49 protein-coding genes are annotated in these 51590 nt (G+C 36.7%); 23 read left to right on the top strand and 26 right to left on the bottom strand.

Annotation, left to right across the window (positions count from 1 at the left end; genetic code table 11):
* Positions 1–238 precede the first annotated feature (238 nt).
* The 6 genes from CHB58_RS07700 (at position 239) to CHB58_RS07675 (ending at position 5636) form a co-directional block, all read left to right on the top strand.
* Positions 239–1570 carry a hypothetical protein gene (locus CHB58_RS07700; protein WP_089323526.1) on the top strand — a complete coding sequence of 444 codons (1332 nt, stop codon included), beginning with the start codon at positions 239–241 and terminating at the stop codon, positions 1568–1570.
* On the top strand, positions 1549–2541 hold the full coding sequence (locus tag CHB58_RS07695; protein ID WP_180706457.1) for an NHL repeat-containing protein: 993 nt from the start codon (positions 1549–1551) through the stop codon (positions 2539–2541). Before CHB58_RS07700 ends, CHB58_RS07695 begins: the two co-directional genes overlap by 22 nt.
* Before the next feature lie 62 nt (positions 2542–2603).
* Positions 2604–3224 (top strand): MotA/TolQ/ExbB proton channel family protein, encoded by a 621-nt coding sequence (locus CHB58_RS07690; RefSeq protein WP_089323524.1) that lies wholly within the window; start codon positions 2604–2606, stop codon positions 3222–3224.
* Between the two features lie 11 nt (positions 3225–3235).
* Complete coding sequence (locus CHB58_RS07685; protein ID WP_089323523.1) at positions 3236–4054, top strand: 2,3,4,5-tetrahydropyridine-2,6-dicarboxylate N-succinyltransferase; 819 nt, start codon at positions 3236–3238, stop codon at positions 4052–4054.
* A 105-nt stretch (positions 4055–4159) separates the two neighbouring features.
* Complete coding sequence (gene amrS, locus CHB58_RS07680; RefSeq protein WP_089323522.1) at positions 4160–5158, top strand: AmmeMemoRadiSam system radical SAM enzyme; 999 nt, start codon at positions 4160–4162, stop codon at positions 5156–5158.
* Between the two features lie 19 nt (positions 5159–5177).
* A complete protein-coding gene (locus CHB58_RS07675; protein WP_089323521.1) occupies positions 5178–5636 on the top strand; it encodes a YbhB/YbcL family Raf kinase inhibitor-like protein in 459 nt (152 codons plus the stop codon).
* A gap of 19 nt (positions 5637–5655) precedes the next feature.
* Here CHB58_RS07675 and serS read toward each other — a convergent pair whose 3' ends face one another.
* From serS to mutS, 5 genes are read right to left on the bottom strand one after another with little or no spacing between them, the layout of a single operon-like run.
* Positions 5656–6936, bottom strand: a complete 1281-nt coding sequence (serS, locus tag CHB58_RS07670) for a serine--tRNA ligase (RefSeq protein ID WP_089323520.1) — start codon at positions 6934–6936, stop codon at positions 5656–5658.
* On the bottom strand, positions 6929–9361 hold the full coding sequence (gyrA, locus tag CHB58_RS07665; protein WP_089323519.1) for a DNA gyrase subunit A: 2433 nt from the start codon (positions 9359–9361) through the stop codon (positions 6929–6931). Before gyrA ends, serS begins: the two co-directional genes overlap by 8 nt.
* A 60-nt stretch (positions 9362–9421) precedes the next feature.
* Positions 9422–11071, bottom strand: coding sequence for a sensor domain-containing diguanylate cyclase (locus CHB58_RS07660; protein WP_089323518.1), 1650 nt, complete (start codon positions 11069–11071; stop codon positions 9422–9424).
* 45 nt (positions 11072–11116) lie between these two features.
* The gene (locus CHB58_RS07655; RefSeq protein WP_089323517.1) at positions 11117–12061 is read right to left on the bottom strand and encodes an RluA family pseudouridine synthase; all 945 of its coding nucleotides are present in this window, start codon (positions 12059–12061) and stop codon (positions 11117–11119) included.
* A 3-nt stretch (positions 12062–12064) separates the two neighbouring features.
* Positions 12065–14620 (bottom strand): DNA mismatch repair protein MutS, encoded by a 2556-nt coding sequence (gene mutS, locus CHB58_RS07650; protein WP_089323516.1) that lies wholly within the window; start codon positions 14618–14620, stop codon positions 12065–12067.
* 434 nt (positions 14621–15054) lie between these two features.
* Here mutS and CHB58_RS07645 point away from each other — a divergent pair, with 434 nt between their 5' ends.
* From CHB58_RS07645 to hydE, 8 genes are read left to right on the top strand one after another with little or no spacing between them, the layout of a single operon-like run.
* Positions 15055–16473, top strand: a complete 1419-nt coding sequence (locus CHB58_RS07645; protein WP_089323515.1) for a [Fe-Fe] hydrogenase large subunit C-terminal domain-containing protein — start codon at positions 15055–15057, stop codon at positions 16471–16473.
* A gap of 24 nt (positions 16474–16497) precedes the next feature.
* Positions 16498–16860, top strand: coding sequence for an iron hydrogenase small subunit (locus tag CHB58_RS07640; protein ID WP_089323514.1), 363 nt, complete (start codon positions 16498–16500; stop codon positions 16858–16860).
* The gene (locus CHB58_RS07635) at positions 16853–17551 is read left to right on the top strand and encodes a cytochrome b/b6 domain-containing protein (protein ID WP_245807367.1); all 699 of its coding nucleotides are present in this window, start codon (positions 16853–16855) and stop codon (positions 17549–17551) included. The genes CHB58_RS07640 and CHB58_RS07635 overlap by 8 nt, the downstream gene beginning before the upstream one ends.
* The gene (locus CHB58_RS07630; protein WP_089323513.1) at positions 17551–18969 is read left to right on the top strand and encodes an aspartate ammonia-lyase; all 1419 of its coding nucleotides are present in this window, start codon (positions 17551–17553) and stop codon (positions 18967–18969) included. The genes CHB58_RS07635 and CHB58_RS07630 overlap by 1 nt, the downstream gene beginning before the upstream one ends.
* Entirely contained in the window at positions 18944–20233 is a 1290-nt protein-coding gene (hydF, locus tag CHB58_RS07625) for a [FeFe] hydrogenase H-cluster maturation GTPase HydF (RefSeq protein WP_089323512.1), read from the top strand. The genes CHB58_RS07630 and hydF overlap by 26 nt, the downstream gene beginning before the upstream one ends.
* Positions 20196–21662, top strand: coding sequence for a [FeFe] hydrogenase H-cluster radical SAM maturase HydG (gene hydG / locus CHB58_RS07620; RefSeq protein ID WP_219350098.1), 1467 nt, complete (start codon positions 20196–20198; stop codon positions 21660–21662). Before hydF ends, hydG begins: the two co-directional genes overlap by 38 nt.
* Positions 21655–21939, top strand: coding sequence for a hypothetical protein (locus tag CHB58_RS07615; protein ID WP_089323511.1), 285 nt, complete (start codon positions 21655–21657; stop codon positions 21937–21939). Before hydG ends, CHB58_RS07615 begins: the two co-directional genes overlap by 8 nt.
* Entirely contained in the window at positions 21929–23023 is a 1095-nt protein-coding gene (gene hydE, locus CHB58_RS07610; protein ID WP_089323510.1) for a [FeFe] hydrogenase H-cluster radical SAM maturase HydE, read from the top strand. The genes CHB58_RS07615 and hydE overlap by 11 nt, the downstream gene beginning before the upstream one ends.
* Positions 23024–23028: 5 nt before the next feature.
* Here the strand turns inward: hydE and CHB58_RS07605 are convergent, their stop codons facing one another.
* From CHB58_RS07605 to CHB58_RS07595, 3 genes are all read right to left on the bottom strand, one after another.
* Positions 23029–23226 (bottom strand): FmdB family zinc ribbon protein, encoded by a 198-nt coding sequence (locus CHB58_RS07605; protein ID WP_089323509.1) that lies wholly within the window; start codon positions 23224–23226, stop codon positions 23029–23031.
* A 204-nt stretch (positions 23227–23430) separates the two neighbouring features.
* Positions 23431–24381: an ABC transporter ATP-binding protein gene (locus CHB58_RS07600; RefSeq protein WP_089323508.1), complete on the bottom strand. Its 951-nt coding sequence runs from the start codon at positions 24379–24381 to the stop codon at positions 23431–23433.
* Positions 24369–26150 carry a hypothetical protein gene (locus CHB58_RS07595; RefSeq protein WP_089323507.1) on the bottom strand — a complete coding sequence of 594 codons (1782 nt, stop codon included), beginning with the start codon at positions 26148–26150 and terminating at the stop codon, positions 24369–24371. The genes CHB58_RS07600 and CHB58_RS07595 overlap by 13 nt, the downstream gene beginning before the upstream one ends.
* 90 nt (positions 26151–26240) lie before the next feature.
* On the opposite strand from CHB58_RS07595, the gene CHB58_RS07590 reads away from it, so the two are divergent.
* Positions 26241–26801, top strand: coding sequence for a hypothetical protein (locus CHB58_RS07590; RefSeq protein ID WP_089323506.1), 561 nt, complete (start codon positions 26241–26243; stop codon positions 26799–26801).
* 9 nt (positions 26802–26810) lie between these two features.
* Here the strand turns inward: CHB58_RS07590 and CHB58_RS07585 are convergent, their stop codons facing one another.
* The 6 genes from CHB58_RS07585 to CHB58_RS07560 all read right to left on the bottom strand — a co-directional run bounded on the left by CHB58_RS07585 (position 26811) and on the right by CHB58_RS07560 (position 34768).
* On the bottom strand, positions 26811–27998 hold the full coding sequence (locus CHB58_RS07585) for an aspartate aminotransferase family protein (RefSeq protein WP_089323505.1): 1188 nt from the start codon (positions 27996–27998) through the stop codon (positions 26811–26813).
* 15 nt (positions 27999–28013) lie between these two features.
* Positions 28014–28856 (bottom strand): DUF4405 domain-containing protein, encoded by an 843-nt coding sequence (locus tag CHB58_RS07580; RefSeq protein ID WP_089323504.1) that lies wholly within the window; start codon positions 28854–28856, stop codon positions 28014–28016.
* Between the two features lie 17 nt (positions 28857–28873).
* Positions 28874–30304, bottom strand: a complete 1431-nt coding sequence (gene der, locus CHB58_RS07575; protein WP_089323503.1) for a ribosome biogenesis GTPase Der — start codon at positions 30302–30304, stop codon at positions 28874–28876.
* Between the two features lie 63 nt (positions 30305–30367).
* On the bottom strand, positions 30368–32539 hold the full coding sequence (locus CHB58_RS07570) for an amino acid permease (protein ID WP_089323502.1): 2172 nt from the start codon (positions 32537–32539) through the stop codon (positions 30368–30370).
* A 1-nt stretch (position 32540) separates the two neighbouring features.
* Positions 32541–32762, bottom strand: a complete 222-nt coding sequence (locus CHB58_RS07565; RefSeq protein ID WP_089323501.1) for a DUF6485 family protein — start codon at positions 32760–32762, stop codon at positions 32541–32543.
* Positions 32763–32764: 2 nt separating this feature from the next.
* A complete protein-coding gene (locus tag CHB58_RS07560) occupies positions 32765–34768 on the bottom strand; it encodes an LPS-assembly protein LptD (RefSeq protein ID WP_089323500.1) in 2004 nt (667 codons plus the stop codon).
* A gap of 136 nt (positions 34769–34904) precedes the next feature.
* Here CHB58_RS07560 and CHB58_RS07555 point away from each other — a divergent pair, with 136 nt between their 5' ends.
* The 8 genes from CHB58_RS07555 to CHB58_RS07520 all read left to right on the top strand — a co-directional run bounded on the left by CHB58_RS07555 (position 34905) and on the right by CHB58_RS07520 (position 42192).
* Entirely contained in the window at positions 34905–35216 is a 312-nt protein-coding gene (locus CHB58_RS07555; protein WP_089323499.1) for a phasin family protein, read from the top strand.
* Entirely contained in the window at positions 35213–36739 is a 1527-nt protein-coding gene (locus CHB58_RS07550) for an ABC1 kinase family protein (protein ID WP_245807366.1), read from the top strand. Before CHB58_RS07555 ends, CHB58_RS07550 begins: the two co-directional genes overlap by 4 nt.
* Positions 36740–37297 (top strand): RNA methyltransferase, encoded by a 558-nt coding sequence (locus CHB58_RS07545; RefSeq protein WP_089323498.1) that lies wholly within the window; start codon positions 36740–36742, stop codon positions 37295–37297. It begins immediately after the preceding gene.
* A 43-nt stretch (positions 37298–37340) separates the two neighbouring features.
* A complete protein-coding gene (locus tag CHB58_RS07540; RefSeq protein WP_089323497.1) occupies positions 37341–38468 on the top strand; it encodes a branched-chain amino acid ABC transporter substrate-binding protein in 1128 nt (375 codons plus the stop codon).
* A gap of 95 nt (positions 38469–38563) precedes the next feature.
* Positions 38564–39472: a branched-chain amino acid ABC transporter permease gene (locus CHB58_RS07535; RefSeq protein WP_089323496.1), complete on the top strand. Its 909-nt coding sequence runs from the start codon at positions 38564–38566 to the stop codon at positions 39470–39472.
* Positions 39473–39487: 15 nt separating this feature from the next.
* Positions 39488–40720 carry a high-affinity branched-chain amino acid ABC transporter permease LivM gene (gene livM, locus CHB58_RS07530; protein ID WP_089323495.1) on the top strand — a complete coding sequence of 411 codons (1233 nt, stop codon included), beginning with the start codon at positions 39488–39490 and terminating at the stop codon, positions 40718–40720.
* A complete protein-coding gene (locus CHB58_RS07525) occupies positions 40692–41492 on the top strand; it encodes an ABC transporter ATP-binding protein (RefSeq protein WP_089323494.1) in 801 nt (266 codons plus the stop codon). Before livM ends, CHB58_RS07525 begins: the two co-directional genes overlap by 29 nt.
* Entirely contained in the window at positions 41485–42192 is a 708-nt protein-coding gene (locus tag CHB58_RS07520) for an ABC transporter ATP-binding protein (protein WP_089323493.1), read from the top strand. Before CHB58_RS07525 ends, CHB58_RS07520 begins: the two co-directional genes overlap by 8 nt.
* A 93-nt stretch (positions 42193–42285) precedes the next feature.
* On the opposite strand, the gene CHB58_RS07515 is transcribed toward CHB58_RS07520, so the two are convergent.
* The 12 genes from CHB58_RS07515 to CHB58_RS07460 all read right to left on the bottom strand — a co-directional run.
* A complete protein-coding gene (locus tag CHB58_RS07515; RefSeq protein WP_089323492.1) occupies positions 42286–43152 on the bottom strand; it encodes a prephenate dehydrogenase in 867 nt (288 codons plus the stop codon).
* The gene (locus tag CHB58_RS07510; protein ID WP_089323491.1) at positions 43153–43725 is read right to left on the bottom strand and encodes an aldolase; all 573 of its coding nucleotides are present in this window, start codon (positions 43723–43725) and stop codon (positions 43153–43155) included.
* On the bottom strand, positions 43722–44582 hold the full coding sequence (locus tag CHB58_RS07505) for a DNA polymerase III subunit delta' (protein WP_245807365.1): 861 nt from the start codon (positions 44580–44582) through the stop codon (positions 43722–43724). The genes CHB58_RS07510 and CHB58_RS07505 overlap by 4 nt, the downstream gene beginning before the upstream one ends.
* Positions 44536–45150 carry a dTMP kinase gene (gene tmk, locus CHB58_RS07500; RefSeq protein WP_089323489.1) on the bottom strand — a complete coding sequence of 205 codons (615 nt, stop codon included), beginning with the start codon at positions 45148–45150 and terminating at the stop codon, positions 44536–44538. The genes CHB58_RS07505 and tmk overlap by 47 nt, the downstream gene beginning before the upstream one ends.
* Positions 45151–45158: 8 nt before the next feature.
* Positions 45159–45500 (bottom strand): histidine triad nucleotide-binding protein, encoded by a 342-nt coding sequence (locus CHB58_RS07495; RefSeq protein WP_089323488.1) that lies wholly within the window; start codon positions 45498–45500, stop codon positions 45159–45161.
* Between the two features lie 3 nt (positions 45501–45503).
* Positions 45504–46409 carry a fibronectin type III domain-containing protein gene (locus CHB58_RS07490; protein WP_089323487.1) on the bottom strand — a complete coding sequence of 302 codons (906 nt, stop codon included), beginning with the start codon at positions 46407–46409 and terminating at the stop codon, positions 45504–45506.
* A 37-nt stretch (positions 46410–46446) separates the two neighbouring features.
* Positions 46447–47658: an ATP-binding protein gene (locus CHB58_RS07485; protein WP_245807368.1), complete on the bottom strand. Its 1212-nt coding sequence runs from the start codon at positions 47656–47658 to the stop codon at positions 46447–46449.
* A gap of 61 nt (positions 47659–47719) precedes the next feature.
* Positions 47720–48685, bottom strand: coding sequence for a nitrate- and nitrite sensing domain-containing protein (locus CHB58_RS07480; protein ID WP_089323485.1), 966 nt, complete (start codon positions 48683–48685; stop codon positions 47720–47722).
* The gene (locus CHB58_RS07475; protein WP_089323484.1) at positions 48685–49047 is read right to left on the bottom strand and encodes a hypothetical protein; all 363 of its coding nucleotides are present in this window, start codon (positions 49045–49047) and stop codon (positions 48685–48687) included. Before CHB58_RS07475 ends, CHB58_RS07480 begins: the two co-directional genes overlap by 1 nt.
* Complete coding sequence (locus tag CHB58_RS07470) at positions 49034–50128, bottom strand: HD domain-containing phosphohydrolase (protein WP_089323483.1); 1095 nt, start codon at positions 50126–50128, stop codon at positions 49034–49036. The genes CHB58_RS07475 and CHB58_RS07470 overlap by 14 nt, the downstream gene beginning before the upstream one ends.
* A gap of 14 nt (positions 50129–50142) precedes the next feature.
* Positions 50143–51216, bottom strand: a complete 1074-nt coding sequence (gene hypD / locus CHB58_RS07465) for a hydrogenase formation protein HypD (RefSeq protein WP_089323482.1) — start codon at positions 51214–51216, stop codon at positions 50143–50145.
* Positions 51213–51590: hypothetical protein (locus tag CHB58_RS07460; protein WP_219350096.1), on the bottom strand; the 378-nt coding region annotated here is incomplete at its 5' end. The genes CHB58_RS07460 and hypD, both read right to left, overlap by 4 nt.

Here is a 51590-nt window from a genome sequence, read left to right as displayed (position 1 = left end):
CGTGGTATAGGTTTATATTTAGCTGCATGGTTGTCCTCCTGGTAGTGGTTTTGGTTTTCTGAAAATTTGAATGTTTAGTGCTCTTAATATTTTAACTACCAGGTGGGCAGCCTTTTTCCTTTGGTGTGGGTGGGGAGTATGTGTATACCTATGCAGGTAATTTAACTTATTATTACTTGAAAAACTTCTTTAAAAGGTGTAATCTATATATTGGTAATTTTAACAAGGAGGTGTGGAGATGAGGAAAAATCTGATTATTGGGACTATAGCGGCTATTTCAGGTTTTATGTTATACAATCAATCGTTTGCCGTTGTTGGTCCCTGCGTTAACTGTCACACAATGCACAACTCCCAGCACGGAAATTATCCCTGGTATAATAACGCTACTTACACTACCGGCACTGTAAGTTCTACAAATGTTGTTCCAATGACCTTTAATAACAGTACTACTCCTATTAGAAATCTTCTCCGTGGTGATTGTCAGTATTGTCATACTTACGATATGGCTCCACTTGCAGGAACTCCTTATTACGGAGATCATCTATGGCCTTATGTTGATTCAACTACTGAACCAGCTTATCCCTCAACAGGTGATGCTTATACTACAGGAACTTATGCTTCAGCCACCTGGGGACAGAATAGGGCTTTAGCAGGAGGAAGTTTTTACTGGGGGAGAACTCAAGACCAGCGATTTTCCCATAACGTTCTTGATCTTGGTATGCCTGAAGATTCAAATACCGGTTTAACCCCTCCTGGATGGGATGCTAATGCTACTCACTTTACAGATGCCATAGATGGCTCTAAAGTTGCAAACGGTGAAACACAATGGACTCATCAGCTTACCTGTGCTGGAGTTTATGGATGTCACGGAAGGCATAATGCTGCCACTACCGATAGTTTTGCAGGGGTAAACGGGGCTCACCACTCCAACATGTTTGGATTTGTTGATGGTACCGGAACTATAGGAAACAGCTACAGATTCCTATCAGGTATTGCAGGATACGAGCATAACTATTATGAGTTTGCAAATCAGGCTGATGATAATGGTGTGAAACATAATGTGTATTATGCCGTTCATAGAACATCTGAAGATCCTACAACTGCGGATAAAAGAACGATTTCATATTTGTGTGCTGAGTGTCACGGTATATTCCACAGCGGTGCTGAAGTTGCGAGGGATCCGGCAGCTGTTGATTCTCCGATAGGAACACCGTGGTTGAGACACCCAACAGATTTTGACCTTTCTCAGGCTGGTCCGGCTACTATTGGAGTGGATGGCAATACAGATGTTGAGTATAAATACTACAACGGTGGTAATCCAACTTCTGCTCCTTACAGTATGTTTGCTCCTGTTGGAACAGATAACTATACTCTTCTTACAGACGATACAATTAGCTGGACAGGGAACGATGCGATAGTTACATGTATTTCATGTCATAGGGCTCACGGTTCTCCGTACTACGATATTTTAAGATGGGATTATTCAACATGTACAGCTGATAGTGCAACTACAAACGCAACACTTATGAATGAATGCGGATGTATGGTATGTCATACAACAAAAGGATAATATGGGTTTTATTTACAGTTTTGCTATTTTTTAGCAGTGCTTTTGCCAGAAAGCAGGGGAAGGTAGTTGGCACGAAGGTAATAGATATAATAAGAATAGATGAAGCCGGGAAGGTTCTTGCCTATCCCGGCTCTCTTTTTTATGATTTGGCAAGTAAGAGGTTATTTCTGGTAGAACCTGGAAGTTCAAAGGTTGTATTTTACACTCCCGATTATTTTCCTTTTATGGCAATAGGTAAAGGGTATGATGTGATTGATCCTGTAGATCTTTTTGTTGATAGCAAAGGAAAGTTTTATTTTGTTTCAACAAATACAAAATCTGTTTATGTCCTTTCTCCTTCACTTATTCTTGAAAAAGTTATTAAAGTGAATGGTTTTAAAGGAGATGAAGACTTTGTCCCAAATCATGTAGCTGTGAATTTTAAAACGGGGGATATCTATATCACCGGTGTTGGGAAGCCTTTTATTGTTGTTTTCGGTAAAGATGGTAAATTTAAGGATTATCTTTATCCGGAAATGCAAGTTAACGGAAATAAAATCTATTCTGTTGTGAGCAATGTTTCTGTAGATTCATTTGGGAATGTTTATCTTGTAGCTCTTGATTTTGGGCAGGTTTTTATATTTGATAAAGATGGAAATTTTGTAAGGAAGTTTGGAACAAAGGGTGCGAATTTTGGCCAGATGAGCCAGCCATCTTCTGTTGCTGTTGATGAAAAATCTGGAAGGATTTATGTTACAGACCCTATGAGACATGCTGTTCTTGCATATAATATGGGTGGAGATTTTCTATTTGAGTTTGGCGGTAGAGGATGGGCACCTGGATGGTTTAACTATCCTATTGATGTAGCTGTAGATAATAAAGGGAATGTGATTGTTACAGATTGGCTTAATAATAGAGTTCAGATTTTAAAGCCTGAAACTGATAAAGTAATAGAGGTAAAAACTCTTCCTCCTTCAAACCGTGCAGATTAGCTTCATTTCAAGAATTTCAGTGATATAATTTCACCATAATTTTATCCTTGTGGAGGGATTTAATGAGTTTTTTTTCTCTTATTTCAAAAAGTGGCTTTATTGGATATACACTGATTCTGCTTTCAGTGGTCTCTCTTGCTATTGTTATAGAGAAAATAGTTATGTTTCGTTCCTCAAAAATAGTGCCTAAAGATAGGTTGAAAACTATGGTTATGCTTCTTTCTACTAATAAAATAGGTGATGTTATTGAGTTTTGTAAAAGGAATAGATTTCTTCTTTCGGAGATTATTATTGAAGCTTTTAGAAATATTGGGGAAATTTCAAGAGTAAACTTTTTAAACGCTTTTGAAGTAATAGCCAGAAAAAAAGTGGCAGAACTTGAAAGAGGAATGACTCTTCTTGCTACAATTGCTACGATTGCTCCTCTTTTAGGACTTTTGGGAACTGTGCTTGGTATGGTTAAGATTTTTGGTGTTCTTGATGCCGGTACATCTGGAATAGCAAATCCTCAACAGCTTTCAGCCGGGATAGCGGAAGCGCTTCTTACAACCGTTTTTGGTCTTATTGTGGCAGTTCCCTCCTATGTGGCTTATAACCTTTTACAGAGAAAACTTGATAAACTTGTTCTTGAGATTGAACAGGCTGGAGTAATAATAGCCAACAATTTAAAAGGGTTTAAATAGCGGAGGTGTTTATGGAAGAGTTAAAAGTAATGATAGAGAATGCATGGGAAAACAGGGAGTTGCTTAAAGAGGAAAGAACGAAGGAAGCAATAAAGGAAGTTATAGCTCTTCTTGATGCTGGGAAAATAAGAGTTGCTGAAAGGGAAGATGTTGGAAAGTGGAGAGTAAACGATTGGGTGAAAAAAGCTATACTACTCTTTTTCCCGATTTCTGAAATGAAGGTTATGGAAATGGGACCGTTTGAGTATTACGATAAGATTCCTCTTAAAAAGGGGTGGGAAAAGCTTGGTGTAAGAGTTGTTCCACCGGCTACAGCCCGTTACGGTTCCTATATAGAACCAGGAGCTATTTTGATGCCGTCCTATGTAAATATAGGCGCTTATGTTGGTTCAGGTACCATGGTTGATACATGGGCAACGGTTGGTTCGTGTGCACAGATAGGGAAAAATGTTCATCTTTCAGGTGGGGTTGGTATTGGTGGTGTTCTTGAACCTCCTGGTGCAAGACCTGTTATTGTTGAGGATAACTGTTTTATCGGTTCAAGATGTATCATTGTTGAAGGTGCAGTAATAGAGGAGGAGGCAGTTTTAGGAGCAGGTGTTGTTATTACTGCTTCAACAAAGATAATAGATGTTACTGGGGATGAGCCTGTTGAATACAGGGGAAGAGTTCCAGCAAGAAGCGTGGTTATACCCGGAACCCGTGTTAAAAAATTTCCTGCTGGAGAGTACGGTCTTCCGTGTGCACTGATTATAGGTAAAAGAAAAGAATCAACAGATAAAAAAACATCCCTTAATGATGTATTGAGGGAGTTTGATCTACCTGTTTGATAAGAGCAAGAATTTTATAGGCTTATAATAGGGGAGAGAAGTCTCCCCTTTTTTATTTTGTGGTATATTTTAAAAATAAGGATACTTTTTGTTTTGAGGGGGAATATGGCAAGAGCTGTTGCTGCATATTGGGAACCGATGGAAAATAATCAGGTTAAATGTATTCTATGTCCCAGAGAATGTGTTATTCTTGAAGGTTTAAGTGGGTTCTGTCTTGTAAGAAAGAATGAAGGGGGACGCTTGATTTCCACCGTTTATGCTGAAATTACATCCGGTGGTTATGACCCGATAGAGAAAAAGCCTCTCTACCATTTCTATCCAGGTTCAGTTATTTTTTCTATCGGTACAAACGGTTGCAACCTTGATTGCCGTTCCTGTCAAAACTGGCAGATTTCAAGAAGAGAAACGGAGAGAGAATTTTTCCCTCCAAGAATGGCTGTAGAGTATGCAGGTAAGTATAATTCTATAGGTATAGCTTACACTTACAACGATCCAATAGTCTGGTTTGAGTATGTTAAAGACACTGCATATCTTATAAAAGAGACGGGACTTATAAATGTGATGGTTACAAACGGAAATATAAATCTTCAACCTTTGAAAGAGTTACTTCCACTTATAGATGCTTTTAATGTTGACCTTAAAGGGATGACAAAGAAGTATTATGCTGAGTTTTCGCTTTTAAGCAATCCAAATGTATGGCAGGTGTGTGAAGAGATAAAGAAAGCAGGTAAACATCTTGAACTTACGAAGCTTGTTGTTCCAAAGTTTGATGAGTTTACCCCTGAATATTTTGAGAAATTTGCAAAATGGATAGCAGAGAATTTAGGCAAAGATACTCCTTTACATCTTTCACGATTTTTCCCTGCTTATAAACTTATAAACTTTATGCCGACGCCTGTTGAAGTTCTTAATATGGCTTATGATGTGTGCAGGGAATACCTTGACTATGTTTATGTAGGAAATGTTCCTGATAGAACAAGGGAATCAACTTACTGTCCTGAATGTGGAGCTCTTCTTGTTGAAAGGGTTGGGTATGATGTTGTTGTTCATTTTAAAAACAAAAAGTGTCCTAAATGCGGAAGAGATGTTGATTTTGTAGTTTAACTAACAATAGGGGGGTATCATGGAAATTGTAAGCCCGGCTTTTGGGAATGGAGAGTTTATTCCTGTGAAGTACACCTGTGATGGTGATGATATATCTCCGTGTCTTTTCTTTCTTAATCCGCCAGAGGAAACGAAAAGTTTCGTGCTCATAATGGAAGATCCGGATGCTCCCGGTGGTGTTTTTTGCCACTGGTTAATATACGATATACCTGCTGATTTTGAAGGCCTTCCTGAAGATGTTCCGCCTGCGGGATATCTTGAGTATGACATAAAGCAGGGATTAAATGACTTTGGAAATATAGGTTATAGCGGACCCTGCCCGCCGCCTGGTGAAGTTCACAGATACTTCTTTATCCTTATGGCTCTTGATGTTGAAACCTTGGGTCTTGAACCTGGTGCTACACGGAAGGAGCTTCTTGAAGCTGTTGATGGTCATGTTATTACAACAGCTGAAATAGTCGGCCTTTATAAAAGATAAAAGGGGAGAGGTTCCCCTTTTAAGGTGTTATTATGTCGGTTTTAATATAGTCTCTTAATACCTCAGGAATTATTACACTTCCATCTTTTTGTTGATACTGTTCCAGTATGGCTATTACGGTTCGACCTACAGCAAGACCTGAACCGTTTAAAGTGTGGACAAAATGGGTTTTACCGTTTCGGTCTCTAAATTTTATTCCTGCTCTTCTTGCCTGAAAATCTTCACAGTTACTGCATGACGATATTTCTCTGTATCTTTTCTGAGATGGAATCCATACCTCTATGTCATAGGTTTTAGCTGCTGAGAATCCAAGATCTCCTGTGCAGAGTGTTACTACTCTATAATGGAGATGTAAAAGCTGGAGAACTTTTTCAGCTTCATTAACAAGTTTTTCAAGTTCATCATAGGATTTGTCAGGGTGGACGATTTTAACAAGTTCAACTTTATTGAACTGGTGAAGTCTCATTATTCCTCTTACATCTTTCCCGTGGGAACCGGCTTCTTTTCTAAAGCATGGAGTGTAAGCTGTGTAATACTTTGGAAGCTCTTTTTCGGCTAATATTTCTCCTGCATGGATGTTTGTTAAAGGAACTTCTGCTGTTGGGATTAGCCAGAGGTCCTCACCTTCTATTTTATAAAGATCTTCGGCGAATTTTGGAAGTTGTCCTGTTCCTGTTAAAGTTTCGCTATTTACAAGAAAAGGTGGTATTATCTCTTCATAGCCGTGCTCTTGAGTATGAAGGTCAAGCATAAAGTTTATAAGGGCTCTCTCAAGTTTTGCTCCCCAATTTTTATAAATTACGAATCTTGAACCTGATAGTTTTGCTGCTCTTTCAAATTCTAAAATTCCAAGTTTTTCTCCTGTTTCCCAGTGTGGAGTAGGCTCAAAATCAAATTCTGGTTTTTCTCCCCAGTATCTTACCGGGATATTTTCGTTTTCATCATCTCCTACCGGAACAGACTCGTGGGGAATGTTGGGAATGTTAAGAAGTAAACTTTTAAAAGATTTTTCTATTTCCTTTAAATTTTCTTCAAGTTCTTTTATCCTGCCAGAAATTTCTTCAACTTTACTTTTTTTTATGTTGGCTTCTTCAATTTTCTTCTCTTTAAAAAGAGTGCCTATCTCTTTTGAAAGCTTATTTCTTTCAGCTTTTAAAGATTCAACTTCTGTTAAAGTTTCTCTCCTTGTCCTGTCTATTTCAAGTAGCCTATCTATTTTCTCGGGAAGTTTTTTATCTCTAAGAGAGAGTTTATCTTTAAATTTTTGAGGATTTTTCCTTATCTCTTTTATATCAAGCATCTTCTACTTCCTCCTCTTCAACCTTTGATACAGCTACAACACTATCATCATCGGAAAGTCTTTGTACCCTTACTCCTCTTGTAATTCTTCCTATTATGCTTATCTGTCCTGCATTTAGTTTTATCACTTTGCCTTTTTTGGATACTATAACGATGTTTTCATCGTCTTTGAGAGTTATTGCATCTGCTATTTTTCCTGTTTTTTCATTTAACTTAGCTGCTATAACTCCTTTTCCGCCTCTTCTTTGAATCGGAAATTCTGATAGAGCCACTCTTTTTCCGTAACCTTTTTCGGTAACGATTAAAAGATATCTGTCGTCTGGATGGATAACTGTTGCAGCAACCACAGAGTCATCATTCTGGTCAAGAAGGATGCCTCTTACACCTCTTGCTGTTCTTCCCATCTGGCGTACATCTTGGATAGAAAATCTTATGGCTCTTCCTTTACGTGAAATCAGGATAACATTATCCTTTTCAGAGACAAGACCTATGTATATTAGCTTATCATCAGGTTCCATGTTTATCGCTGTTATTCCTGTTGAGCGTGGGTGAGAAAAATCTTTTAAAGGTGTTCTTTTCACATATCCTTTTGCTGTTACAAAGAAAAGGTCAAGATTCTGGTTGAAATCTTTTACAGGGATGATTTTTGAAACGTTTTCACCACCTGAAAGACCCTGAAGTAACCCTCTTATGGATTGACCTCTTGTTGCCCTTTCAGATTTTGGAATTTCGTAAGCTTTAAGCCAGTAAACTTTACCTCTGTTTGTGAATATTAAAAGATAGTCAAGTGATGAGGCTGTAATAATCTCTTTTACAAAATCATCTTCTCGTGTTTTTATTCCTTTTGTTCCTGTGCCGCTTCTTCCCTGTGTTTTGTAGGCACTTGCAGAGACGCGTTTAACAAAGCCTTTATGAGTAAGGAATATTACAACTTCTTCATCTTCAATCATGGATTCTATGTCTATCTGGGATTCTTTTGAGACTATTTCTGTTTTCCTTTCATCACCGTAAAGTTTTATGATTTCATCCATATCCTCTTTAATTAATCTTTTCTGCTCCTCTTCTGAGTTAATTATGAATCTATAGTATTCTATGTCCTTCTTGAGTTTTTCATATTCCTCTTCTATCTTTTCTCTTTCAAGACCTGTTAGTCTTTGAAGTTTCATATCAAGAATAGCTTTTGCCTGTTCTTCTGAAAGTTGGAACTCGTTTTGCAATATGGATTTTGCAGTTTCTGGACTTTCTGCTCCTTTTACAATTGTTATTATTCTGTCTATGTTTTCAAGGGCGACTTTCAATCCTTCAAGTATGTGAAGTCTTGCTTCAGCTTTTTTTAGCTCGTAGGCTGTTCTTCTTAAAATTACCTCTTTTCTGAATTTGATGAATTCAGAAAGGTATGATTTCAGGTTAAGTAGTTTTGGTTGGCCGTTTACAAGAGCTATCATATTAAAACTAAAATTTGTCTGAATAGGGGTGAATTTGTAAAGTTTGTTTAAGATAACTTCAGGTGTTGCATCCCTTTTAAGTTCTATAACAACTCTTATCCCTTCTCTGTCCGATTCATCTCTTATGTCAGCAATACCTTCTATTTTTTTCTCTTTTACAAGCTCTGCTATCTGTTTTATTAAAGATGCTTTGTTAACCTGGTATGGAAGCTCAGTTATAACAATGGCTGTTCTTTTCTTTAACTCTTCAACTTTATGTTTTGCTCTTAATGTTACACTGCCTCTTCCTGTCTGGTAAATTTTTAGAATTGCTTCAGGATTTATTATCTCTGCTCCTGTCGGAAAGTCAGGACCTTTTATGTATTGAAGCAGTTCTTCTGTCGTTGCGTTTTCATTGTCAACAAGATATTTAACTGCATTACAAACTTCTGTTATGTTGTGTGGAGGAATATTTGTTGCCATTCCAACGGCTATTCCTGCACTACCGTTGACAAGAAGATTTGGAAATCTTGCGGGTAAAACTTCAGGTTCTGTGAGACTTTCGTCAAAATTTGGCCTAAAATCAACCGTATCTTTTTCTATATCTTTTAAAAGTTCCATGGATATCTTTGAAAGGCGGGCTTCAGTATATCTCATGGCTGCAGCAGAGTCTCCATCAACAGAGCCAAAGTTTCCCTGTCCATCTATAAGAGGATATCTCATTGAGAAATCTTGTGCCATTCTTACAAGAGCATCATAAACTGCACTATCTCCGTGAGGATGAAATTTACCAAGGCATTCACCAACTATTCTTGCACTCTTTTTGTAAGGTTTATCTGGGTAAAGGTTTAATTGATGCATTGAGTAAAGGATTCTTCTATGAACCGGCTTAAGGCCGTCCCTTACATCAGGAAGAGCTCTACCTACAATTACGCTCATTGCGTAATCAAGGTAGGATTGTCTCATTTCCTCTTCTATGGGAATGGGAATAATCTGTTCCATTTAATGGATGCCTCCAAAAAGAAAGATAGGAATTTTATGTAGGGTATTTTATCATAAAGGTTATAGGGAACAGACTCTACTTCTACCTTCTGCTTTGGCCTTATAAAGGGCCTGGTCTGCCCGTGATATTAGAGAGTCAACAGTATCTCTCGGAATATAGGAAGTAACTCCTGCAGAGATTGTGATTTTTCTTCCTATGCCAAAGTTGTGGTTTTCTATAAGTTTTCTTATTTTTTCTGCAAGTTTAATTGCACCTTCGGTGTCTGTATGAGGAAGGATGATTATAAACTCTTCTCCACCATATCTACCTGCTATATCAGGTTTTCGTGTATTGCTTTTAAGGATTTTAGCAATTTCTTTTAAAACTTTATCTCCGATGAGATGACCGTATGTATCGTTTACTTTTTTGAAAAAATCTATATCAAATATAATTACTGATAAAGGGTTACCATATCTTTCGCATCTTGCTATCTCTTCTTCAAGTCTTTCAAATATTTTTCTACGGTTGTATAGTCCTGTTAATGAATCTGTTTCTGCAAGAATTTTTATTTTTCTGTTTTTTTCTTCAAGTTCTCTCATCACAGTGTTAGCAAGGTGAACAAGCATTTCTATTATTACCGGGTGGATTTTATCGTCATTTGTATCTGTAGAAGATTGCCCAACGTGTATTTTTATTTCCTGTTTTTTCCTTTTGTATGAAGGAAATTTTAATCCTACTGCGGTTAGTGTTTGATTTAAAAGGATAGGCTTTCTATTTAATGTTAAAACTTCTCCGAAAGTTAATCCGCCAGCGTTTTCACATATACTTGAGAAAAGGCTAGTTTCAAGATGGAATTTTTTTCCAAGGAAAGCTTTTCTTACCATACATGGGAAAAGCAATAGTCTATCTGGAAAAAATTTTGCCATTTCCCACCATAGTTTTCGTGCTTCTGAGATGATTTTTCTTTCGCTTCCGACTCCAAAGTATGCAAACTCATTTTCTCTGAAATTTCCGGAGAAAATCATTGAACCATCATCATCAATTCCGATACAGGCTCTTGCTACAAGCTTCCCGTTTCTTCTTACCATTAGAGGAAATGATATTGTTACAACTTCAAGATTATAAAGAGCACTTTTTCCAAGATAGTGGGAGAAAAAGTCAGTAACAGGTCTGTTCTCTATCTCATAAATTTTATTTTTGTAGCATTTTGTTATTTTGAATTTCTTTTTAAAATGGGTCCATCCAAAAGCGTATCCTGTTTTTACTTTTATGTCTCCTTTAAGAGCTAAAAAGATTATGCCTGATGATAGTATTTTATTCTGGGAGAAAACAAATGTTTTATCTTCATCGTCAGGTTTTGATGCAAGCCCGCCTACAATAGGTGCATTGTGATATATAGAGTTGAAATACTTAAAAAAATCTTCTGTGCGTCCTGAAGGATCACTTATGAAAGCTATAATGATTTTTGGCTTGAAGTTTTTAAGATGCTTTGCCGCTGATACTGCTTGTTCTTTGTTAAATTCAGTGGCTTCTGTTACAAGAAATTCAACATCTTTTAGCGGTATGGATAATTTTGATGGTTCAGATGTTAGTATTCCATTTTTTATGTTAGAAGTGGATGTCATTCCAACAATAAATTTGTAATTTTGTGCTTCTTGATTCTGAATAATTTCTTGTATGCTATTTTTTGAAAATAAATTGCAAAAGACTATTGTTCCTTTTTGTTCCACTTTTCTCTGCCCTGGTTTCCAAACTTTTAATATTTTAATTATAGCCTAATTATGTTTATTTGCATAGTCTAATATTTTTCTCATCTTTTTCGGGAGTTCAATCTCAAATTCCATCGTTTTTCCGGTTGATGGATGTTTAAATGAAAGATAGTAAGCACATAAGGCGTGCATGTTAGATTCTTTTATAAGATTTTGAAGCGTTTTATCTTTTATTTTAGAATATTTAAAACCGTAAAGTTCATCTCCAAGTAGTGGATGTCCCATGTTTGACATGTGCACCCTTATCTGGTGGGTTCTACCGGTTTCAAGTTTACATTTTATATCGGAAAAGTTTAGCTGTTCATATTTTTTTAAGACTTTGTAGTTTGTAATGGCTTCTTTTGGGGATGTTGTGTTTGGAGAGAATTTCTTTCTGTTTATTCTGTCTCTCCCAATAGGAAGAACTATTCTGTCTTTTTCTTTTTCAGGGATTCCGTAAATAAGTGCTCTGTAGAATCTTCCTACTGTTCTGTTTTTAAACTGCTCTATAAGAGATTGTTGGGCTTTATCGTTTTTTGCTATCACAAGAAGACCTGCTGTGTCTTTGTCTATTCTGTGGACTATTCCAGGGCGCAGTGTTCCATTTATTCCCTGAAGGTCTCTGCAGTGGAAAAGGAGCGCATTTACTAAAGTCCCGCTGTAGTGTCCTGGAGCTGGATGGACCACCATTCCTGCAGGTTTATTTACAACTATAACATCTTTATCTTCATAGATTACTTCAATGGGTATATTTTCCGGTTTAGCTTCAAGTGGAACAGGTTCTGGAATTTCAAATGCTACAGTTTCTCCCTCTTTCACTTTGTATGCTGGCTTTTTTACTATTTTTCCGTCTACACTTACCTGTCCATCTTCTATCAAAAGCTTTGCCTGATTTCTTGAGATTTCAGCTACTGAAGATATCAACTGGTCAAGTCTTTTTCTGCTGGTTTCCTGGGTTACTTTAAACTCCATAGATTAAACCTTTCTTGAAGCTAATTTTTTAAGTCTTGCCAGAATCATAAGAGCATCAAGGGGGGTGGTTGTTGAGATATCTATAGTTTCAAGTTCTTTCAGGATTTCACTGTGAGGGTAGTTTTCTGGTTCTTTTAATGTAAAAAGAGGAAGGGTATCATCTTTGTTTTTTATGTTTGCCGGGATTTTATTTGTAATGTTGTTCTCCATTGAGAGTAAAAGTTCCTCTGCCCTTTTTATAACCTCTTCAGGAAGTCCTGCCAGTCTGGCAACATGAATCCCGTAAGATTTTTCAGAACTTCCTGGAACAACTTTATGGGTGAATATTATCCTTCCGTTTATCTCTTTAACGGTAACGTGAAGATTAAAAACACCTTCTATCTCTTTTTCAAGCTCTGTTAGTTCGTGATAGTGAGTGGCAAATAGGGTTTTTGCTTTTATTTTTTCTGCTATATATTCCACAACTGCTCTTGCTATACTCATACCGTCAAATGTGCTTGTTCCTCTTCCAATTTCATCAAGTATTAAAAGGCTTCTTTTAGTGGCATTTGAAAGTATGTTTGCCGTTTCAACCATTTCCATCATGAAGGTTGAAAGTCCTCTACTTACGTTGTCAGAAGCTCCCACACGGGAAAATATCCTATCAACTATTCCTATTTTTGCAGATTTTGCGGGAACAAATGAACCTATCTGTGCCATGAGAACGATAAGGGCTGTCTGCCTTAAAAATACTGATTTTCCTCCCATATTGGGACCTGTTACTATAGAAAGAAATGCCGATTCTGCCAGGTTTATACTGTTAGGAATAAAATCTTCTTCTAAAAATTTCTCCAGGACGGGATGCTTGCCCTCTTCTATGGTTATAGAATATCCTGTTGTTATTTCTGGCTTGCAGTAGTTTCTTTCAATTGCCACTTTTGATAGCGAAAGTAAAAAATCTATTAATCCTATTTTTTCTGCTGTTTTCTGAATTCTTTCTGCATTTTTAGTTATAAATTTTCTGAGATTGCTGAATATCTCATACTCTATCTTTTCAATCTTTTCCTTTGCACTTAGTATTTTTTCTTCAAATTCTTTTAATTCTGGAGTTATGAATCTTTCGGCGTTTACAAGGGTTTGCCTTCTTATGTAATCTTCTGGAACAAGATGAAGATTTGGTTTTGAAATTTCTATGTGGTATCCAAAAACGTTGTTAAATTTTATTTTTAGGCTTGCAATTCCTGTTCTTTTACGCTCTCTCTCCTCTATCTGTTTCAGTATCTCTTCTCCCTCTTCGGTTATCTTCCTTAATTCATCAAGCTGTTTATCAACTCCTCTTTTTATTATTCCTCCCTCTCTTGGCGAGAAGGGCGGATTTTCAACGATTACTCTTTCAAGTTCATGGTAGATATCTTCAAGGGTGTCAAAATCTTTTTTTATCTCTTTAAACAGTTTTCCAGAAAGTCCATTTAACAGCTTTTTTAGAGAAGGAAGTTCTTTTATGGAGCGGCGGAATGCAGCAAGGTCTTTGGGAGATGCAATTCCAGAGCTGATTTTTGAGAAAATCCTTTCAATATCGTAAATCTCTTTTAGTATCTTTTCTATTTCGTCTCTTATAAACATTGAAGAGATTAGAGATTCAACAGCTTCAAGCCTTCTATCTATACTTTCTTTACTTTTCAGTGGATGTAAAATTGAAAACTTGAGGAATCTTCTTCCCATACCGGTAGTGGTTTTATCAAGAACACCAAAGAGTGAAAACTCCTTTTTGCTGTTGTGTATGGATTCTGTTAATTCAAGACTTTTACAGGTGAATGGGTCAAGGTATATAAAGTTTTCTTCTACATATCTTCTGGCTTTTTTAAGTTTTGGTTTAAATTCAAGCTGGGTTTCTTCTATAAATTTTTCTATTGATGAAAGGACTTTTAGTTCAGTTTCGTTATTCGATTCTATGTGGAATTTATTTAAAGTTTTAAAAAAGCTTTCCTCTTTTATTTGAATAAAGCTTTCCGGACATATCTGTTTTATCTCTTTGAAAATAGTTTTTACTTTCTCCGGTGCAATGATTTCTTTCGGTTTAAATTTATCTATGATAGAGAGAAGATGCTCTTTATCTGTGGTTGTGAAGAAAACATCTCCAGTTGAAAGGTCAGTCCATGCTATGCTGTATCGCTTTTTTCCAGAAGGGTAAATTGCCATAAGGAATCTTTCCTCTTTTTCATCTTCAAAATAGGTGCCCGGGGTAATTACTCTTATAACTTCCCTTTTGACAATTTTCTTCCCCGGTTTTGGTTCTTCAACCTGTTCACATATCGCAACCTTATAGCCTTTCCTTATCAATTTTTCTATGTAGGGTTCAACACTGTGATACGGAACACCGCACATCGGAACTTTTTCGGTTGATTTTCCAAAATTTCTTGAAGTTAGAGTAATCTCAAGCTCCCTTGCAGCTGTTACAGCATCCTGGAAAAATAGTTCGTAAAAGTCTCCCATCCTAAATAAGAGCAAGGCATCTTTGTGCTTTTCTTTTATTTCAAGATACTGTTTAAGAGCCGGAGTTAGGTTCTTTTTATTTATCATAATTGCTCAACTATCCTGTTAACTCATAGTTTAAGCTTAGCTTTACTGCTTATAGGTATATTATTTTAGGTTAATCGCTTTTGAAAGTCCAGATGCTGCGAGGCTGTTTGAAAAATGGCTATTAACTTTAAGAGATCCTTCGGGCTTTGCCCTCAGGATGACTTTCTTCGTCATTCTGAGGCTGCTTTGCAGCCGAAGAATCTCAATACCTTTTAGAAACAAATGAGAATTTTCAAACACTTTCCAGATGCTGCAGACAATAGTGCTCCGTTATATTAAAAAACCATTAGATAAATCTATCTTATTATCCATTAGTGTGAATATAAAGCAATGTTTGTATGCAGTTTTTGTTACAAAAATATCTTGACATCACACTCAATTTAAATTAAACTTCAAATTAGTTACACTAACTACCTTACAGGGAGGTAAAAGGGATGTCTTTATTCGGTACCAAAAAAATAGCCACCTTTGCACCGCCCAAAGACGCCAGAAAGGGAGGAGGAACATACCTTCCAGGCGAGCTTAAGGGTATTATCAAAATCAATACAGAAAAGTGTGTGGCTTGTGACACATGTAAGCCTCACTGTCCTGCTGAGGCTATTAAAGGTAAGCTTGGAGAGCCTCACGTAATAGATGTTGACAGATGTATCGCATGCGGTCAGTGTCTTGTAAACTGTCCATTCCAGGCTATTGAACAGATGAGCCAGATTGATGAGGTTTCAGCAAAGCTTAGGGACCCTAACACTCTTGTTGTTTTTGCACCTGCTCCAGCTGTCAGGGTTGCTCTTGCTGAAGAGTTTGGTGGAAAAACAGGTGAGCTTACAGTAGGCAGGATGTACAACGCTTTCAAGAAGCTTGGTAACAACGTAAAGATTTACGATATCAACCTTGCTGCTGACCAGACAATCTGGGAAGAGGGGATGGAGTTTATCTGTAAGATTCTTTATCATGTTGTTGGGTTAAAAGAGTGGGAAATTGATGAGGAAACCGCCAAGGCACTTGGTATTGAACCTGTTACGTTGAATCTTGAGTGGTGTGAGCATCATCCTCTTCCACACTTTACAAGCTGTTGTCCTGGATGGATTAGATGGATGGAACTTTATGCACCTGCTGTTCGTCCTCATGTTTCTGGAACAAAATCTCCTCAGCAGATATTTGGTCCTTCAGCCAAAGTATGGGCTGCTGAAAAGGTGTGGAACGTTGACCCAAGAAATGTTTACAATGTGACAATTATGCCATGTACAGCGAAGATATTTGAAGCTTCAAGACCTGAATTTAAGTCTGCGTATAAGTATCTCAAAGAGCATGGAATTATTCCTGAAGATACTCCTGAGTTTCCAGATGTTGATGCTGTTCTCACAACAAGAGATATGGCGGAACTTCTTAGAAGAAACGGTATCAATCCTCTTGAAATGCCAGAAGAGCTTGAAAATCCTGAACCTACAGAGATTTACACAGGTGGTGGAACAATCTTTGGAACATCTGGTGGTGTTACTGAAGCTGCTCTTCGTATGGCTTACTTTGTTCTTTCAGGTCAGGAGCCGCCTAAATGGGATATCTATCCTGTTCGTGGTTATACAACAGGTATAAGAGAGACAGTTATTCCTATTCCGGTTAAGATGCTTGGTGGGAAGACATTTGATCTTCATGTTTGTGTTGTAAACGGTGCAAGAAATCATCTCCCTCAAATTGTAAATGAGGTCCTTGAAGGAAAATCAAAATTCCACTGGATAGAGGTTATGAACTGTCCAGGCGGTTGCGTTGATGGTGGTGGACAGCCTGTTAACGGAATGGGAACAGGCTGGATAGACGGACTATTCCCGATTCCAAACGAAGTTTTCAAAAGTGTTTAATCAAAATAACAGGAGGTAAGGGATATGGCTAAAAAGCAGTTGCCTTACAAGTATGAAGAGGGTCCCGCTTCTATGGTTGTTTCAAGAAGGGGCTTTATGAAGGTTACAGGTATCCTTGCTCTTTTTATAGCTTTTGGAAAGGCTGTTATCTCATTTTTCTATAGCAAAAGACATGATTTCCTTACATCAAGACAGGAAGGTCTTTACAAGGATGATAAAATCCATCAGAGGAAGGGACTTGCTGCTTCTCAGCAAAACCCTACGGTTAAAGCCTACTATGAGGAGTTTGGCGAGTATCCTTTAAGCGAGAAATCTCACCATCTTTTACACACTCACGGTTACTATGCAAGATGGCAACTAGGAAAAGGGGAGGTGCACCATGGATAACAGCTACATGAATAAAGTTCTAAAGTTTCCTCTTCCTAACAAAATTTTTCACAACATTAACGCTATAACATGGTATATTCTTCTTATTACCGGTTTGATAGCTTACTTTAAACTTGCTTCACCTCAAACGATGGCTTTGATGATGAAGATTCACATCTGGACGGCTGTTATTTTTACGTTAAACTTTATTGCATTTGTGTTTATAACACCTCATAGATTTTATATGATGCTTGATAGACTTTTTACATGGGATAAAGATACAATTGCATGGTTTAAGAACTTTGGTGGATATCCGAGGATGCTTGGAATTCCTTTTGGTCCTGAAGAGGTTGCTCCGCAGGGTAAGTACAATGCTGGACAGAAGCTCAGTTATCCTATGTTTATTTTCTTTGTGCTTATTTTGATTGTTACAGGTTGGGGACTTTTCTTCTTTAAGCACGCTTTAGGAAAAGGACTTTTTACTGTAATGTTTTATGTTCACGTGTGGGGTTCAATCCTTGTTAGTGCTATGGCTACATTTGGTCACGTTCCTCTTGCTCTTATTCACCCTGATGATGTTAAAGCTATGTTCAGATTTGGTCCAGGAACTGTGCCTATTGAAGTTGCGGCCCACCACAACCCTAAATGGGTAGAAAATGAGATAGTTGAAATTGACCATCCGAAAGATATTCCCGGGGGTCACCATCACTGATGGATTTTAGGATAGAGAAAGATTTTTTAGGTGAAGTTAAAATTCCCGCCGAGCGTTACTACGGTATCCATACCGCCCGCTCGGCGGGAAATTTTCGTTTATCAGGATACAAAGTTCCTTTTGAGCTTATAAAAGGTTTTGCAATTGTAAAAAAAGCTGCTGCCATTACGAATGGAAGGCTCGGTTATATTGATGAATTATTGGTTAGTGCCATAGTTAAAGCTTGTGATGAAATAGTTTCTGGAAAGTTTCAGGAAGATTTTATTGTTGATGCTCTTCAAGGTGGTGCAGGCACATCAACAAACATGAATGTAAATGAGGTGATAGCAAATAGGGCAAACGAGATTTTGGGATACGAGAAAGGTAAGTATTATCCTGTTCATCCCCTTGAACATGTTAACCTTCATCAATCAACAAACGATACCTATCCAACCGCTTTAAAGATTGCTGTTCTTTTTCTTCTGCAGAGTCTCAGTGAAAATATTGCACAGTTTCAGGGGGTTTTGCAGAGGAAAGAGAAAGAGTTTGCTTCTATTTTGAAGATAGGAAGAACTGAGCTTCAGGAAGCCGTTCCTATAACCCTTGGCAGGGAGTTTTCCGCATTTGCCGATGCTGTTTCCCGGGACAGGTGGCGGGTGTGGAAAGCGATGGAGAGAATAAGATTTTTAAATATTGGTGGAACAGCGATAGGAACGGGGCTTGCTGCACCTAAAGATTACATCTTTGAGGTTGTTGAAGTTTTAAGGGAGCTAACAGGTTTGAATATCTCCCGTCATGAAAATCCTGTATCCGTAACAGCGTTTGCCGATGATTTTGTTGAGGTTGCAGGTATTCTTGATGCTTATGTTTCAAATCTTTTTAAGATAGCTAACGATCTAAGATTGATGAACTTTTTAAAAGAGGTTAAACTGAAGCCTGTTCAACCTGGTTCTTCCATAATGCCGGGAAAAGTTAATCCTGTGATTATGGAAGCTACCATCCAGGTTGCTATGAAGGTTAGAAGCAATTTTACCACTGTTAGAGAGTGTGCTTCGTATGGCACATTTCAGATAGTTGAGTTTATGCCGCTTCTTGCTTTTTCCATGATTGAATCTTTAAAGCTTCTTATAAATGCTACCTCTATGATTTCATCTCATCTTGAGGATATAAAAGCAGTGCCTGAAAGGTGTGAAGAGTATTTTTCAAAAAGCTTTTCCCTTGTAACAGCACTTTTGCCGTTGATAGGATATGAAAAAGCGACTGAGATTGTGAAAGAGATTGGGGAAAGGGGTATTTCTGACATAAAAGGATTTTTAAAAGAAAACCTTGGAGAGAAAGTTGTTGAAAAGTTTCTTTCTCCGGAATACCTTAATTCATTAGGATATGATGAAGATGAGTTAGAGGAGTTTTTTAATGATAACAACCCCGAAGGGTCTTAGGCTCCATATCGGAGTTTTTGGCAGGACAAACGTTGGAAAGTCAAGCCTTATAAATCTTCTTACAGGACAGGAAGTTTCTATCGTTTCTGATATTCCCGGCACTACCACAGATGTTGTTGAAAAGGCGATGGAGATACTGCCTGTGGGGCCTGTTCTTTTTCTTGATACTGCAGGTGTTGATGATGAGTCTCTTCTTGGGAAGGAGAGAATCAGAAAGGCTATGGAGATTTTAAAAAGGTGTGATGTGGCAGTTCTTGTTGTTGAACCTGATGTTTTTACCGATTTTGAGAAATCTCTCATTGAGAAATTTAAAGAGAGAAAAATTCCGTATGCCATTGTTGTAAATAAAGTGGATACTAAAAAGCCGTCTGAAGCGTTTCTTGAAAGTTTAAAGAAGTTTAATGTTCCTGTAATGGAACTTTCTGCTTCATCAGATACCAGAGAGATAGCTCTTTCCAAGTTTAAAGAGATTCTAATAAAGATAGTTCCTTCGGAGTTTTTAAAAGAGCCTCAACTTGTTGGGGATTTGTTGCCACCAGGAGGTATTGCTGTTCTTGTTGTTCCTATAGACCTTGAAGCTCCTAAAGGTAGGCTGATACTGCCCCAGGTTCAAACTATAAGAAATATTCTTGATAGCGATGCTGTGGCTGTAGTTGTTAAGGAGAGGGAGCTTCCTTTTATCCTATCCGTTTTAAGCAGAAAACCTGATGTTGTTATATGTGATTCACAGGTTGTTATGAAAGTGGCAGGTGATGTTCCAAAAGATGTGAAATTGACAACGTTCTCAATCCTTTTTTCCCGTTTGAAAGGAGATATAACTGAGTTTGCAAAGGGACTTGCAGCTATTAAAAATCTTCAGGAAGGGGCAAAAGTTCTGATTGCAGAATCCTGCACCCACCATCCGATAGAAGATGATATAGGAAGAGTGAAAATTCCAAGATGGATAAGGCAGTTTACAGGGTTGAAAAATGTAGAGTTTCATCATCACGCAGGAAGGAGTTATCCTGAAGATCTTTCAGAGTATGATGTTGTTGTTCACTGTGGTGCCTGTACCTTAAACAGAAGAGAGATGCTATCAAGAATAGAACTTGCAAAAAGAGCGGGAACGCCGATAACAAACTACGGAATGACAATATCCCTTACGCAGGGAGTAGTGGAAAGAGCCCTTGAGCCGTTTCCTTCGGCGTTAAGGGCTTATAGAAACGTGATTAAAAGGAGGAAGAAAAATGTTTCAAGAAGAGGCTGTAAAATCCTGGATATCTAACGTGATAAAGCCTGAACAGTATGAAAAATATATGGAAAATGGAAAGGATTTTATAAATGATGAGGAGATATGGGAGAAGCTTAAAGCGAACAGAAATCCCGAACCTCAAAGAATAAGGGAAATAATAGCTAAGGCTCTTGACCTTGAACGACTTGAACCTGATGAGACTGCAGCTTTATTACATGTTGAAGATGAAGAGCTATGGCAGGAGATTTTTGAAGCTGCTGGGAAAATAAAAGAGAAAGTTTATGGAAGAAGGGTTGTTACTTTTGCACCACTTTATGTTTCAAACTACTGTGTTAATGATTGTGAATATTGTGGGTATAGGGTTTCAAACGATAAAGTTAAGAGAAAAAGGCTTACTCTTGATGAATTAAGAGAAGAGGTTAAAGCTCTTGTAAAGCAGGGGCAGAAACGGCTTATTATGGTTTACGGAGAGCATCCGGCCTCAGATGTTGAATTTATAGCAGAAACTCTTAAAGTTACTTACGAAACAAAGGTTGGAAATGGAGAGATACGAAGGGTTAACGTAAATGCTGCTCCGATGTCTGTTGAGGATCTTGAACTTTTAAGAGATATAGGGATAGGAACTTATCAGGTTTTTCAGGAAACCTATCACCATGAAACTTATAAAAAACTTCACAGAGGATTGAAAGCTAATTATCAGTGGAGACTTTACTCTTTACACAGGGCGCAGGAAGCAGGAGTTGATGATGTGGCGATAGGTGCTCTTTTTGGCCTTTACGATTGGAGATTTGAAGTTATGGGGCTTCTATACCACGCTATAGACCTTGAAAAGAGGTTTGACGGTGTTGGTCCTCACACGATTTCCTTCCCGAGGCTTGAGCCTGCTGTGGGCACACCGTTTTATGAGAAGCAGAAAAATTATCTTGTAAGTGATGAAGATTTTATGAAACTGGTTGCTGTTATAAGACTTTCTGTTCCTTATACGGGAATGATTCTTACAGCAAGAGAGCCGGCTCATGTGAGAGAGAAGGTTTTACCCCTTGGTGTTACTCAGCTTGATTTTGGAACAAATATAGGTGTAGGTTCTTACAGCAAAGGTGCTTTTGACCCTGAAAAACAGCAGTTTCTTATAAATGATGACCGTTCTCTTGATGAAGGTATAAGGTGGCTTGCTTCAAAAGGCAAGATACCAAGCTTTTGCACTGCAGGTTACAGGTGCGGTAGGACCGGTAACTATTTTATGGATGTTGCAAAAAAGGGAAAGGTTCACCATCTCTGTATGCCAAATGCTATTTTGACATTTAAGGAGTATCTTCTGGATTATGCTTCTCCAGAAACAAGGAAAGTTGGAGAAGAGCTTATAAGGAAGGAGCTTGAAGCTATTACCCATCCGGAGCTCAAGAAGATTGTTAAAGAGTATCTTGAAAGAATAGAGAAAGGAGAGAGGGACCTTTATGTGTAACAAAGGTTCATTAACCAGAGAGTTTGTTGTTGAGAAGTTTAAAGAGATTGAAAAAGTTATAGGAAAAAAGTATCCGACAGTTGCTGTTGCTCTTTGTGAGCTTCTTGGAAGGAGATGGTCGTTTTTAACCGGTGTTCCAGACAGGATTGTTTATCCTTTTGTTGGCAGGGTTGAGATTGGTGATAGGTATGGAGTTTCTGTTTTTGATAAATCTCCTGACATAAAAAGGTATGAAGAGATAGCTTTTTTGATAGAGGAGTTTTTCAGTGGAACTTAGTGATGAGAGAGTTTTAGAGGAGCTTTCTCTTAGTGGGGTCAGCTCCTCTTTAATTTCCCTTGCAGATGTTGTAAGAAAGCAGAGTGTTGGGGAGTTTGTCTATTTCAGGGGTTTAATAGAGATTTCAAATATATGTAATAAAAACTGTTTTTACTGTGGTTTAAGAAAAGATAACCTTAATCTTAAAAGATATGCTATGACAGAGGATGAAGCGGTTGAGATAGCTGTTTCAATGTATAGGTCCGGTCTTACTTCTCTTGCTCTTCAATCTGGAGAGGTAAAAAGTGACAGATGGGTGGAGAAGCTGGTTTCCATTGTAAGAAGGATAAAAGAGGAAACAAAAAAGATAGATATTGAGAGTGGTAAAGAACCTGAGGGAGCGGGGATAACGGCTTCTTTCGGTGAGCTTGAAAAGGAACATTATGAAGAGCTGTTTAAAGCTGGAGCGCACAGGTATCTTTTAAGAATTGAATCATCAAACAGAGAGCTTTTTTACAAGCTTCATCCTGAAGACAGTAACCATTCTTACGAAAACAGAATTAAATGTCTTGAGTGGCTTAAAGAGATAGGATATCAGGTTGGGACAGGTGTTCTTATAGGGGTTCCTGGCCAGACAGAAAAAGATCTTCTTAATGATATTAGATTTTTTCAAAGTTTTGATGTTGATATGGTTGGAATGGGTCCCTATATAGAACACAGGAATACTCCTTTATATGTGTGGCACAGGAAAGAGATAGAAAGTAAAGGGTTTTACAGAAGGGCTTATGAGTTAACGATAAAAATGATAGCAATTACCCGTATAATTATGGAAGATATAAATATGGTTGCTTCCACCGCTCTCCAAAGTGTTCCTGGTTGTGAAAACTCTCTTGAAATGGGGATTATTGCCGGTGCAAATGTTGTTATGCCAACTTTTACTCCTCCTGATGTTAAAAGTTCCTACAATATTTACAATAAAAGAAGGAATCTTTCCCTTAAAGAGATGGTTGAAAGAATTGAAAAAGCTGGTTATACTCCTGTTCTTGACAGGTGGGGAGACCCAAAACACTTTTTAAAAAGAGAGGGGAAACCTTCCCCTGTTTAGAAAGCTCAGCCAAATGGTGAGCAGGAAGATGTTCCAGATATTTTACCTTCACCACTGCCTTTTACACCGCACGCTGAAATCTTCTTTTTCACATTTTTAGAATCGCAGAAAGGGCATTTTACTTCATCAATTTTTGAGGCGGAAATGAGAAATTTTTCAAATTCCTTTTGACAGTCTTCACACTTAAACTCATATACAGGCATAGCTCCTCCAAATCTAAATATTAGTATGAATATAATATGAAAATATTTCCATGTTTTGTCAATATTCTGGAGAGAGTGTTTGAAAATTCTCATTTGTTTCTAAAAGGTATTGAGATTCTTCGGCTGCAAAGCAGCCTCAGAATGACGAAGAAAGTCATCCTGAGGGCAAAGCCCGAAGGATCTCTTAAAGTTCATAGCCATTTTTCAAACGGCCTCATATTCTGGAAAGAAACAGCGGACAGTTCTTTTTTCTATCTGTTTCAGTGGGGGAAGTTCTCTCTGGCAGACTTCCTTTCTTTTTGAGCATCTTGGATGAAACGGGCAGCCAGAAGGTCTTGATTTTATGTCCGTAACATTTCCAGGGATTACCGGCAGTTTCCTTTTCCCTTTACCTTCTACTTTTGGAATGCATTCAATAAGTCCTTTTGTATATGGGTGGTATGGTTTTTTTATAACTTCTCCAGTTTCCCCTGATTCCATCACAAATCCTGCATACATAACGGTGATGGTATCCGCTATAGTTTCAATAACCTCAATATCGTGGGATATAAAGATTACACCTGTGTTTTTGTTTTTAGATAAATTTTTTAAAAGCTTGATGATTTTGTGCTCTGTTTGTTTGTCAAGGGCTGTGGTTGGTTCATCGGCGATGATAAAATCTGGATTACACGACAGTGCCATGGCAATCATTGCCCTTTGTTTCATTCCTCCTGACAGATGGTGGGGGTAACTTTTGTAAACAGTTTCAGGTTCTTTAATTTCAACTTCTGAAAGCAGGTTTATAATTGTGTCTTTTAAGTTTTCTTTCTTTTCTTCATGAAATATTATTGCTTCTTTTATCTGCTCTCCAATTGTTAAAAGAGGATTAAGGGATGCTGCCGGGTCCTGGAATATTATGGATACGGTTTTCCAGCGGATATTTTTATTAAACTCTCTCTCTTCAAGCTCGTATATATCCCTTCCATTTACTTTAACAGTTCCAGATATTTTAAGACTTTCAGGGATAAGCTTGAGAATAGAAAGAGCTGTTATGGACTTACCGCTTCCGCTTTCACCTATTATTCCTAAGATTTCTCCTTTTCTGACTGAGAGTGAAACATTTCTGACGATGTAGAAGTTTTCTACTTTTATACTGAGGTTATCTATTTCAAGCATTTTATCTCTATCCAGTAGGAACTGTTTGAAAACATAACCTTATCAATGTAAAGTTTTTCTGTTTTTAAAGTGTACCCTGATTCCTCTTTTGCTGCAAGATAGTGGGAAATGATTTTTGGGACTGTTCCCAGGAAAAATCCGTTTTCATCTTTAAGAGTGTATGTAACCGGTGTTTCAGGATTTAAGACTTCGTGGGTTAAAACTATTTTTCCATCGTTTTTTATAAGTCTTTCCCAGTTGGGTCTGTATATTCTTTCCGTTTTTACAGGAAAGACGTATCTGTCAGTTGTTGCAAAGAAGTGGTGAAAATTCTCAACTTTTCTTAGTTTTAGTAGAAAATCAAGAAGTTCTTTGTTCCCTGCCACTCCGTCAAGTCTTATCTCTCCTGCTGTTTTAAGTGCATATATTCCCAGAATATACCAGATATTATACTTTTCTAAACTTTCTCTGATTTTGTTCCCTGAGGCTTTGAAAAATATCGGATTTTCACTCCAGATAGATTCCATAAGAGAAAATATTGTTGATATACTTTCAGGAGAGAAAACGAAGTTTTTTATCTCTTTGAGTAAGGTGTTTCTTCTTATTACCGATTGTTTTCTTGATATAAGCCGAGATAGAAGCCATTTTTTATTTATTCTTCTGGAAAGCTTATCAAGAGCTTTTCTCTCAAGAAACCAGTTTATGTAAATTCTTATACTTTCCTCTTCCTCGTCTATAACTATTTCCATATAAGGCCTGAACGTTTTTTTATTTAAAATTTCTTTTACTATCGTTTTCAATGTTTTCTGAACTGTTGCTATCAGTTTCTGCTGGTCTGTTTTAAACGGTGTTTTGTAACTTATCTCAATTTTAAGCTCTATTCCGTCAACAATCTCTTTTGCTACAGGGACTATTAAAACTTTATTTTCCGGAACTATTTCGTAATTTGTGTATGCAAGGCGTACCGGAAACGATTCTTCAATGGATTGAGATATTGTTTCAAGGATGGATACGATTACTGAATTGTCTTCCTTGTTTTTTATATCAAGAAGTTTTTTGTATTTTATTTCCAGGGGTGGTTTATGTGTGTCGGATAAATCTGTTTTTACCGGGCTTAACTGCAGTTTGCCGAGTTTTTCCCATATTAGTATGTCTATATCCTCTTCAAGAGGCGTAAATGTGTTTACTTCATCCAGGGAATCATATCCGATAGAAAATGCTGCATCTCTTATTCTTTTTGCTTTCAGGAATTGATTGAGCTCTTTTTTGCTTAAGTTCCAGAAAGTTTCATCTATGTGCAAGAATTCTCCCTCTACCGGGAAGTAATAGTTTCTGTAAGCTTCGGATAAAAATTTGTAACTGTTAATCTTTTCTTCTTTTTCAAATAAAATCAACTGGATATCAACAGATTTAAAATGTTTGTTTCCGGCAACAAGGAGGGAAGGGGACTTGGGGAATCGGGAACGAAAAATTTTGATTTTCTCGTTAATAAATGTTTCATTAAGGAAATTTATTCCAGGTTTTTTTATCTGGTCCGGGTAGATGGAAAAGAGCATTAAAATACGATTTTCAGGCTTTAAAAATTTTTCCGTTTTTATGGGAATACCTGTTTTTCCTGAAATGTACATAGTAAATGGAAATGCACACGGGTCTGCCGGGTACAGGGCGTCTATTTTAATTTTTAATCTTTCGATTCTAAGAATAAAGTTATCCAGAGCTTCAATTATATCTGCTTGAGAAACCTTATCTGTTTTGTAGATAGGTTTGTATGTGCAATTTCCTGTTTTCATTCTCTTACCTGAGTCTTTATTGTTTATAGTAAATATAGTAGTTTGTTCTATGAAAGAGTATAATATAGTGGCAAGTGGAGAGGTTAAAAAATGGTTTTGAAAGGGAAGTTTACCACATACAACGAGTTTTTTGATTTAATTAAGCTTATTACTCAAATGCGTATGACTGTCAGTATTCTTCTTTTAAATGGAAAAGCAGGGAAGGAGTTATTTATAGCTTTTGAAGACGGGAAGCTTGTTGATATTTACAGTAATTCTGAAGATACCGTTTTACTTGACTTTAACTTTTCTAACGGCAAAGTTGGACAGATGAATTATATCAAAGGGATTCTATTCTCTTTCCTTATAGACTTTGAAAATGTAAATTTTGAAACAGTTGTTAGAAAAAAGAGAAGGAAGTTGAATATTGGAGGATTTGAGGCACTTTTTCTTGATGTTGTGAGAGAGTTTGATGAGATAGGAAGATTTCCAGAAAACAGGAAGGTTACTGTTGAAAGCAAAAAACTAACTTCTCCTGAGAAAGAGGAGATTATTTTGGCCGGTTATCTTTTAGAAGGATATACCCTGTATCAGAGTCTTTTTTCTTCTGGAAATGTTAAAGATTTTTTTAAAGCGTTTAATAATCTGACTGAAAAAGGTGTGCTAAAGTAGGGAGAGACCCTAAGAAAGAGTCTCTTTTATAGATTCTTTAAGAATTTCAATTCCTTCGTCTATTTCCTGTTGTGTTATTGTAAGAGGTGGCACAAGCCTTAAAACGTTTTCCCCTGTAACATTTATAATCAGGCCGTTTTTAAGGGCTTTTTCAACAAGCTTTTTCCCGTCAATCTTAAGAATAGCTCCTATCATTAATCCTATTCCTCTTATTTCAGAAATTGTTCCCTGAAGTTCATTTTTAATTTCTTTAAGCTTTTCTGTTAAATATTTTCCCTTGGCTTCAACATTTTTTAAAAATTTTTCATCGGAGATAATTTCCATAACTTTTACACCTGCTGCTGTGGAAAGGAAGTTGCCACCAAAGGTTGATGCGTGAAGTCCCGGTTTTAAGATTTGTGATGTTCTTTCGTTTGTTACTATTGCTCCTATCGGCACTCCGTTGCCGAGGGCTTTTGCAAGGGTCATAACATCAGGTTCAACACCGTAGTGCTGGTATGCAAAAAGCTTTCCTGTTCTTCCAATTCCTGTTTGAACTTCATCAAATATCAAAACAGCGTCGTAATTGTTGGCAAGATTTCTTAGCTCTTTAAGAAACTCTTTTTCTGCAGGAATTATTCCACCTTCTCCCTGTATCGGTTCAACTATTATTCCGCAGGTTTTTTTACTGATAATTTTTTTTACAGAATCTATGTTATTAAACTCTGCAAACTTTACGTCCGATAGCATTGGACCGAAACCTTCATTATACTTGCCCTGTCCTGTTACAGATACGCTGGCAAATGTCCTTCCGTGAAATGAGTTTTTGAAGGCAATAATTTCGTAACCTTTTTTCCCTCTTTCAAATGCATATCTTCTTGCAAGTTTTATAGCTCCTTCGTTTGCTTCTGCACCACTATTGCAGAAAAAAACTTTACTTCCGAAAGAGTTTTCACATATAAGCTTTGCGAGTTCTGCCTGCGGTTTGATGTGAAACAGATTTGATGTATGGATTAATGTTTTTGCCTGTTTGCAGATTGTTTCGGCTATCTCTTTGTGGGAGTGCCCGAGATTGCATACAGCTATTCCGGCTAAAAAATCAAGATACTTTTTACCATTTTCATCGTAAAGGTAGCATCCCTCCCCTTTAACAAAAGAGATCGGATATCTATTGTAAGTTTTCATTACATAGTTTTCTGTCATTTCATGTGTGTTCATACTTCCTCCAAAACTTTAATTACATCCGCTGCAGCCACTACATCCACCTTTACTGTGGATTATAGATAGAATAACAGATGGGGCAGTATTGTAATTGATTGCAATCTGTTTGAGGGTGTGGTCTCTGTTGGCTTTAATTCCGACAAGAGATAGCTTCCTAATAATTTCCTCTTCACTCATATTAAGTTTCTTTGCAAGGCTTGAGATAGTTTCTTCTCCAATATTGTCAGCAAGTTCAGGACATGATGATGCTATCTGAACAGGACCTTTTGGAGAGATTTCAACAAGGGTTTTATATATGTCAACAGGCCTTACACTGTTCATATCTGCTATCTCTTTAAGGTTCTGATAGAGAGAAACCACTTTTATTCCTTTGTAGTTAAGAAATCCTGCAGCTCTTGTAGGGGGTATTTCAAGAAGTTCAGCAATTTTTATAAGAGGATACATTTCTGCATGGGGGGCTGGAGGTTTAAGTTCACCTTTTGCCCACATGGCTTTAAAATCGTTGCCTATTTCAATAACTTTTTTAAACGGAGGAATACCCATAACCGTTCCGGCACAGAGCAACGCAGACAGAGCGGTTGATATTGCGAAAGGTTTTGATATAAAAACATCTTTTTTTGATTTTATGTAGCAAATAATACTGTTCCAGTTTAAAACGGTGTGCCAGATACCAAAAAATATTAAAAGAAATCCAAAAATTATGTGAAGGTCATCCCATTGGGTTTTGTCAAGGCCTAAAAAAGCCCAGTTAATCCAGTAGGCTGTGCTTCCATGTGGCATAACGTAAAGAACTATTCCTGTTATAGTTTCTACAATGAAACTGTAAAGAAGTAGTAAACTTATGTATTTTTTCATAGATTCTCCTTCTACTGTTATCTTTTCTTGAAAACAATTCTTACAGGAATTTTACTAAATCCAAACCAATCTCTTATTTTGTTTTCAATAAATTTTCTAAAATGGTTCGGAATTCCCTCCGGGTAGTTGGAAAACAGAAGAAATGTTGGAGGTTTTATTTTTACCTGTGTTCCGTAATAGATTTTTACCGGCTTGTTTCTGTAGACTGGAGGTTGGTGAATCTCCATAAGCTCTTTTAATGCTCTATTAAACTCTGATGTTTTTACCTTCTTTGTGTACTGGGTATAAAGTTCATCTATCTCTTTCAGGAGATTTTTAAGATTTTTCTTTTCTTTAGCAGAGATGAAAACTTTTGGAGCGTAAGGGATAAAATCAAAAACCATTTCAAGGTTTCGCTGAAGTCTTTCCCATTCCTTCTGATTATCTATTTTGTCTATTTTATTAACGGCGATGATTATCGGCTTGTATTTTTGAAGTGCTATACCTGCGATTTTTGCATCCCTTTCGGTGGGTCCTTCTTCTGCGTCTATTAAAAGGACAACGATGTCAGCTCTGTCTATTGCGTCAAGGGCTCTCAGGTAGCTGTAATATTCTATATCTTTTATTTTTCCTCTTCTTCTTATTCCTGCTGTGTCTATAAAAACATACTCTTTCCCGTTTATATTTACATAGCTGTCAATGGCATCTCTTGTTGTTCCTGGAATATCGCTTACAATTGCTCTTTCTTCTCCTACAAGTGCATTTAGTAGTGTTGATTTACCCATATTAGGCCTTCCGATTATTGCCACTTTTGGAGGTTCTTTTGTTTCTTTTACTTCCACTTCTTTTTCTTCTTCAAGATTTTCTATTATCTCTTCAAGTTTTTCTACGTCATCTCCAGAGATTATTCTATTTATTTTTTCACTTTCTGTTTTTTCAATGTATCTGTTTTTTGCAGCTTCTTTTAAATTTTCCGGTAGTTTTTCAAGTATCTTTTCTTTTAAGGTGGGGACGCCTATCTTGTGTATAGTTGACAGCGGTATAACCTCTTCAAAACCGAGTTTGTAAGCATCGTATATAAGGTGGTCCATAAAAGGTTCATCTATTTTGTTAACTACTACAATGATAGGTTTTTTCCATTTTCTTAATATTCTGGCTGCTTCTTCGTCAAGAGGTGTAATTCCTTCCTGTCCATCAACAACAAAAACTATAAGGTCGGCTTCTTCCATTGCTTTTTTAGCTTGAGATGTAATACTTTCGGCAAAACCTTCGCTTGAAGTGTCTATTCCGCCTGTATCTACAAGTAAGACGGTGTGTTCATCTATATCGGCTTCCTGGACAACCCTGTCTCTTGTAACTCCGGGAGTATCATCTATTATTGCAACCTGTTTTCCTATAAGTCTGTTAAAAAGAGAAGATTTTCCAACGTTCGGTCTTCCTACTATTGCTATAACAGGAATTCTTTTCATCGTTTGTTCCTCTTAATTAGTTATTTAGTATAAAGAAAATAGGCTTTTATACTACTGTTTCAACTATCCGATATCCCATATATCTTTTGGGGTCATACTTCTAACAAAAAGTGTGGTTGGCATATCTTCTGACAAATATGTGATTCTATCTGCGGTTTTTTCCTCTTCTTTTTCTTTGGGAATACTAAGACCTAAAATGATAAGGTCTGCGTTTAAGGAGTGTTCCTTTATAAGCTCTTTGAAATCTTTGCCTGAAAAGTTTGGAACTATAACAACTTCTGCATCAAGTCTTGCTGCTTTTAATAGATTACTGTAGGCTGTTTTGAAAATGTTAAGCTCTTTTTCAGAGTTTACCACTTTCATTACCCTTATTCCTGATTTTTTCCATTCGGGACTGTCTGCAAGGGTATGAGCAATAAATGTCATAAGGGCAAAGTTTCCACCTTTCCCACCCCACCATATATCAATTTTCTCCCTTTTACCCCATCCTTTCAGATTGTTGTAATTTAAAATCAGAACATCTTTTTTAAACTTTAGAAGATTTTTGATATCCTTTATAAGCTTTATCTGATTTTTTCTACTTTTTCCCCATCCAAACAGAACGGTGTTTGCTTCCACTCTGCCGAAACCGTAATATTGGGCTATTCTGGAAAAGGTGTTTTCAAGGTTTCTTTCCACGATAACTTTTGGGAAAAAGTCCAGTTTATGTTTTTTAATATGGGAAAAGAGTTTTTCAATTTCTTTCTCTTTTAATAAAGTTATCTTTTCGTCCGATGTTGTGGTTATTATATTTGCAAGGGTTATTATTCCGTCGTTAAAAGAGAGAAATTTCGCAAATTCTGTAAGGTAAGGTCTTTCGTCTGGAGCACCGCAAAATACTAAAACATTGGGTCTCCAATCTTTTGGGTCCTGCTTCTTTTCAGTAAGTTTTAAGAGGCAGAATTTTGCAATGGAGATGAGTATCCCTGTTTTTATATCTCCCCACGCTTGCTGGAGATGTTTTTTTCTCAGAAAGAGGTAAAGGAGAACCAAAATAGCTGTTGCTACAACCGTTGCAAGGCTGTTTATTAAAAACATAACTATGTAAGAGCCTGCTACTCCGTAAAAAGAGATAAACCATGGAATTTTAAAGGATGGTCTGTAAGTTGGCGGGTTTAAAAGGGAGTAAAGGGCTGCAGCAAGGTTTGTTACAGCATAAGTAATCAGGAAGAACATTGTAATTACAGCAGCTACAACATTAAGGGAGCCAAGGAGTAATGACCCTTGGGCAATTGCGTATGTGATGAGAATTCCAGCTCTTGGTTCATTCTTTTTAGAGCCGAGAGTTGCAGCGAAAATTTGGGGAACTATGCCGTCTACCGCAAGAGCCTGTAGTGTTCTTGGAGCTCCGATGATAAAAGTTAGCGCAGAAGATAGCGTTGCCATCCAGATTCCAACATATACAAGTGGAGGGAAAACGGAGTTATGGACCATTACAAGGGTGTCTTTCTGGAGTGTGGTATATGGTGCTGTTGCTGATAGCTTGTAAGCTATCAGGAGATAGGTTAAATAGGATACTGTGAGAGCGGAGATTATTCCTAATGGAATAGCTCTTTTTGGATTTTTTAGTTCACCTGACATCGCAATGCCAGCTGTTACTCCTGTTACTGCCGGGAAGAATACGGCAAACACACTCCAGAGGTTTTCTCCAGGAAGATAATGGGGGGCAAGATTTTCAGCAATTAGCGTAAAATGAGGATTAAGAAGAAAAGAGAAAATACCAAGCAGTAAAGCAGCAAAAATACCTATTTGTAGCTTAACTACAAAATCTGCGCCGATGTAAGCTATTATTGTAAAAAGTATAAGAACGGCAGTTGCTACAGTAAATATAGGAACATTCGGAAAGATACCCCTGAGGGATTCGGCAAAACCTATCAGATAGAAGGCCACCGATATTGCCTGAGATATAAATAGGGGAATGCCTACCGTCCCTCCGATGTCAAGACCAAGACTTCTTGATATGATGTAGTAAACTCCCCCTATCCCTACCTCTTTATTTGTGGATATTGATGAAAGGGAAAGTCCGGTAGCAAAAGAGATAGACATTGCAAGAGTAATCAGGATGATTCCTTCCATTAATCCTGTGTTGCCTATTACCCACCCTGTTCTTAGAAAAAGGATAACGCCAAAAATGGACAGTAAAGTTGGAACAAAAACACCGGAAAATGTGTTAAATCTTCTTATATTTTCTGCCATTTTACGCCTTTACCAGTTTATATCCCAATTTTTCAGCCCACACTTTTATGAAAAATTCCATACTTCTATCATACATTCTTTCAGCTTCTGACGGAAATAAACATCCGGGAAGCTCATTATTTTTTCTGTGATATCTTATGCATTCACAGCATATTCCTTTTCTTGGGCAGTTTCTATAAGAGCATCCGCATGAGGAAATGTTTCTCTCTCTTTTACATTCCATTGTTAACCTCCTGTAATAGATGTAGGTTCAAATTTTTCTCCCTCATATCTATACTGGTAGCCTCCAAGTTTTATCAGGTTTATTGTTAGTGTTATCTGGTATGTGATTTTACCATCGGAGCTTTTAATCCAATGGTAGGATAGATTTCCGTTCCAGCAGTTTCTGTTTATTAATAAAGAATATGTTCTTTCTCTGTCAAAGTGGTATTGAAAATCGTATCTGTGGGAATATGAGAATGTAAGGTATCTGTTTAGCTTTATTTTTGTTCCCCATCTCAGGTAGTTGTTGGTTTCGGTTTCAACAAAAGATCTGTAATGATTTGCCCACAGGGAAAATTTTGGAAAGTTCATTTCTACTTTTGTGTTTATCTTTCTGGTTTTGCCGGTATTACTATCAATTTCTATGTATTCACTGCTTTTTATGCTGGATTCAGGTAACAGTTCTACGTTTACTTTCCAGGGTTGCCATGGGTGTTCATCCATATAAAAATTGTAGCTGTTATCTATATCAATTTTTGCAAGTTTTGTCTGATTTGTGTAGAAGTTAAAAGTTAAACTTCCCTTTATCTTTTTTTCTTCCTGTATGTGGTCTGTGCCGTCAAAATTGGGAATATTATCCTGGCTTTTCTTTTCTGTGAAATTGAAAGACAATTCGGGAGAGATGGAAAGTTTGTAATTTTTTGATTTGATCTGAAAGTTTGTAAAATGGTTCTCTTCATACATCCAAAGGTTTCTATAGATATGGTCTGTTCCGTTGTCCATTATAGTGTATAAAGAGTTGAGGTTTGAGAGTTTGAAACTGTTTTTTATGCTTCCTGTGTAAAATGTATATCTGATGGAGGGATTTGCGTTTATTCTAATGCCACGGAAACCGACTTTTCTGTAAAAGTAGGTAAGACTTGAATCAAAGCTGAACGTTAAAGGAAGTTTTTTATTCAAAGGAACGTCCATAAGGTAGAAATTGATTTCTGGAAGTTTTTGAAACGTTGTGTCTGAAGAACCGTCAAGACTGTCAAAATAAACAAAATTTGTATTTAAGATAGCATGAGTCCATAGTTTTGAGTAAGTAATGTCCGATTTTGTGTATTGGCTTGTAAGGATCTCTGTGTCCTGAACACCGCTTTCTGTATAAAAGTTTCTACTGCTTACAACGTTGACTCTTATATGGCCGTAAGAGTAATCCGATTTTAAGTAGGAATGATTTAAGTTTATACTCCACTCTGTTTTGTCTTCAGAGTCAACCCTGTTGTAATCAAGATCGCCTCTGGCATATGGAGATAAAACGTAGCGAAAATTTATACCTTTTGCACTTCCATCATTGAATCGCTTTTCAAAGTAAAATGTAGCGTCAGCACTTCTTCCAAGGACAAGAAAGAAAGGTTGCTTTACTGTAAATCCCTGGTTTCTTATGTAGCCAAGACGAGGTATTAAAAATCCTGTTGTTCTCTTTTCAACTATCGGTCCACTTATTACAGGTGAAAGTATTACAGGAACAGAAAATATGTCAAAAGCGACCCATTTCCCTTTAAAACTTTTCCCCGTCTGCACCTTAAACTCTTTTGCTTCTATTGACCAGTCAGGTCTTTCACAGCAGTTACAGCAGGGGGTATATATTCCATCGTATGCTATCCACAAGTTTTGTGATAGTTTTATAAGTTTTTTAGCTTTTATAAAGTCTGTTTTTGACAACTGTCCTTTTGCATCTGTTAATTCCGCTTTTTTGGTTTTAAGGGAGTATTTAAGCTCGATGCAGAGAAGTCTTGTGTTTCCATCTTTAAATAGAACATTACCTATGGCCGTTAGTTTTTTTTCCTTTCTGTCAAAAACTATAAGGTCAGCGGATAGTGTTGTGTTTCCGTATTTTAAAGTTCCGTTTATTGCTGTTATGAGTTCTTTAATGTTTCCTGTAACTTTATCAGCTGTAACTGTAACAGGGTAAGATGTTCTGGCGAAGGCGATATTGTTTGCAAGAATTAGAAAAAGCACGGTAGCTAAAAGCTTTTTCACCTAAACTCCTTAAACAGAAACAGCGATTTTGAATTCCTATTTTAAACAAAAACCTTTGAAAGGAAAACTTTTCTTTAGAAGTTTATAAGATTATGGTATAAATTTAAATATGTAAAATCTGATTTGTGGAGGAGTTATGGAAAGACTTTCAGATATTATCAGGAAAATAGCACTTGTTGAGATAGGAGCTATTTCTGTGGTAAACAGGAAAATAGAGGAAATAGTAAAAAAACTTGAAGAAGAGGGTAAGATAGCCGAGAAGGAAGGAGTTAAGATTCTTTCTGAGGTCAAAAAGAGTATAGAGGAGCAGAAAGAAGAAATTGAAAGCAAAATAGAGAAGATACTGGGAAAGATGAATCTTGTTACAAGGTCGGAATTTGAAGAGCTTAAAAAAGAGATTGAAAAGTTGAAAGACGAGATTGAAAAATTGAAAGGTGATAAGGGTTGATATCAATAGGCGAAAGAAACAAAAGGTTAAGGGATATTTTAGGGGCACTCTTTTATTGTAGTTATGAGTATTTAAGTGAACGTGTTCCTTCTGTTTTTTTAAGAGCAGGGAAGCTTTTTTTTAGAAAATGGAAATTTCTGCTTGACTATCCTCCTCCAGAAAGGTTGAGAGTTGCTCTTGAAACTCTTGGACCAACCTACATAAAAATTGGTCAGATGCTTTCAACAAGGGTTGATGTTTTCTCTGAAGAGTTTATAAAAGAACTTGAAAAACTTCAGGATAAAGTTCCTCCCGCTCCGACAGAAGAGATACTTTCTGTTTTAGGTGATATTAGGGATGAGTTTTTGGAATTCTCCGAGGAACCTATAGGTTCAGGCTCTATAGCACAGGTTCACACTGCGGTTTTAAAGTCCGGTGAAAAGGTTGCTGTGAAGGTTATAAAGCCGGGAGTTGAAAAGCATATAAAGAAAGATATAACCATTCTAAAACTTTTGGTGAACAAACTTGCGGGATTTGTTAAACCTTTAAGGGATTACAGGGTTCCTTCCATAGTTGAAGAGTTTGAAAGGGTTTTACTTGATGAGTTTGACCTTACAAAAGAGGCATCCTACATGGAGATGTTTCGGCAGTTTGCCGTTGAAAAGGAGCCAAGGCTTGTTATACCAGAAGTTTACTGGGATTATACAAATAGAAATGTTCTTGTGTCTGAATTTATAGAGGGAACAAAGCTTACAGATGTGAAAAATCTTGAGAAATTTGACAGGCGCAAGCTTGCTGAAGATTTTGTTATAGTTGTAAACAGGCAGATTTTTGAGCTTTCGGTGTTTCACGGAGATTTGCATCCGGGTAATATATTTGTTCTTGACGATGGAAGGCTTGCTTTTGTAGATTTTGGAATAATTGGAAGACTCTGTCCGGATACCTTTTCTGCGTTTTTCATGTTTTCTTATGCGGTTATGAAAAAGGATGTTGACCTTATTATTGAAGCTTTAAAGATGGTTGGAGCTGTTGGAAAAGATGTGAATGAGCAGCTTCTTAAAAGAGAACTTCTGATTTTTCTTGATAAGTATTACAACAGACCTCTTTCAAAGATAGATGCTGAAAAGTTTTTCTACGAAGAACTTGCAATAACAAAGCAGTTTAATCTTGTTCTCCCTGAAGAGCTTCTTGTTCTTCTTAAAACTGTTACACATACAGAGTCTGTGGCAAGAATTATCTATCCAGAATTTACCCTGCCTCCTGTCCTTCAACCATATTTGAAAAAGCTTATTCCAAAATTTTTACTTGATGATTTTAGAAGAAGAACAATGAAAACGGCGGTTTCTTATACTTCTTTTATGCAGAGATTGCCGTCTTTAATTGAAAGCAAACTTACAGAAAAGGAAAAAAAAGATTATTTTCCGCTACTTGAAAGTGCGTTTTTACTGGGTGGAGCCTGTGTTCTCTCATTTAAACCGCTCCTACTTCCCCTTTATCTTGCAGGGGCTGGAGCTTATATTTTTTTCAAAAAAGGAGAAGGTTAGATGTCCGTTTATGTTTCACTGCTTCACTATCCTGTTTACAATAAAGAAAGAAGGGTTGTGACCACCTCTTTAACAACCCTTGATATCCATGATATTGCAAGGTCTTCAAGAACTTATGGGATTAAAGGTTATTACATTGTTCAACCGATAGAGAATCATCTCTGGCTTGCAAATAAGCTTCTCTCCTTCTGGCAGGGAGGGCATGGAAGAGAGTATAACCCGAAAAGATGGGAAGCTTTAAAACTTGTGAAAGCTGTTCCTTATTTTGAAAATGTTGTTTCGGATATTGAAAAAATTGAGGGAAAGAAACCAAAGGTTGTTGTCACAACTGCTAAAAAATATGAAAATGCAGTTTCTTTCGGGCAAATGAGGGAATTGATAAATAAAGAAGATTCTCCTTATGTAATATGTTTTGGAACAGGCTGGGGACTTACAGAAGATTTTGTGAAAAGGGCTGATTATATTCTTGAACCTATATGCGGTCCTACCGATTATAATCATCTTTCTGTTCGTTCTGCTGCATCCATTATTCTGGACAGACTTTTAGGATTGAGATAAAATTGGAAATTAAACTCATATTTTATTAAAAGGAGGTAGCAGAATGAAGAAGATATTTAGCCTTCTTTCTGTAGCTTTAGTTGCGGTGCTTATGACAGTTGCGCCGTCTATTGCTGCAGATGTTATCAAAATAGGGGTTGCAGGGCCTCACACAGGTGATCTTGCTCCTTTCGGTATTCCGACAGTTCACGCGGCTAAGATAGTTACAGAAAAGTACAACAAAAACGGTGGTATTCTTGGTAAGAAGATTGAACTTATCGTTCTTGATGACCAGTGTAAGCCGGAAGTGGCGACAAACGTTGCTACAAGCCTTGTTACAAGCAAGGTTGTAGGTGTAATTGGTCATATCTGTAGTGGAGCAACAAAGGCGGCTCTTCCTATCTATAAACAGGATAAAATTCCTGTAATTTCTCCATCTGCAACAAATCCTTCTCTTACAGAGATTGGATATCCTGTGTTTTTCAGAACAATTGCTCCTGATGATGCACAGGGCAAACTGCAGGCTGATTTTATAATTAACAAGCTTCATGCTAAAAGAGTTGCTATTATTCATGATAAAGGTGACTACGGTAAAGGTCTTGCAACTTATGTTAAAAACTATATAGAAAAGAGCGGTAAAGCCAAAGTTGTTCTTTTTGAGGGTATAACTCCGGGAGCTATGGATTATTCTGCTGTTGTTCAAAAAATCAAAAGAGCTCGTCCAGATGTTGTAATGTTTGGTGGATACCATCCAGAAGCTTCAAAAATTGTTATGACAATGAGAAGAAAAAGACTTAAAGCGCCTTTTATTTCCGGTGATGGTATAAAGAACGATAAGTTTATTCAGGTAGCTGGAAAGTACGCAGAAGGAGTTTATGCTTCAGGTCCAAAGGATATTTCTGGAAATCCTCTCTATAAGGTTGCCTTTAGTGAACATAAGAAAAAGTATGGAACAAAGCCGGGAGCATTTTACTTTAACGCTTATGCTGCGACACAGGCTCTTTTTGAGGCTATCAAAAAAGCAGGAACAACAGATTTTGATAAAGTTACTGCTGCACTTCGCTCAAACTATGTGGAAACACCACTTGGAAAAATTAAGTTTGATAAAAAAGGTGAAGCTGAAGGTGTAGGCTTTGCAGTTTATCAGGTAAGGAACGGAAAGTTTGTTCAGATTTATGCACCTTCAAAGTAAAAAGCATATATTTTTCTGCATACTAAATTAGGACGGTGAGAAGTGTTGTATAATGCTTCTCACCGTCAATTTATGTTTGAATGAGGAGCAGCGAGATGGACTGGGCTTACTTTTTGGACCTTTTTATGAGCGGGTTAACAAAAGGCAGTATTTATGCTCTTATAGCACTTGGTTATACAATGGTTTATGGAATTATTCAGCTTATCAATTTCGCTCACGGTGAGATATATATGATAGGAGCTTTTGTAGCTCTTATAACTGCAACTATTCTTGCTTCAATGGGATTAAACATCGTTTTTGTTTTCCTTATTTCAACGCTTGTTGCTGTTATCTACTCTTCTGCTTATGGGTTTACAGTTGAAAAGATAGCCTATAAGCCTTTAAGGCATGCTTCACGTCTTTCGCCTCTTATAAGTGCTATCGGTATGTCAATATTTTTGCAAAACTATGTTATGCTTTCTCAGACCGCTGATTTTGTGCCTTTTCCAGAAATTATTCCTGTTCCTAAGTTTCTTGATAAAATAGCAGATTATGTTGATCCTGTTGGAGTGGTTATCATAGTTGTAACTGTTATAGTGATGATTGCCCTTCATCTCTTTGTTAAAAAGACAAAGATGGGAAAAGCCATGAGAGCAACAGCCCAGAATAAAACGATGGCTATGTTGTGTGGTGTGGATGTTGATAAGACGATTTCTTTGACTTTTATTATAGGTTCTGCCCTTGCTGCTGTTGGCGGTGTTTTGATAGGTTCTTATGTGGGGCAGATAAACTTTTTCATAGGTTTTATCGCAGGGCTTAAAGCTTTTACCGCTGCTGTTTTAGGTGGTATCGGCAGCATTCCAGGTGCTGCTCTTGGTGGAGTTGTTCTTGGTTTGACTGAAAGTTTTGGAACAGGGTATATTTCAAGCGATTATGAGGATGTTTTTGCGTTTATAATTCTTGTTCTTATTCTTATTTTCCGTCCTGCTGGAATTTTAGGAAAATCAAATACTGAAAAAGTTTAATGGCAGGTTAGAAAGATGGAAAGAGTGGTAGAAGAGATGAAAAAGTCGCTTATAACGGCTTTATGGTTTGTTTTTCTCACATTTCCCATTATGGTTATTAAGCTTCATCCTGCTGAAAACAGTGTTTCTTACAGATGGAATAACGTTATTTATGTTTTTATCGGAGCGTTCTTTTTGTCAATGCTGTGGAGATATCTTCTTGAAAGGAGAGATAAGAAAGCTGGTGGAAATACCGAAGATACTTTTATTTATAAGCTTTTAAATCATCCTTATTACAGTAAACTTATATATTTGTCCGCTTTGGTGTTCATTCTCGTTTTTCCTTTAATCTTCTCTTCATATCAGACCAACATCATGACAACAGCGTTGATTTATGTTGTTCTTGGTCTTGGACTTAATATCGTTGTGGGGCTTGCTGGTCTTCTTGACCTTGGGTATGTTGCCTTCTATGCTGTTGGGGCTTATGGATACGCACTTTTGAACAAATATTTTGGACTTGGATTCTGGGCAGTTTTTCCCATTGCAGGTATTCTTGCTGCTATAGCAGGTATTATTCTTGTTTTTCCGATTTTAAGGCTCCGTGGTGATTATCTTGCCATTGTTACTCTTGGTTTTGGAGAAATTATTAGAATTGTTCTTGAAAACTGGGATAGTCTTACAAACGGGCCAAGTGGTATTTCAGGCATTCCGAGGCCGTCTCTTTTTGGAATAAAGATGAATGTTGACCAGTCTTTGGTTTTCATCTATTACATTACCGTTGCCCTTGTAATATTTACAATTTTTGTTGTAAACAGACTTCAAAATTCCCGTCTTGGAAGGGCATGGCTTGCTCTTAAAGAGGATGAGATAGCATGTCAGGCGATGGGAATAGATAGAGTTAAAGCTAAACTTTCTGCCTTTGCCCTTGGTGCCACATGGGCGGGGTTTGCAGGGGTTATTTTTGCCGCTAAAACTACATTTGTTAACCCTGCAAGCTTTACTTTTTTTGAATCTGTGGTTATTCTTGCTATAGTTGTTCTTGGTGGAATGGGTTCAATAGTTGGTGTGATAATTGCCGCACTTATGATGATACTTTTGCCGGAGTATTTAAGAGCTTTCTCAGATTACAGAATGCTTGTATTTGGTCTTGCGATGGTTCTTGTAATGGTGTTTAGACCTGAAGGTTTAATTCCTTTTAGAGGTGGAAGATTCGTTTACAAAAAGAAGGAGTTAGAAAAGGATGGAAGCACAAAAGGAGCCTATTCTTGAAGTTAAAAATTTAACTAAAAAGTTTGGTGGTCTTGTAGCTGTTGATAATGTAACTCTTGAAGTTTATCCTGAGCAGATAGTTGCCCTTATAGGTCCAAACGGTGCTGGAAAAACAACATTTTTCAACTGTGTAACTGGAATCTATAAGCCGACTTCCGGAGATATATTTTTGAAAACAAAAGAAGGCAAAAAGGTAAGGATTAACGGTTTAAAGCCCAATCAGATTACAGAACTTGGCCTTGCAAGAACCTTTCAGAACATAAGGCTTTTTCCCAATATGACAGCACTTGAGAACGTTATGATAGGAAGACACTGCAGGACAAGAACAGGCATTCTTGGCGCTATTTTTAGACCGCCGAAAACAAAAGAAGAGGAAGAGGAAACGATAGAGAAAAGCTATCAGCTTCTTAAAACTGTAGGTCTTGAAAAGTATGTAAATGAACTTGCGAAAAATTTACCATACGGGGCACAGAGACGCCTTGAAATAGCAAGGGCTCTTGCCACAGAACCTACAATTCTTCTTCTTGATGAACCTGCTGCAGGAATGAATCCGAAAGAGACAGCTGAGCTTATGGATCTAATTTACCACATAAGAGATAATGAGAAGATAGCTATACTTTTGATAGAGCACGATATGAAGCTTGTTATGAACATTTCTGAAATGGTTTACGTGATGGAATACGGAAGACTTCTTGCGAAAGGCACTCCAGAGGAGATAAGAAGGAATCCAGACGTTATAAAAGCTTACCTTGGAGAGGAGCACAATGCTTGAGGTTAAGAATATAAATACTTTTTATGGAAACATTCAGGCTTTACATAACGTTTCTCTTACAGTTAATGAAGGGGAGATAGTTACTCTTATAGGTGCCAACGGAGCCGGGAAAACCACCACTTTAATGTCAATATGTGGCGTGGTTCCTCCCCGTTCAGGTGAGATAATTTTTAACGGTGAGCCGATTCACGGTCTCCCCCCTCATAAGATTGTTGCAAAAGGTGTTGTTCAGGTTCCTGAAGGAAGGATGATTTTTCCAGAGCTGACAGTGATGGAGAATCTTGATATGGGTGCCTATCTTCGTAATGATAAGGAAGGTATAAAGCGGGATCTTGAGTATGTTTTTGAACTCTTTCCCCGACTTGCAGAGAGAAAAAATCAGCTTGGTGGCACACTATCAGGTGGTGAGCAGCAGATGCTTGCTATCTCAAGGGCTCTTATGGCAAGACCAAAACTTCTTCTTCTTGATGAGCCGAGTCTTGGACTTGCTCCCCTTATAATAAAACAGATTTTTGAAATTATTGTAAAGATAAACAGGGAGCATAAAACAACTATTTTGCTTGTTGAGCAGAATGCCCATCAGGCTTTGAAGATTGCAGACAGGGCTTATGTTATAGAAAACGGTAGAATAACAATGGAAGATAAAGCGGAAAATCTTCTTAATAACGAGAAGGTGAAACAGGCTTATCTTGGATTTTAAGGATACGTTTCTATTTGTGGGTTTTACTTTCAGAATGGCTTTTAAAACCAGATAGAAATCTTAAAATAGTTTTCTGTTTTACAGTTCAGAAAGCTACTGGATTTTGTTTCTTTTTTCCCTTGCAATCTCAAAGAATTTTTTAAGCCCTTCTCTGTCATTTTTTTCTATCAGTTTTTCAACCTCAGTGAGCGCATTTTTAAACGTTTTTATAGCTTCTAAAATATTATCTTTGTTTTCAATGCAAATATCCCTCCACATTACAGGGTCGCTCATCGCAATTCTTGTAAAATCTCTAAAACCGCCTCCTGTAAACTGGAAAAGGTCTGTTTTGAATTTTTTAGAGAGTATATCTATTGCATCAACTATTGAGTAAGCTACAACGTGGGGAAGATGGCTTACAGATGCAAAAATTTGGTCATGGTAGTAAGGATCCATTTCTATAACTTCTGACCCGAGTTTTTGCCACAGCTGTTTTATTTTCCCTTTTGCTTTTATGTCGGTGTTTTCAGTGGGTGTAATTATGAATTTTGCTCCTTTAAAAAGGCCGTTAACGCTGTTTTCAACGCCTGATTTTTCAGTTCCTGCTATCGGATGGCCACCAACAAAAGGTGCAACTCCTTCAAGTTCTTTTTCACAAAAGTAAACCAGCTGTCCCTTTACACTGCCAAGGTCTGTAACTATTACTTTTTTGTTTCTGTCTATCTTTTCTTTTATTGTTTTAATTACGCTTTTGTAGGCACCTACAGGGGTCGCAATAACTACAAGGTCAGCTGTTTTAATCGCCTCTCCCTCTGTATCTCCGTCATCTATTATACCAAGCTCCTTACCTTTTTCTATAGCTTCAGGATTAAGGTCAACGGCGGTAATTTTCCCTTTAAATCCTCCATTTTTAAGATTAAGTGCAAATGAACCTCCAATAAGTCCAAGTCCGATTATTGAAATCTCTTTAAATTCCTCCATCTATCTCTCCATTCCTTTAACGATTGAGATTATTTTACAGGAGTTTTCAACTGCTGAAAGGTATTTATATGCTTCCTCCAGTGTTTTTCCTGTGGAGAAAGGTCCGTGAGATTTTACAACGGCAATTTTACACTTTTTAAGTAATTCTGGTAGCTTTTCTGCTACTTCATTAGAGCTTATTACCTGTTTTGCTGATAAAACCGGCACTGTTCCAAGGAGAAATTTAACCTCAGAATCAAGGGGGATAATTTCATTGGTTGTAAGAGAAACGGCAACTGTATAAGGGGAATGGGCGTGAACAACTGCCTTTACTTCAGGTAATTTTTTATAGATATTTCTGTGAACTTTAAGTTCTATAGAAGCGGTTTTATCAAGCTCTGGATTTTCTTCTACTGTGGTTACCACAATGTCTTCTTCTGTTAATGTTCCGAGCATTTTCCCCGATTTTTTTATAAGTATGTAGTCGTTATACCTTACGCTTATATTTCCGCCGTGGCTGTCTGTTAAGCCAGATTGGAATATAAGTCTGCCTATTTTTATCATCTCTTTTTTGAGTTTCTCTATTTCGTTCATCTTTGCTCCTTCTTAAGTGTTACTGTTATAAGCAGCCATTCAATTACGTTTCTTGGCCTTGCGTAAAAGTTTAGAAAATTTCTTGCTTTTTCAAGAGGTTCAAACCAGTCAAGAAAGATTTTCTTTTCTGAAAAAAGAATTATAAGTGATTCAATAAAAAGATTTGTTTCTTCCCGGGTCATTGATGAGAACTTTGAAGAAAAATCAAGGATTTCAGCTGGTAGTTTTTTCTCCTTCAGGAGTTTTAGAAGGTGTGCTATTAAGTCTGGCACTTTACTGTTTGAAAGGGCAATTGCCCTTCCCGGGCTGTTTCCGCAGATTTTGAGTATTCTGCTGTCATATTCAACACCTAAATTTTTGAGAATTGTTTCAACCTGAATCTTTGTTAGCTTTCCAAAACGAAAAATTTTGCAGCGGGATTTTATTGTTGGTAAAAGAGCGTTTTCGTTTGAGGTTATCAAAATTATGTTTGCGTATTCTGGCGGTTCTTCAAGTGTTTTTAAAAGAGCGTTTGCAGCTTCATTTCTCATAAGTTCTGCACTGTCTATTATTGCAATCTTCCTTTTTGAATGTGTAGGTTTCATTGAAAGCCAGGAGGTTATTTCCCGGATTTCATCTATTGTAGGAGGTTTATCTTCTCCTACAATTTTTATTCCGAACTCGTTTCCTGAAAGGATTTTTGCCGTTTCTACCGCCACAAGTTTTTTTCCCACACCTTCTGGACCTGAGAAAATTGCAGATGAAGGGAACACTTTCTTTTCTATCAGTTCTTCTATTGTGTGAAGCTGTTTTGCGTGACCGACGATACTGCTAAACGGCATCGGCTTTTCTCTCAATAGTAGTCTTAATGATTTCAAAAATTTCTTCTACCTTTTTTCTTCCATCTATTACCACAACTCTGTCTGGCTCTCTCTTTGCTATTTGAAGATAGCCTTCTCTTACTCTTTGATGAAACTCAACTGCCTCTTTTTCTATTCTGTCAAGTTTCCTTTTTTTTATTCTTCTTAGTCCCTCTTCTACAGGAATATCTATTAAAAATGTTATATTTGGTTTTAAACCTTTCGTGGCTATACTGTTTAGATACTCAATTTTTTCTACGGGAATGCCTCTGCCAAATCCCTGATAGGCGATTGTGGCATCTGAAAATCGGTCGGAAATTACAGTAGTGCCGTTTTCCAAAGCAGGTTTTATAAAATTTTCAACATGGAAAGAGCGGGCAGCCATATACAGGAAAAGCTCGGCATTTTCGGGAAAAGGTTCTTCTCTTTCTGTAAGGATAAATTCTCTTATCTCTTCAGCTGCTGGAGTGCCTCCAGGTTCTCTTGTAAATAGTGCTTCTTTTCCGCTGTCTATAAGCCACTGGTAAAGGAGTTTTGCTTGTGTGGTTTTTCCGCTTCCCTCAATTCCTTCAAAGGTTATGAACATACACTCTCCTACTTGCAAATCATTGGACCTAAAGGTTTTCCTGCAAAAAGATGGAAGTGGATGTGGTAGATTTCCTGTCCTCCATCTTTATTGCAGTTTATAAGGATTCTGTAACCTTTTTCTGCAAATCCCATCTCTTTTGCTATTGTCTTTGCAACGGTAAAGATATGTCCTATCAATTCTTTGTGTTTCTCTTCAATATCATTTACTGTTGGAATATGCTCTTTAGGGATTATCAGTATATGAATAGGTGCTTGTGGATTTATGTCGTGAAACGCCATCACAAGGTCATCCTCATACACTACTTTGGCTGGAATCTCTTTGTTTACAATTTTACAGAAGATACACATAGTTTACCTCCTTTTAACAGCTTCTGGAATACTTAAGTTGCCCGCTTTATCAACAGCAATCACTTTAAATATACCCTTTTTGCAGGTTGTCTGGAAGTATAGGTTTTCAGTTTTTCCTAATTCTTTATCGTTTAAAAAAATTGTGTAATAAACGGTATCTTTTGATGGTGATGGTTCCCATACTATAATGCATGTAGAGTTGTCTAAACGGACAAGAACAGGGTTTTTAGGTGGCTCTGGAGGGATATTGTCTTCTGGAGTTAATTGAACAGGTTCTGTGAATGGTCCTTTTAATCTGTTTTCTGCGTAGCGGAATTTGTAAATGTAAGTTTTACCGTTTATCACTTTTTTGTCAACAAATGTTGCATTGTTTATTATGGCGTAAGGCTTTATAACAGAAAATGGTTTCTTTTTTTCTGTTCTAAAGATTTCTATAGGGTGAAGGGTCGGTGTTCTAAATAAAATTTTAACCGTTTCATCACCAGCAAAAGTTTCTCCTACAGAAGGTTTTTCTTTGATAGGTTTTTCTATTTTAAAACAAACAGGTTCAGAAAATTCTCCCTTTTCCTTTTTGTAAATAGCTGCAACCCTATAACAAACTTTTTCTCCCATTTTCCTTTCACCGTCCAAAAAGTAAAGTTTATCTGTTACCGCTTTTTTTTCTCCAAAATTGATGTCAATAAGGTATTTAAGATTTTTTATAGAATTTTTCGGGATAGGTTCACCGTCTATAAATTTTGAAGGAGGGTTCCAGTATATTAGCGGTTTTAAAATCACCTGCTGATAGTTTAATTTATTTACAGTAGCAGGTTCAAAGATTCTTGGGGGAAGGGGGTCTCCTTTTCTCCCGCATGTGCCAAACGATGAAACTGATATCAAAATAAAAATAAAAAGCAGGTAATTTTTCACCTTAACCTCCACACATGCAGGTGGGTTCAATTTTAGCTTATTTTTTCTTTATTTCTCTTAGAATTTCTGTCAGTTTGTCTAATTCTATGGGTTTTGTAATATAGCCGTTGGCTCCAAGTTTCATAGCTTTTGTCTCTGTGTCCTTGTAAGCATCAGCAGTAAGCATATAGACAGGAGTTTTAATTCCGGCTTTTCTTATTCTCTCCAGAGCTTCAAATCCATCCATTACAGGCATTTGTATGTCAAGAAAGATTATATCGTAATTGTTTTTTATAGCTTTTTTGTAAGCTTCAAATCCGTTTTCTACTATGTCAATGTCTTTTATATTGAAGTTTTTCTCAAATATCTTTTGAAGAAGTTTTCTGTTTATAGGTTCATCTTCTGCTGCAAGGATTTTAATGTTTGAAAAATTATCCAATTTTTTTTCTGCTGGAGGTTTAATTTGAAGTGCCTTTAGTTCTTCTTCTGTTTTTTTCCGCCCTTTTTCTAAAGGAATTTTAAAGTAAAATGTTGTTCCTTTCCCTTCTTCAGATTCAAACCAGATGTCTCCCCCCATAAGTTTTGCAAGAGATTTTGATATGTAAAGTCCAAGTCCCGTGCCTTTTATTTCTTTTGTTTCCTGAGAGTGGATTCTTACAAACGGCTTAAACATCTCTTTCTGTTTTTCTTTTGGAATGCCTATTCCTGTGTCTTTTATGTAAAATGTAATGATTGTATTTTTGTCAGTTTCCTTTATATCTTTAATTCCAAGCTCTATAAAACCTTCTTTTGTGTATTTAAATGCGTTAGAGAGAAGATTAAGAAGGATCTGTTTTACTCTTTTTTTATCTCCTATAAAAATATTCGGAAAATTTGGAATTTTATTGATAAATTTCAAGGATTTGGCTTTTTTCCGTGAAGAAACAGTCGCTATGACTTCCTGGATAATCTGGTTTAAATCAAATTCTTCTTTTCTTATTTCTATCTGCCCGGTTTGAATTTTTGTTGTGTCAAGAAGGTCTTCTATAAGTTCAAGCAGCTGCCTTGCAGATTTCTCCGCATTTTCAACATACATTTGTTGCTCTTTTGATAGATTGCTTTGAAGTAGAAGGTTTAAGAAGCCTATTATTCCATTTAAAGGGGTTCTGAGTTCATGGGATACGGAAGCTATAAATATTTTTTCGTTATATGTAAATTTCTTAAATATTTCAAGGAGTTTGTTGATACTTTTAGCGATTTCTCCCAGTTCTCCAGGTGTGTTTTCGTTCATTTTCAAATCAAAATTTCCTTTGACAGCTGATGATAAAACAATTTTTAAGTCATCAATATTTCTATATACATCTTTTAAAGTTAGAACAACCAGAGTTATCAATGATGCAAGAAATATAAAAAAGAAAAAAAAATTCCCCGATAAGTCTTTTTCTTAAAATTTCTTGTTTTGTGGAAATTGTTTTAAGAGTGTGATCTATAATGTTTAATTCAATTTTATACAGTTCATCTATCTGTCTGGTTTTTATTTTCCACCATTCTTCAGGAGTGATATTTACTTTCTCTCCATTTTTAAGTTTTGTTATTATTTGATGGATTTTTATACCGATTGGAGTTTTATATACTCTTCTTTGAAGGATTTTGTTTAAATCTTCTGTTATATGAGATGTAAAAATGAGTTTTTTTTCGTTACAGTATTCGTTTATTTTTTGAATTATTAGATTATCAATTTTTGTAGCAAGTCCCACAGCTATAAATGCTCTTAATTTTCCTTCTATGTTTTTTAATCTGTCAAGGGGATATATTTCATGCTCAAAGTTGCCCGACAATATTTTAGAGTTTTTGAAGAAAGTGTATAAACTTTCAATCAGCCCAGAGTAAAAGTTGAATACTTCTACGTAATTGGTTCTTTCTGCATCTATTACTGTTTTGTTTCTGATTTTATATAATTTCTCTTTTTCCTTTTGAAGAATCTCAGTTATTTTTTTTGCAATTGTGAGGTTGCTCTTTTTTAAAGAATCTTCAAACTTTACCAGTTTTCCGTCTAAAATGTTTCTTTCTATAAGCATTTTGTTTTTAAAAAAATCTCTTCTTGATGCTACATATACTGTTGAAAGTCCCCTTTCTTTGGCGATTTCATGAATGAGTTCTATAAGACTTTTTGCCATTATTGTATATTCTTGCTCAATTTTTGCAGTTTTGTACTCTTTGTAAGTTGAATGAATAATGAATGTGAAATTTAGTAAGAAAGCCATCAGAGAAATTGTTAAAATGAGAAAAAGTTTAACTTTTAGAGATAGTGAACGCATTATTTTCCTTCATTTAATAGCATTTTAATGGCTTTTCTGGTTTGAGTTTCTATTTCTATGTAATTTTTTCCGTTTTCATACATATGCTTTACTTTTTTAAAAGCTTCTGCTTCATTCTCAAGTCCAAGGTTTAAAAGAACTCCTTTTATAGAATGAGTAAGTTTTATAAGTGCCTTATAATTTTTATCTTTAAGAAATTTTTCTATCAAGAATATTTTACTAAATATAGAATCTATTCCCTCTTCTATTAGTTCTTCAGCTTCCTCTTTATCCATTCCAAACTCAATAAATCTTTTTTCAGCTACTGGTTTTATCTTTTTTTCAAGAAATTTTCTTATTTCATCAGGTTTATACTGTTGCATCCTCCACTTCCCCTTTTAGAGAACTAAATGTTTTATATATTTTATAAACTTCCTTTTCTTCCTCTATAAATATTGTAGCAAGTTCAGGGTCAAAGCTTTTACCGATTTCCTCCTTAATTATCTCCATCGCTTTTTCAAACGGGAAAGCTTTTTTGTATGGCCTTACAGATGTTAGTGCATCAAAAACATCTGCAATTGCAGTGATTCGTGCTTCAAGAGGTATCTCTTTCTCTTTAAGACCCTCAGGATAACCTTTTCCGTTCCATTTTTCGTGGTGGTATAACGCAACTTTCTGGGCAAATTGAAGAAGGGGAATTTTTGTTCCTTTAAGAAGGTTTGCCCCGTATATGGTATGTTTTTTCATAATTTCAAATTCCTCTTGAGTAAGTTTTCCTGGTTTTCCAAGAATTTTCTCGGGAATGGCAATTTTACCGATGTCATGGAGTGGGGATGCGATATAGATGCTCTCAATAAAACTTTTATCACATCCATATCCTTCTGCTATCAGCTTGCAGTATTCTGCGACTCTATGGATGTGGTTTCCTGTGAAAGCATCTTTATATTCTGTGGCTTCTGCGAGTCTAAATATTATTTCTCTTTCTCTTTCTCTTATCTCCTTTGTGGCTTCCTTGACTGCATTTTCAAGAAGCAGTGTTCTATCTTTCAAAAGGAGATAGTTTTCTATCAATTTAATATTGTTCATTATTCTTATTGGAAATTCAACGGCGTCAACTGGCTTAACAGTGTAGTCATTTGCACCTGCAAGGAGTGCCCGTATTCTTGAGTCTCTGTCTTCAAGACTTGTAACTACAATTATTTTCAGCTCTTCCATGTTATACAGCTTTCTGACTTCTTTTATTAATTGGTATCCATCAATTTCAGGCATCATAATGTCTGTTATTAAAAGGTGAGGAGGACTGCTTTTTATACTTTCGAGCGCTTCTGTAGGGGAGACAGTTTTGGTTATTTTAAAATCAAAAATAGAGAATGACCTTTTTATAGCTTTTCTTACAAGTTTATCCATAAGATTTACGTTGAAAGGTTCATCATCAACTATCAGTATTTTAATAACTTTTTCCATACTCCTTTCTACTCCTATTTCCTCCCAGCTTTATACCATATATTGCAGGCGCCTTCTAAAGATACCATGCATGGACCCTTAGGATTTCTTGGGGTACATACTGTTCCAAAAAGTTTACATTCATCTGGATAAGCTTTGCCTAAAATAATTCTGTCACATATACATCCGAGTATCTTTTCTTCTTTAATTTCAGGTAGATTAAAAATTTTCTTTGTGTTTAGGTGGTTATATTTTTCTTTAAACTCAAGCCCAGATTCTGGAATATAACCTATTCCTCTCCAGTTTACATCTGCTTTCTGAAAATATTTGTATATAAGTTGCAAAGCTTTTTTATTGCCTTCTTCCTTTGCCACGCCTTTATAAACGTTTTTAAGTTCACACTGGTTTTCTTTTATTTGAAGAAGAATAACGGCTATTGCAAGCAGTAAGTTTTCAGGCTCAAAACCTGCTACTACTGTTGGTATTTTGTATTTTTCCGGGAATTTTTTCCACGCTTTAGCTCCAACGATAGCTGATACATGTCCTGGTGCTACGAAAGCATCAACTCCTACCTCAGAATCTTTTACAAGAAGCTCCATTATTTCTGGAGTTAATTTTTGTGCGGTGAGTATAGACACATTTTCAGGCAGATCCATTTCTATCAGTGCAGCCGTTGGAGCTGTAGTTGTTTCAAAACCTATGGAGAAAAACACTATATGTTTGTCCGGATTTTCTTTTGCGATTTTTATGATCTCATGCGGAGCACTTACCATTTTGTAGTTTTTCCCTTCCGTTCTTATTGAGCCTATTTTTGTTGGAACCCTCAACATATCTCCGTAAGTTACAAGAATGGTGTCGTCTCTCTTTGATAGGTTAATTGCGTTTATTATATCGCTTTCAGAACATACGCATACCGGACAGCCGGGTCCTGGGACAAGTTCAATGTTTTCTGGGAGAACACTTCTCATACCGCTGAAGGTTATTGTGTGTTCGTGAGAGCCGCAAACGTTCATTATTTTTATTTTCCTATCTTTCAGAGTGATTGCCTTTATGAATTCTATCAGCTTCTGTGGGTTATCATGGACTTTTATTATTTTTTCTATGTTCATTCCTTACTCCAGATTATCTTCTCCAGCTTGCTAACTGGAATTTTAGCATAAGTAAAACCGAATGGTATTTGGAGGAAAACTTTGAGCTTTAAGGAAATTTTATTGAACTTTATTTTTAGAATGACAAAAAGCCATTCTGAGATTGTTTCACAACCGAAAAGTTTCATTTTTCTGAAGTTAAATGAAAGTTTAAAACAATCTTGTAAAAGGTAGGGGGTGAGCACATTCTCCCCACCCTTTTCCAATACCCCCAGCCTATTAGCCACCACAAAAACATCCTCAAGCAGCACAACAGGGAAACAAGCAACATTAAGATTAAACAAACAATCCCACTTACTCTTTAAAACCTCAAAAGGCGTTCTCCCATTCATACC

Origin of the sequence: Desulfurobacterium atlanticum (genome assembly GCF_900188395.1) — a bacterium.
In the GTDB taxonomy this organism is placed as follows: Bacteria; Aquificota; Aquificia; order Desulfurobacteriales; family Desulfurobacteriaceae; genus Desulfurobacterium_A; species Desulfurobacterium_A atlanticum.
Note: the sequence above shows the minus strand (reverse complement) of the source record. Positions and strands in the feature narration are given on the sequence as shown.

What these genes read in the sequence shown, in the direction of transcription:
- CHB58_RS07495 (WP_089323488.1), bottom strand. Translation starts at nt 45,500, where the DNA reads ATGTGTATCTTCTGTAAAATTGTAAACAAAGAGATTCCAGCCAAAGTA.
- hypD (WP_089323482.1), bottom strand. Translation starts at nt 51,216, where the DNA reads ATGAACATAGAAAAAATAATAAAAGTCCATGATAACCCACAGAAGCTG.
- CHB58_RS07580 (WP_089323504.1), bottom strand. Translation starts at nt 28,856, where the DNA reads ATGAAAAAATACATAAGTTTACTACTTCTTTACAGTTTCATTGTAGAA.
- CHB58_RS07475 (WP_089323484.1), bottom strand. Translation starts at nt 49,047, where the DNA reads ATGCAACAGTATAAACCTGATGAAATAAGAAAATTTCTTGAAAAAAAG.
- serS (WP_089323520.1), bottom strand. Translation starts at nt 6,936, where the DNA reads ATGCTTGATATAAAAGAGATAAGGAAAAATCCTCAAAAATTTAAAGAT.
- amrS (WP_089323522.1), top strand. Translation starts at nt 4,160, where the DNA reads ATGGCAAGAGCTGTTGCTGCATATTGGGAACCGATGGAAAATAATCAG.
- CHB58_RS07590 (WP_089323506.1), top strand. Translation starts at nt 26,241, where the DNA reads ATGGTTTTGAAAGGGAAGTTTACCACATACAACGAGTTTTTTGATTTA.
- CHB58_RS07605 (WP_089323509.1), bottom strand. Translation starts at nt 23,226, where the DNA reads ATGCCTGTATATGAGTTTAAGTGTGAAGACTGTCAAAAGGAATTTGAA.
- CHB58_RS07640 (WP_089323514.1), top strand. Translation starts at nt 16,498, where the DNA reads ATGGCTAAAAAGCAGTTGCCTTACAAGTATGAAGAGGGTCCCGCTTCT.
- CHB58_RS07480 (WP_089323485.1), bottom strand. Translation starts at nt 48,685, where the DNA reads ATGCGTTCACTATCTCTAAAAGTTAAACTTTTTCTCATTTTAACAATT.
- CHB58_RS07570 (WP_089323502.1), bottom strand. Translation starts at nt 32,539, where the DNA reads ATGGCAGAAAATATAAGAAGATTTAACACATTTTCCGGTGTTTTTGTT.
- CHB58_RS07585 (WP_089323505.1), bottom strand. Translation starts at nt 27,998, where the DNA reads ATGAACACACATGAAATGACAGAAAACTATGTAATGAAAACTTACAAT.
- CHB58_RS07675 (WP_089323521.1), top strand. Translation starts at nt 5,178, where the DNA reads ATGGAAATTGTAAGCCCGGCTTTTGGGAATGGAGAGTTTATTCCTGTG.
- tmk (WP_089323489.1), bottom strand. Translation starts at nt 45,150, where the DNA reads ATGTTCATAACCTTTGAAGGAATTGAGGGAAGCGGAAAAACCACACAA.
- CHB58_RS07555 (WP_089323499.1), top strand. Translation starts at nt 34,905, where the DNA reads ATGGAAAGACTTTCAGATATTATCAGGAAAATAGCACTTGTTGAGATA.
- CHB58_RS07545 (WP_089323498.1), top strand. Translation starts at nt 36,740, where the DNA reads ATGTCCGTTTATGTTTCACTGCTTCACTATCCTGTTTACAATAAAGAA.
- CHB58_RS07700 (WP_089323526.1), top strand. Translation starts at nt 239, where the DNA reads ATGAGGAAAAATCTGATTATTGGGACTATAGCGGCTATTTCAGGTTTT.
- CHB58_RS07565 (WP_089323501.1), bottom strand. Translation starts at nt 32,762, where the DNA reads ATGGAATGTAAAAGAGAGAGAAACATTTCCTCATGCGGATGCTCTTAT.
- CHB58_RS07695 (WP_180706457.1), top strand. Translation starts at nt 1,549, where the DNA reads ATGTCATACAACAAAAGGATAATATGGGTTTTATTTACAGTTTTGCTA.
- hydF (WP_089323512.1), top strand. Translation starts at nt 18,944, where the DNA reads ATGATAACAACCCCGAAGGGTCTTAGGCTCCATATCGGAGTTTTTGGC.
- der (WP_089323503.1), bottom strand. Translation starts at nt 30,304, where the DNA reads ATGAAAAGAATTCCTGTTATAGCAATAGTAGGAAGACCGAACGTTGGA.
- CHB58_RS07535 (WP_089323496.1), top strand. Translation starts at nt 38,564, where the DNA reads ATGGACTGGGCTTACTTTTTGGACCTTTTTATGAGCGGGTTAACAAAA.
- CHB58_RS07485 (WP_245807368.1), bottom strand. Translation starts at nt 47,658, where the DNA reads ATGAACGAAAACACACCTGGAGAACTGGGAGAAATCGCTAAAAGTATC.
- CHB58_RS07510 (WP_089323491.1), bottom strand. Translation starts at nt 43,725, where the DNA reads ATGAACGAAATAGAGAAACTCAAAAAAGAGATGATAAAAATAGGCAGA.
- CHB58_RS07615 (WP_089323511.1), top strand. Translation starts at nt 21,655, where the DNA reads ATGTGTAACAAAGGTTCATTAACCAGAGAGTTTGTTGTTGAGAAGTTT.
- CHB58_RS07595 (WP_089323507.1), bottom strand. Translation starts at nt 26,150, where the DNA reads ATGAAAACAGGAAATTGCACATACAAACCTATCTACAAAACAGATAAG.
- CHB58_RS07630 (WP_089323513.1), top strand. Translation starts at nt 17,551, where the DNA reads ATGGATTTTAGGATAGAGAAAGATTTTTTAGGTGAAGTTAAAATTCCC.
- CHB58_RS07520 (WP_089323493.1), top strand. Translation starts at nt 41,485, where the DNA reads ATGCTTGAGGTTAAGAATATAAATACTTTTTATGGAAACATTCAGGCT.
- CHB58_RS07470 (WP_089323483.1), bottom strand. Translation starts at nt 50,128, where the DNA reads ATGGAAAAAGTTATTAAAATACTGATAGTTGATGATGAACCTTTCAAC.
- CHB58_RS07635 (WP_245807367.1), top strand. Translation starts at nt 16,853, where the DNA reads ATGGATAACAGCTACATGAATAAAGTTCTAAAGTTTCCTCTTCCTAAC.
- hydG (WP_219350098.1), top strand. Translation starts at nt 20,196, where the DNA reads ATGTTTCAAGAAGAGGCTGTAAAATCCTGGATATCTAACGTGATAAAG.
- gyrA (WP_089323519.1), bottom strand. Translation starts at nt 9,361, where the DNA reads ATGGAACAGATTATTCCCATTCCCATAGAAGAGGAAATGAGACAATCC.
- livM (WP_089323495.1), top strand. Translation starts at nt 39,488, where the DNA reads ATGGAAAGAGTGGTAGAAGAGATGAAAAAGTCGCTTATAACGGCTTTA.
- CHB58_RS07540 (WP_089323497.1), top strand. Translation starts at nt 37,341, where the DNA reads ATGAAGAAGATATTTAGCCTTCTTTCTGTAGCTTTAGTTGCGGTGCTT.
- CHB58_RS07515 (WP_089323492.1), bottom strand. Translation starts at nt 43,152, where the DNA reads ATGGAGGAATTTAAAGAGATTTCAATAATCGGACTTGGACTTATTGGA.
- CHB58_RS07655 (WP_089323517.1), bottom strand. Translation starts at nt 12,061, where the DNA reads ATGGAGTTTAAAGTAACCCAGGAAACCAGCAGAAAAAGACTTGACCAG.
- mutS (WP_089323516.1), bottom strand. Translation starts at nt 14,620, where the DNA reads ATGATAAATAAAAAGAACCTAACTCCGGCTCTTAAACAGTATCTTGAA.
- CHB58_RS07525 (WP_089323494.1), top strand. Translation starts at nt 40,692, where the DNA reads ATGGAAGCACAAAAGGAGCCTATTCTTGAAGTTAAAAATTTAACTAAA.
- CHB58_RS07600 (WP_089323508.1), bottom strand. Translation starts at nt 24,381, where the DNA reads ATGCTTGAAATAGATAACCTCAGTATAAAAGTAGAAAACTTCTACATC.
- CHB58_RS07690 (WP_089323524.1), top strand. Translation starts at nt 2,604, where the DNA reads ATGAGTTTTTTTTCTCTTATTTCAAAAAGTGGCTTTATTGGATATACA.
- CHB58_RS07645 (WP_089323515.1), top strand. Translation starts at nt 15,055, where the DNA reads ATGTCTTTATTCGGTACCAAAAAAATAGCCACCTTTGCACCGCCCAAA.
- CHB58_RS07685 (WP_089323523.1), top strand. Translation starts at nt 3,236, where the DNA reads ATGGAAGAGTTAAAAGTAATGATAGAGAATGCATGGGAAAACAGGGAG.